Annotated in this window: 55 protein-coding genes (1 of these 55 only partly in view); 36 read left to right on the forward strand and 19 right to left on the reverse strand. The window is 71.3% G+C overall.

Annotation, left to right across the window (positions count from 1 at the left end; all coding sequences use genetic code 11):
* Positions 1-122 precede the first annotated feature (122 nt).
* The gene (locus P3L51_RS07245) at positions 123-947 is read right to left on the reverse strand and encodes a DUF3097 domain-containing protein (protein WP_354604240.1); all 825 of its coding nucleotides are present in this window, start codon (positions 945-947) and stop codon (positions 123-125) included.
* Positions 948-972: 25 nt separating this feature from the next.
* The gene (locus tag P3L51_RS07250) at positions 973-1,695 is read right to left on the reverse strand and encodes an MBL fold metallo-hydrolase (protein ID WP_354604241.1); all 723 of its coding nucleotides are present in this window, start codon (positions 1,693-1,695) and stop codon (positions 973-975) included.
* 163 nt (positions 1,696-1,858) lie between these two features.
* On the opposite strand from P3L51_RS07250, the gene hrcA reads away from it, so the two are divergent.
* The 11 genes from hrcA (at position 1,859) to P3L51_RS07305 (ending at position 12,097) form a co-directional block, all read left to right on the forward strand.
* Positions 1,859-2,875: a heat-inducible transcriptional repressor HrcA gene (hrcA, locus tag P3L51_RS07255; RefSeq protein ID WP_354604296.1), complete on the forward strand. Its 1,017-nt coding sequence runs from the start codon at positions 1,859-1,861 to the stop codon at positions 2,873-2,875.
* On the forward strand, positions 2,876-4,009 hold the full coding sequence (gene dnaJ / locus P3L51_RS07260) for a molecular chaperone DnaJ (RefSeq protein WP_189108274.1): 1,134 nt from the start codon (positions 2,876-2,878) through the stop codon (positions 4,007-4,009). It begins immediately after the preceding gene.
* Between the two features lie 102 nt (positions 4,010-4,111).
* Positions 4,112-5,185 (forward strand): nitronate monooxygenase, encoded by a 1,074-nt coding sequence (locus P3L51_RS07265; protein ID WP_354604242.1) that lies wholly within the window; start codon positions 4,112-4,114, stop codon positions 5,183-5,185.
* Positions 5,182-5,922: a 16S rRNA (uracil(1498)-N(3))-methyltransferase gene (locus P3L51_RS07270; protein ID WP_354604243.1), complete on the forward strand. Its 741-nt coding sequence runs from the start codon at positions 5,182-5,184 to the stop codon at positions 5,920-5,922. The genes P3L51_RS07265 and P3L51_RS07270 overlap by 4 nt, the downstream gene beginning before the upstream one ends.
* A 101-nt stretch (positions 5,923-6,023) precedes the next feature.
* Positions 6,024-6,383 carry a histidine triad nucleotide-binding protein gene (locus P3L51_RS07275; protein WP_354604244.1) on the forward strand — a complete coding sequence of 120 codons (360 nt, stop codon included), beginning with the start codon at positions 6,024-6,026 and terminating at the stop codon, positions 6,381-6,383.
* 12 nt (positions 6,384-6,395) lie between these two features.
* Entirely contained in the window at positions 6,396-7,304 is a 909-nt protein-coding gene (locus tag P3L51_RS07280; protein ID WP_354604245.1) for a ribonuclease Z, read from the forward strand.
* A gap of 175 nt (positions 7,305-7,479) precedes the next feature.
* Positions 7,480-8,592 carry a carbohydrate kinase family protein gene (locus P3L51_RS07285; RefSeq protein WP_354604246.1) on the forward strand — a complete coding sequence of 371 codons (1,113 nt, stop codon included), beginning with the start codon at positions 7,480-7,482 and terminating at the stop codon, positions 8,590-8,592.
* Positions 8,593-8,811: 219 nt separating this feature from the next.
* Entirely contained in the window at positions 8,812-9,843 is a 1,032-nt protein-coding gene (locus P3L51_RS07290; protein WP_354604247.1) for a PhoH family protein, read from the forward strand.
* A gap of 99 nt (positions 9,844-9,942) precedes the next feature.
* On the forward strand, positions 9,943-10,440 hold the full coding sequence (ybeY, locus tag P3L51_RS07295) for an rRNA maturation RNase YbeY (protein ID WP_354604248.1): 498 nt from the start codon (positions 9,943-9,945) through the stop codon (positions 10,438-10,440).
* On the forward strand, positions 10,437-11,723 hold the full coding sequence (locus tag P3L51_RS07300) for a hemolysin family protein (protein WP_354604249.1): 1,287 nt from the start codon (positions 10,437-10,439) through the stop codon (positions 11,721-11,723). Before ybeY ends, P3L51_RS07300 begins: the two co-directional genes overlap by 4 nt.
* Positions 11,724-11,743: 20 nt before the next feature.
* Positions 11,744-12,097: an MmcQ/YjbR family DNA-binding protein gene (locus tag P3L51_RS07305; RefSeq protein ID WP_354604297.1), complete on the forward strand. Its 354-nt coding sequence runs from the start codon at positions 11,744-11,746 to the stop codon at positions 12,095-12,097.
* A 68-nt stretch (positions 12,098-12,165) separates the two neighbouring features.
* On the opposite strand, the gene P3L51_RS07310 is transcribed toward P3L51_RS07305, so the two are convergent.
* Positions 12,166-12,855, reverse strand: coding sequence for a hypothetical protein (locus tag P3L51_RS07310; protein WP_354604250.1), 690 nt, complete (start codon positions 12,853-12,855; stop codon positions 12,166-12,168).
* Between the two features lie 145 nt (positions 12,856-13,000).
* Between P3L51_RS07310 and P3L51_RS07315 the strand changes: the two genes are divergently transcribed.
* From P3L51_RS07315 to P3L51_RS07370, 12 genes are all read left to right on the forward strand, one after another.
* Positions 13,001-13,759 (forward strand): GntR family transcriptional regulator, encoded by a 759-nt coding sequence (locus P3L51_RS07315; RefSeq protein ID WP_354604251.1) that lies wholly within the window; start codon positions 13,001-13,003, stop codon positions 13,757-13,759.
* A gap of 20 nt (positions 13,760-13,779) precedes the next feature.
* On the forward strand, positions 13,780-14,187 hold the full coding sequence (locus P3L51_RS07320) for a hypothetical protein (RefSeq protein WP_354604252.1): 408 nt from the start codon (positions 13,780-13,782) through the stop codon (positions 14,185-14,187).
* Positions 14,184-14,579: a VOC family protein gene (locus tag P3L51_RS07325; protein ID WP_354604253.1), complete on the forward strand. Its 396-nt coding sequence runs from the start codon at positions 14,184-14,186 to the stop codon at positions 14,577-14,579. Before P3L51_RS07320 ends, P3L51_RS07325 begins: the two co-directional genes overlap by 4 nt.
* Positions 14,576-14,932 carry a cytidine deaminase-like protein gene (locus P3L51_RS07330; protein WP_354604254.1) on the forward strand — a complete coding sequence of 119 codons (357 nt, stop codon included), beginning with the start codon at positions 14,576-14,578 and terminating at the stop codon, positions 14,930-14,932. Before P3L51_RS07325 ends, P3L51_RS07330 begins: the two co-directional genes overlap by 4 nt.
* 71 nt (positions 14,933-15,003) lie before the next feature.
* Positions 15,004-15,978: a GTPase Era gene (gene era, locus P3L51_RS07335; protein WP_354604255.1), complete on the forward strand. Its 975-nt coding sequence runs from the start codon at positions 15,004-15,006 to the stop codon at positions 15,976-15,978.
* A gap of 267 nt (positions 15,979-16,245) precedes the next feature.
* Entirely contained in the window at positions 16,246-18,054 is a 1,809-nt protein-coding gene (gene leuA / locus P3L51_RS07340; RefSeq protein WP_354604256.1) for a 2-isopropylmalate synthase, read from the forward strand.
* Between the two features lie 165 nt (positions 18,055-18,219).
* Entirely contained in the window at positions 18,220-18,915 is a 696-nt protein-coding gene (locus P3L51_RS07345) for a tellurite resistance TerB family protein (protein WP_354604257.1), read from the forward strand.
* Between the two features lie 186 nt (positions 18,916-19,101).
* Positions 19,102-21,219: an MMPL family transporter gene (locus tag P3L51_RS07350; protein ID WP_354604258.1), complete on the forward strand. Its 2,118-nt coding sequence runs from the start codon at positions 19,102-19,104 to the stop codon at positions 21,217-21,219.
* A 93-nt stretch (positions 21,220-21,312) separates the two neighbouring features.
* The gene (locus tag P3L51_RS07355; RefSeq protein WP_354604259.1) at positions 21,313-22,653 is read left to right on the forward strand and encodes a sensor histidine kinase; all 1,341 of its coding nucleotides are present in this window, start codon (positions 21,313-21,315) and stop codon (positions 22,651-22,653) included.
* Positions 22,650-23,345 (forward strand): response regulator transcription factor, encoded by a 696-nt coding sequence (locus P3L51_RS07360; protein WP_354604260.1) that lies wholly within the window; start codon positions 22,650-22,652, stop codon positions 23,343-23,345. Before P3L51_RS07355 ends, P3L51_RS07360 begins: the two co-directional genes overlap by 4 nt.
* A 55-nt stretch (positions 23,346-23,400) precedes the next feature.
* The gene (gene recO, locus P3L51_RS07365; protein WP_354604261.1) at positions 23,401-24,150 is read left to right on the forward strand and encodes a DNA repair protein RecO; all 750 of its coding nucleotides are present in this window, start codon (positions 23,401-23,403) and stop codon (positions 24,148-24,150) included.
* A gap of 13 nt (positions 24,151-24,163) precedes the next feature.
* Positions 24,164-25,018, forward strand: coding sequence for an isoprenyl transferase (locus tag P3L51_RS07370; protein WP_354604262.1), 855 nt, complete (start codon positions 24,164-24,166; stop codon positions 25,016-25,018).
* A gap of 118 nt (positions 25,019-25,136) precedes the next feature.
* Here the strand turns inward: P3L51_RS07370 and P3L51_RS07375 are convergent, their stop codons facing one another.
* The 4 genes from P3L51_RS07375 to P3L51_RS07390 all read right to left on the reverse strand — a co-directional run bounded on the left by P3L51_RS07375 (position 25,137) and on the right by P3L51_RS07390 (position 28,411).
* Entirely contained in the window at positions 25,137-25,583 is a 447-nt protein-coding gene (locus P3L51_RS07375) for a Fur family transcriptional regulator (protein ID WP_354604263.1), read from the reverse strand.
* A gap of 61 nt (positions 25,584-25,644) precedes the next feature.
* A complete protein-coding gene (locus P3L51_RS07380) occupies positions 25,645-26,556 on the reverse strand; it encodes a metal ABC transporter permease (RefSeq protein ID WP_354604264.1) in 912 nt (303 codons plus the stop codon).
* Between the two features lie 2 nt (positions 26,557-26,558).
* Positions 26,559-27,353, reverse strand: a complete 795-nt coding sequence (locus P3L51_RS07385; RefSeq protein ID WP_354604298.1) for a metal ABC transporter ATP-binding protein — start codon at positions 27,351-27,353, stop codon at positions 26,559-26,561.
* A gap of 62 nt (positions 27,354-27,415) precedes the next feature.
* The gene (locus P3L51_RS07390; protein WP_354604265.1) at positions 27,416-28,411 is read right to left on the reverse strand and encodes a metal ABC transporter substrate-binding protein; all 996 of its coding nucleotides are present in this window, start codon (positions 28,409-28,411) and stop codon (positions 27,416-27,418) included.
* Between the two features lie 141 nt (positions 28,412-28,552).
* Here P3L51_RS07390 and P3L51_RS07395 point away from each other — a divergent pair, with 141 nt between their 5' ends.
* From P3L51_RS07395 to P3L51_RS07405, 3 genes are all read left to right on the forward strand, one after another.
* Positions 28,553-29,935 (forward strand): glycine--tRNA ligase, encoded by a 1,383-nt coding sequence (locus P3L51_RS07395; protein WP_354604266.1) that lies wholly within the window; start codon positions 28,553-28,555, stop codon positions 29,933-29,935.
* 158 nt (positions 29,936-30,093) lie between these two features.
* Entirely contained in the window at positions 30,094-30,309 is a 216-nt protein-coding gene (locus tag P3L51_RS07400) for a hypothetical protein (RefSeq protein ID WP_354604267.1), read from the forward strand.
* Between the two features lie 175 nt (positions 30,310-30,484).
* A complete protein-coding gene (locus P3L51_RS07405) occupies positions 30,485-30,739 on the forward strand; it encodes a DUF6243 family protein (RefSeq protein ID WP_354604268.1) in 255 nt (84 codons plus the stop codon).
* A 159-nt stretch (positions 30,740-30,898) separates the two neighbouring features.
* Here P3L51_RS07405 and P3L51_RS07410 read toward each other — a convergent pair whose 3' ends face one another.
* The 4 genes from P3L51_RS07410 to P3L51_RS07425 form a co-directional block, all read right to left on the reverse strand.
* A complete protein-coding gene (locus P3L51_RS07410; protein ID WP_354604269.1) occupies positions 30,899-31,369 on the reverse strand; it encodes a MarR family winged helix-turn-helix transcriptional regulator in 471 nt (156 codons plus the stop codon).
* Positions 31,370-31,643: 274 nt separating this feature from the next.
* A complete protein-coding gene (locus tag P3L51_RS07415) occupies positions 31,644-32,951 on the reverse strand; it encodes an MFS transporter (protein ID WP_354604270.1) in 1,308 nt (435 codons plus the stop codon).
* Positions 32,948-33,565, reverse strand: a complete 618-nt coding sequence (locus tag P3L51_RS07420) for an ArsR/SmtB family transcription factor (RefSeq protein WP_354604271.1) — start codon at positions 33,563-33,565, stop codon at positions 32,948-32,950. Before P3L51_RS07420 ends, P3L51_RS07415 begins: the two co-directional genes overlap by 4 nt.
* Positions 33,566-33,633: 68 nt before the next feature.
* Complete coding sequence (locus P3L51_RS07425) at positions 33,634-35,073, reverse strand: MFS transporter (protein WP_354604299.1); 1,440 nt, start codon at positions 35,071-35,073, stop codon at positions 33,634-33,636.
* Positions 35,074-35,218: 145 nt separating this feature from the next.
* On the opposite strand from P3L51_RS07425, the gene dusB reads away from it, so the two are divergent.
* Both dusB and P3L51_RS07435 read left to right on the forward strand, forming a co-directional pair.
* Positions 35,219-36,397: a tRNA dihydrouridine synthase DusB gene (dusB, locus tag P3L51_RS07430; RefSeq protein WP_354604272.1), complete on the forward strand. Its 1,179-nt coding sequence runs from the start codon at positions 35,219-35,221 to the stop codon at positions 36,395-36,397.
* A 128-nt stretch (positions 36,398-36,525) separates the two neighbouring features.
* Entirely contained in the window at positions 36,526-36,891 is a 366-nt protein-coding gene (locus P3L51_RS07435) for an SDR family NAD(P)-dependent oxidoreductase (protein WP_354604300.1), read from the forward strand.
* A gap of 30 nt (positions 36,892-36,921) precedes the next feature.
* Here P3L51_RS07435 and P3L51_RS07440 read toward each other — a convergent pair whose 3' ends face one another.
* On the reverse strand, positions 36,922-37,662 hold the full coding sequence (locus tag P3L51_RS07440; RefSeq protein WP_354604301.1) for a GntR family transcriptional regulator: 741 nt from the start codon (positions 37,660-37,662) through the stop codon (positions 36,922-36,924).
* Between the two features lie 411 nt (positions 37,663-38,073).
* On the opposite strand from P3L51_RS07440, the gene P3L51_RS07445 reads away from it, so the two are divergent.
* From P3L51_RS07445 to P3L51_RS07475, 7 genes are all read left to right on the forward strand, one after another.
* Positions 38,074-39,264 (forward strand): ABC transporter substrate-binding protein, encoded by a 1,191-nt coding sequence (locus P3L51_RS07445; RefSeq protein ID WP_435594398.1) that lies wholly within the window; start codon positions 38,074-38,076, stop codon positions 39,262-39,264.
* Entirely contained in the window at positions 39,264-40,169 is a 906-nt protein-coding gene (locus P3L51_RS07450; protein ID WP_354604274.1) for an ABC transporter permease, read from the forward strand. The genes P3L51_RS07445 and P3L51_RS07450 overlap by 1 nt, the downstream gene beginning before the upstream one ends.
* The gene (locus tag P3L51_RS07455; RefSeq protein ID WP_354604275.1) at positions 40,157-41,095 is read left to right on the forward strand and encodes an ABC transporter permease; all 939 of its coding nucleotides are present in this window, start codon (positions 40,157-40,159) and stop codon (positions 41,093-41,095) included. The genes P3L51_RS07450 and P3L51_RS07455 overlap by 13 nt, the downstream gene beginning before the upstream one ends.
* A 7-nt stretch (positions 41,096-41,102) precedes the next feature.
* On the forward strand, positions 41,103-42,218 hold the full coding sequence (locus tag P3L51_RS07460) for an ABC transporter ATP-binding protein (protein ID WP_354604276.1): 1,116 nt from the start codon (positions 41,103-41,105) through the stop codon (positions 42,216-42,218).
* Positions 42,215-42,913 carry an HAD family hydrolase gene (locus P3L51_RS07465; protein ID WP_354604277.1) on the forward strand — a complete coding sequence of 233 codons (699 nt, stop codon included), beginning with the start codon at positions 42,215-42,217 and terminating at the stop codon, positions 42,911-42,913. The genes P3L51_RS07460 and P3L51_RS07465 overlap by 4 nt, the downstream gene beginning before the upstream one ends.
* A gap of 297 nt (positions 42,914-43,210) precedes the next feature.
* The gene (gene ppdK / locus P3L51_RS07470; RefSeq protein WP_354604278.1) at positions 43,211-45,955 is read left to right on the forward strand and encodes a pyruvate, phosphate dikinase; all 2,745 of its coding nucleotides are present in this window, start codon (positions 43,211-43,213) and stop codon (positions 45,953-45,955) included.
* A gap of 434 nt (positions 45,956-46,389) precedes the next feature.
* Complete coding sequence (locus tag P3L51_RS07475; RefSeq protein WP_354604279.1) at positions 46,390-47,415, forward strand: ArsR/SmtB family transcription factor; 1,026 nt, start codon at positions 46,390-46,392, stop codon at positions 47,413-47,415.
* On the opposite strand, the gene P3L51_RS07480 is transcribed toward P3L51_RS07475, so the two are convergent.
* The 4 genes from P3L51_RS07480 to P3L51_RS07495 form a co-directional block, all read right to left on the reverse strand.
* Positions 47,385-48,545 (reverse strand): alkaline phosphatase PhoX, encoded by a 1,161-nt coding sequence (locus tag P3L51_RS07480; protein ID WP_354604280.1) that lies wholly within the window; start codon positions 48,543-48,545, stop codon positions 47,385-47,387. The genes P3L51_RS07475 and P3L51_RS07480 overlap by 31 nt on opposite strands.
* A gap of 186 nt (positions 48,546-48,731) precedes the next feature.
* Positions 48,732-49,076 (reverse strand): nitrite reductase small subunit NirD, encoded by a 345-nt coding sequence (gene nirD / locus P3L51_RS07485; RefSeq protein WP_354604281.1) that lies wholly within the window; start codon positions 49,074-49,076, stop codon positions 48,732-48,734.
* A complete protein-coding gene (nirB, locus tag P3L51_RS07490; RefSeq protein WP_354604282.1) occupies positions 49,073-51,616 on the reverse strand; it encodes a nitrite reductase large subunit NirB in 2,544 nt (847 codons plus the stop codon). Before nirB ends, nirD begins: the two co-directional genes overlap by 4 nt.
* 1 nt (position 51,617) lies before the next feature.
* Positions 51,618-53,000, reverse strand: coding sequence for an NAD(P)/FAD-dependent oxidoreductase (locus P3L51_RS07495; protein WP_354604283.1), 1,383 nt, complete (start codon positions 52,998-53,000; stop codon positions 51,618-51,620).
* Between the two features lie 166 nt (positions 53,001-53,166).
* Here P3L51_RS07495 and P3L51_RS07500 point away from each other — a divergent pair, with 166 nt between their 5' ends.
* The gene (locus P3L51_RS07500) at positions 53,167-53,946 is read left to right on the forward strand and encodes a TSUP family transporter (RefSeq protein ID WP_354604284.1); all 780 of its coding nucleotides are present in this window, start codon (positions 53,167-53,169) and stop codon (positions 53,944-53,946) included.
* A 19-nt stretch (positions 53,947-53,965) separates the two neighbouring features.
* Here P3L51_RS07500 and P3L51_RS07505 read toward each other — a convergent pair whose 3' ends face one another.
* The 3 genes from P3L51_RS07505 to P3L51_RS07515 form a co-directional block, all read right to left on the reverse strand.
* Positions 53,966-54,589, reverse strand: coding sequence for a class F sortase (locus tag P3L51_RS07505; protein ID WP_354604285.1), 624 nt, complete (start codon positions 54,587-54,589; stop codon positions 53,966-53,968).
* A 116-nt stretch (positions 54,590-54,705) separates the two neighbouring features.
* Positions 54,706-55,227 carry a GVDTG sorting domain-containing protein gene (locus P3L51_RS07510; protein WP_354604286.1) on the reverse strand — a complete coding sequence of 174 codons (522 nt, stop codon included), beginning with the start codon at positions 55,225-55,227 and terminating at the stop codon, positions 54,706-54,708.
* A 230-nt stretch (positions 55,228-55,457) separates the two neighbouring features.
* Positions 55,458-56,193, reverse strand: the 3' portion of a protein-coding gene (locus P3L51_RS07515; RefSeq protein WP_354604287.1) for an aminotransferase class IV. 38 nt of this gene lie beyond the right edge of the window; 736 of the gene's 774 nt are visible here — the last part of the coding sequence; the start codon falls outside the window, past its right edge; the stop codon is at positions 55,458-55,460.

Raw genomic sequence — 56,193 nt, forward strand, 5'->3', positions numbered from 1 at the left:
CACCCCGACCACGACCGCACCCGGACACCACCGCACCCGGACACCACCGCAACCACCCAGCCCGTCCGGCGCTTGAGGACAAAACCGACCACCGAACCGCAGGCGCGCCGCGCGGACCCCGGTCAGTCCGGCACCGGCTCCGTGACGAAGTCGATCAGCTCCTCCACCCGCCCCAGCAGCGCCGGCTCCAGGTCCCGGTAGGACCGCACCGAGGACAGGATCCGCTGCCACGCCGCACCGGTGTTTTCCGGCCAGCCCAGGGCGCGGCACACCCCCGTCTTCCAGTCCTGGCCGCGCGGGACCGTCGGCCACGCCGGGATGCCCACCGACGACGGCTTCACCGCTTCCCAGACGTCGATGTACGGGTGGCCCACGATCAGGACGTCGTGCCCGGTCACCTGCTCCGCGAGGCGGGACTCCTTGGAGCCGCGCACCAGGTGGTCGACCAGGACGCCGAGGCGCGCGTCCGGTGCCGGGGCGAAGTCCGCGACGATCGCCGGGAGGTCGTCGATGCCCTCCAGGTACTCCACGACCACGCCCTCGACGCGCAGGTCGTCGCCCCAGACCCGTTCGACCAGTTCCGCGTCGTGCCGCCCCTCGACGTAGATGCGTCCCGCACGGGCCACGCGCGCCCGCGCGCCCGGGACGGCGACCGAGCCGGAGGCCGTGCGGGTGGGCCGGACCGGGCCGCCGGCGGTGGGCCGGACCAGGGTCACCACCCGGCCTTCGAGCATGAATCCACGTTCCACCAGCGGGAACACCCGGTGCTTGCCGAAGCGGTCCTCCAGGGTGACCGTCGGGCCCTCGGCCGTCTTCTCACAGCGGATCACCGCGCCGCAGAAGCCCGTCGACACCTCCTCGACCACCAGATCCGGTTCGGCGGGCACCTCGGGCACCGGCTTCGAACGCTTCCAGGGCGGGGTCAGATCGGGGCTGTAACTGCGCATCCGCAGACGATAACGGGACCCCGCGTCACGCCGTGCCGAAACGCGCTGCCAGCGCCCCCCGCTGCGCCCGTACGAACGCCGCGTCGACGGCCGCGCCGTGGCCGGGAACGTACACCGCGTCCTCCCCGCCCAGCGCCAGCAGCCGGTCCAGCGCGGCCGACCAGCGCGAAGGGATCGCGTCGTCGCCCGCCTGCGGTTCGCCCGACTCCTCGACCAGGTCGCCGCAGAAGACGACCTCCCGCTCGCCGGGGACGAGCAGCGCCAGATCGTGCCCGGAGTGCCCGGGGCCGACATTGGCGAGAAGTACCTGTCGCCCGCCGAGATCGAGCGTCCACTCGCCGGACACCGGGTGCTGCGGTACGACCAGCAGGTCGACCGCCTCGGCGGCGTCGGAGGCGGACACCCCGTGCCGTACCGCCGAGTCGCGCAGGCCCTCGCGGTCGCGGAGCAGTAGCTCCGCCAGGCCGACCGCGCCGTAGACCCGTACGCCCGAGAAGGCCGCCGTGCCCAGGACATGGTCGAAGTGGGCGTGACTGAGCGCGATGTGCGTGACCCGCCTGCCGCCGCACAGCGCCTGCGCCTGCGCGCGGATCTCCGCGCCCTCGCGGAGCGTCGAGCCCGTGTCGTACAGAAGGACCGCGTCCTCGCCCACGACCAGCCCGACCGTCGCATCCCAGCCAGGCAGTCGCCGCCTGCCGACTCCCGGGGCGATCGGTTCCCAGCCGTGCTCTTCCCAACGGACGTCCATACGGCGACGCTATCGGTGGAGCGGGCGGTCCCGCGCGGTAGCGTGACCGGTCGGCCTTGCTAGGGGCGTACCTGACGGCCGTACACTGGGCCGGGGAATGCTGGCACTCCTACGCATCGAGTGCCAAGCCGGATCCGAGGACCCAGAGCTGGAGGTGTGCGCGATGCTGAGCGAACGCAGGCTTGAGGTGTTGCGCGCCATCGTCCAGGACTATGTCGGCACCGAGGAGCCCGTCGGCTCCAAGGCGTTGACCGAGCGGCACAAGCTCGGTGTCTCCCCGGCCACTGTCCGTAACGACATGGCGGTCCTGGAGGACGAGGGCTTCATCGCCCAGCCCCACACCAGTGCGGGGCGCATTCCGACGGACAAGGGCTACCGGCTCTTCGTCGACCGGCTGGCGGGCGTCAAGCCCCTGTCGGCGCCGGAGCGCAGGGCCATCCAGAACTTCCTCGACAGCGCCGTCGACCTGGACGACGTGGTGGGCCGTACGGTGCGGCTGCTCGCGCAGCTGACCCGGCAGGTCGCGGTCGTGCAGTACCCCTCGCTGACCCGTTCCACGGTGCGGCATGTGGAACTGCTCTCGCTGGCCCCCGCGCGGCTGATGCTCGTCCTGATCACCGACACCGGCCGGGTCGAGCAGCGCATGATCGACTGTCCGGTGCCGTTCGGCGACACGTCGCTGGCGGATCTGCGGGCCCGGCTCAACGCCAGGGTCGTGGGGCGCAGGTTCTCCGATGTGCCGCTGCTGGTGCAGGAGTTGCCCGAATCCTTCGACATGGAGGACCGGGGGACGGTGACCACGGTCCTGGCGACGCTGCTGGAGACGCTGGTCGAGGAGACCGAGGAGCGGCTGATGATCGGCGGCACCGCCAATCTGACGCGCTTCGGGCACGACTTCCCCCTGACGATCCGGCCGGTGCTGGAGGCGCTTGAGGAGCAGGTCGTGCTCCTCAGGCTGCTCGGCGAGGCCGAGGACTCGGGCATCACCGTACGAATCGGGCACGAGAACGCCCACGAGGGACTCAACTCCACGTCCGTCGTCGCGGTCGGCTACGGTTCGGGCGACGAGGCAGTCGCCAAACTCGGCGTGGTCGGACCGACCCGCATGGACTACCCCGGAACGATGGGAGCGGTACGCGCAGTGGCACGTTACGTCGGACAGATCCTGGCGGAGTCGTAAGTGGCCACGGACTACTACGCCGTACTCGGCGTACGCCGCGACGCATCACAGGACGAGATCAAGAAGGCATTCCGCAGGCTCGCCCGCGAGCTGCACCCGGATGTCAATCCCGATCCCAAGACGCAGGAGCGCTTCAAGGAGATCAACGCCGCGTACGAGGTGTTGTCGGACCCGCAGAAGAAGCAGGTCTACGACCTCGGCGGTGACCCGCTCTCACAGGCGGGCGGTGGCGCGGGCGGTTTCGGGGCCGGTGGCTTCGGCAACTTCTCCGACATCATGGACGCGTTCTTCGGGACGTCGCAGCAGCGTGGGCCGAGGTCGCGCACGCGGCGCGGCCAGGACGCGATGATCCGGCTGGAGATCGACCTCAACGAGGCGGCCTTCGGCACCACCAAGGACATCCAGGTCGACACGGCGGTCGTCTGTACGACCTGCTCGGGCGAGGGCGCCGCACCCGGCACCTCCGCGCAGACCTGCGACATGTGCCGCGGTCGTGGCGAGGTCTCGCAGGTCACACGGTCCTTCCTGGGCCAGGTCATGACATCGCGGCCGTGCCCGCAGTGCCAGGGCTTCGGTACGGTCGTGCCGACCCCCTGCCCCGAGTGCGCCGGCGACGGCCGCATCCGGTCGCGCCGCACGCTCACGGTCAAGATCCCGGCGGGCGTCGACAACGGCACCCGCATCCAGCTCTCCGGTGAGGGCGAGGTCGGGCCCGGTGGCGGCCCGGCGGGCGACCTGTACGTCGAGATCCACGAGTTGCCGCACGCGGTGTTCCAGCGCCGCGGCGACGATCTGCACTGCACGGTGACCATCCCGATGACGGCGGCGTCGCTGGGCACGCAGTGTCCGCTGGAGACGCTGGACGGGGTCGAGGACATCGACGTCCGGCCGGGCACCCAGTCGGGCCAGTCGATCCCGCTGCACGGCCGCGGCATCACGCATCTGCGGGGCGGTGGCCGGGGCGACCTGATCGTCCACGTGGAGGTCATGACCCCGTCGAAACTCGACCCGGAGCAGGAGCGGTTGCTGCGAGAGCTGGCGAAGCTCAGGGGCGAGGAACGGCCCACCGGCCAGTTTCAACCGGGTCAACAGGGGCTTTTCTCAAGGCTGAAGGACGCGTTCAACGGCCGTTGACGCGCACCGTCCTCGGGCGCCGGAGGGGCTGTTTCCAGCCCGTCCGGCGCCCGACGACGAACCGGCACCGACACTCCACGGGCGACATGGCACCATGCGTGCATGTCCTCCGTGTTGACCGACATCTGCCGGTATCCGATCGTGCAGGCTCCCATGGCCGGCGGCGCGTCCTGCCCGCAGCTGGTCGCGGCCGTCGGTGACGCCGGAGGGCTCGGCTTCCTCGCCGCCGGGTACAAGACCGCCGACGGGATGTACCAGGAGGTCAAACAGCTCCGGGGGCTCAGCGCCGGCGCGTTCGGGATCAATCTGTTCATGCCGCAGCCGCACCACGACGACCACGCCGCCGTGGAGGTGTACGGCGAACAGCTCGCCGGCGAGGCGGGCTGGTACGGGACCCCGCTCGGCGACCCCGACGCGGGCGGTGACGACGGGTACGAGGCCAAGCTCGCGATACTGCTCGACGATCCCGTCCCGGTCGTGTCGTTCACCTTCGGCTGCCCCACGCCCACCACCCTCGACGCCTTCACCCGGGTCGGCACGCTCACCGTCGTCACGGTGACCACGCCCGAGGAGGCCCAGACCGCCGAGTGGTCCGGCGCCGACGTCGTCTGCGTCCAGGGCGTCGAGGCCGGCGGCCACCAGGGCACGCACCGCGACGACCCCGCCACCGACGGCGCGGGCATCGGGCTGCTGTCGCTCGTCACGCAGGTACGGGACTCCGTACGGCTGCCGATCATCGCGGCCGGCGGGCTCATGCGCGGCGCCCAGATCGCCGCCGTCCTTGCCGCGGGCGCCGACGCCGCTCAGTTCGGCACCGCCTTCCTCGTCTGCCCGGAGTCCGGCGCCCACGCCCTCCACAAGCACGCTATGACCGACCCGCTGTTCACGCGCACCGAACTCACCCGCGCCTTCTCCGGCCGACCCGCGCGCGGTCTCGTCAACCGCTTCATGCGCGAACACGGCCCCTACGCCCCGCCCGCGTACCCGGAGGTGCACCACCTCACCGCCGGACTGCGCAAGGCCGCCGCCAAGGCCGGCGACCCCCAGGGCATGGCTCTGTGGGCCGGTCAGGGCCACCGGATGGCCCGAGATCTGCCCGCCGGACAGCTCGTCGACGTCCTCGTCGGCGAACTCGAAGCGGCCCGCGCCTCGTCGACCCTGGGAAACACCTCATGACCGCACCTGTCTTCGTCGTCGACACCGCCGAGACCCTCCGGCCGGGCACCGTCACGCTCGACGGCCCCGAGGGCCGCCACGCCGTCTCCGTAAGGAGGCTGCGCGTGGGGGAGGAGGTCGTCCTCACCGACGGCGCGGGCACCGGCGCCCACGGGACGGTCGCCGCCGTCCACGGCAAGGACCGGCTGGACGTGGCGGTCACCGGCGTTCGTACGGAGGCCGAGCCCACGCCCCGTATCACCGTCGTACAGGCGCTGCCCAAGGGCGACCGGGGCGAGGTGTCCGTCGAGACGATGACCGAGACCGGCGTCGACGCGATCGTGCCCTGGCAGGCCGCGCGCTGCGTCACCCGGTGGAAGGACGAACGGGGCGCCAAGGCCCTGGCGAAATGGCGCGCCACCGCCCGCGAGGCGGGCAAGCAGTCCCGCAGGCTCCGCTTCCCCGAGGTCGCGGCGGCGATGTCCTCCAAAGAGGTCGCGGCGCTGCTGGCGGCGGCCGACTTCGCCGCCGTCCTGCACGAGGAAGGCAGCGAACCGCTGGCCACCGCCGAACTCCCCGCCGCCGGAAGCATCGTGCTCGTCGTCGGCCCCGAGGGCGGCGTCTCCCCGGACGAGCTGGCGCTGTTCGCGGACGCCGGGGCCACGCCGTACCGGCTCGGCCGCACCGTCCTGCGCACCTCCACCGCCGGCACGGCCGCCGCCGCGCTGCTGCTGGGCCGCACGGGCCGCTGGTCCTGATCGCGGGTGACCGGCGGGCGGATAACATGCCTTCTACGGAAGCGTGTTTCCGTACGGAAGTGACCAGGGGCGACCGGCCGACCGATGAGGAGACCCGGACCATGGCGGGAGAACGACAGGCCGACTGCCTGTTCTGCAAGATCGTCGCCGGGGAGGTGCCCGCCACCGTCGTACGCGAGACGGACACCACCGTGGCCTTCAGGGACATAAACCCGCAGGCTCCCACGCATGTCCTGGTGATCCCCAAGGTCCACTACCCGGACGCGGCCTCGCTCGCCGCCGCCGAGCCGCGGATCGCCGCCGACATCCTGCGCGAGTCCGCCGAGGTCGCCGCCGAGGACAAGACCGCGGGCAGCGGCTACCGGATCGTCTTCAACACCGGCAGCGGCGCCGGCCAGACCGTCTTCCACGCACACGCGCACGTCCTGGGCGGACGCGGCTTCAACTGGCCCCCCGGGTAGGCGGCCGACACCTTGTCCGTACGAGAGCTCGTCGTCCTGGGCACCGCCAGCCAGGTCCCCACCCGACACCGCAACCACAACGGCTATCTGCTGCGCTGGGACGGCGAGGGCATCCTCTTCGACCCGGGAGACGGCACCCAGCGCCAGATGGCGCGCGCCTCCGTCGCCGCGTACGACATCAACCGGATCTGCGTCACGCACTTCCACGGCGACCACTCGCTCGGCCTCGCCGGGGTGATCCAGCGCATCAACCTGGACCGCGTACCGCACGAGGTCACCGCGCACTACCCGGCGAGCGGACAGCACTTCTTCAGGAGGCTGCGGTACGCCACGGCGTACCGCGAGACCGTCGGCATCACCGAGGCGCCCGTCGACACCGACGGCGTGCTCGCCCGGACCGACTCGTACACCCTGCGCGCCCACAAGCTCTCGCATCCCGTCGAGTCCTACGGCTACCGGATCACCGAGCCCGACGGTCGGCGGATGCTCCCGGAACGCCTCGCCGCGCACGGCATCAGGGGGCCCGACGTGGGGCGCCTCCAGCGGGACGGCGAACTGCGCGGGGTGACGCTCGCCGACGTCAGCGAGGAGCGCAGGGGCCAGCGCTTCGCGTTCGTCATGGACACCCGGCTCTGCGACGGGGTGCACGCGCTGGCCGACGGCTGCGACATGCTCGTCATCGAGTCCACCTTCCTCGACGAGGACGGACAACTGGCCGCCGACCACGGGCATCTGACCGCCGGTCAGGCGGGCGCGGTGGCGAGGGAGGCCGGCGTACGGCACCTCGTACTGACGCACTTCTCGCAGCGCTACGGGGACCCGGCGGAGTTCGAGCGGCAGGCCAGGGCGGCCGGTTACGAGGGCGAGCTGACCGTCGCGGCCGACCTCGTACGCGTACCGCTGCCCAAGCGCTCCGGCTGACGCGCGCGGCCCCACGGCGCCCGGCTCGCCGCTCGCGGCGCCACGGCCCGCCCCCCCACGACCTGGCCCGTCACCGGCTGCCCGCACGGCCCGCCCGCACGGCCTGCCGTCACGCCGACTGTCAGTGCGGTCGGGCACACTGTCCGGATCCGTACGCCGATCCGGGAGCGCGACCGTGACCCCACGTGAAGGAACGCCGCAGGAGCACACCGCCCATGTCGACCCGCTGGGCGCCCTGCGCGCCCCGGACGACCCGGACTGCGACGTCTACCTGACCGGCACGGTCTTCCTCGACATCATCTTCACCGGCCTCGCCAGCGCCCCCGTGCGCGGCACCGAGTCCTGGGCCAGGGGCATGGGTTCGAGCCCCGGCGGCATCGCCAACATGGCCAGCGCGCTGGCCCGTCTCGGCCTGCGTACGTCGCTCGCGGCCGCCTTCGGCGACGACCACTACGGCGAGTACTGCTGGGACGCCCTGGAGCAGGGCGAGGGCATCGACCTCTCCCGCTCCCGTACGGTCCCCGGCTGGCACTCCCCGGTCACCGTCTCCATGGCGTACGAGGGCGAGCGCACGATGGTCTCGCACGGCCACGAGGCCCCACCGCCCGACGGCGCCCTGCCCGAGTGCCCGCCACGCGCGCGTGCCGCCGTCGCCGCGCTCACACCGGGCCGCAGCGACGAGTGGATCGCCCGGGCCGCCCGGCACGGGGCGCGGGTCTTCGCCGACGTGGGATGGGACGACAGCGGCCGCTGGGACCTGGCCGGACTTCCCGACCTGGCGCACTGCGAGGCGTTCCTGCCCAACGCCGAGGAGGCGATGCGCTACACCCGCACCGACTGCCCCAGGGCCGCCGCGCGGGCGCTCGCCGAGCTGGTGCCGCTGGTGGTCGTGACCCTGGGCGCGGAGGGGGCGTACGCGGTGGACAGCGCCAGCGGCGCCACCGCCGAGGTGCCGGCCATCGACGTGGAGGCGCTCGATCCGACGGGCGCGGGCGACGTGTTCGTCGCCGGATTCGTCACCGGCACCCTCGCCGGCTGGCCGCTCGCCGACCGGCTCGCCTTCTCCGGACTCACGGCCGCCCTGTCGGTCCAGGAGTTCGGCGGATCGCTGTCGGCGCCCGGCTGGGCGGAGGTCGCCGCCTGGTGGAGCTACGTCCAGGAGTCGACGGACCAGGATCCGGCGGCGCTGCGCCGATACGCCTTCCTGGCGGGGCTGTTGCCCGCGCCGAGCCGGTCGTGGCCGCTGCGCAGGGCCGTGCCGACGATCGGCTTCGGGCGCGCCGGCTGACCTCGGGCGCCCTCGTCGGCACCCGCGCCGACGACGTCCGTGCGCTCCGGCGGGGCGACGTACACGCCGAAGCCGGACACCACGGCCGTCGACGTCCGGCAAACGCGCGCGGAAAAGCCCTACGGGCTTGTCAGTGCGGAGTCGTACGCTGGTATCCAGAGGTTGTCGAGCGGCGAGAACCCTGCAACGGGAGGTATGTGCAGGCCACAGTGCCGGCCCATGACTCAGACACCTACAGTCCCGACCCCCGCGCCCGGTCAGGCGCGAGCCCACTTCACCATTCCCGCCAAGCACCCGATGGTGACGATCCTGGGTTCCGGTGACTCGCTGTTGCGCGTGATCGAGAAGGCGTTCCCGGCCGCCGACATCCATGTCCGGGGCAATCAGATCAGCGCCGTGGGCGACGCGGCCGAGGTCGCTCTCATCCAGAGCCTGTTCGACGAGATGATGCTGGTGCTCCGCACCGGTCAGCCGATGACGGAGGACGCAGTGGAACGCTCGATCGCCATGCTCAGGGCGAGCGAGAACGGTGGCGCGGACGGACCCGAGACCCCCGCCGAAGTTCTCACTCAGAACATCGTCTCCAGCCGGGGCCGCACGATCCGCCCCAAGACGCTCAACCAGAAGCGTTACGTGGACGCGATCGACAAGCACACGATCGTCTTCGGCATCGGCCCGGCCGGTACCGGCAAGACGTATCTCGCCATGGCCAAGGCCGTGCAGGCCCTCCAGTCCAAGCAGGTCACCAGGATCATCCTGACCAGGCCCGCGGTGGAGGCGGGGGAGCGGCTCGGCTTCCTGCCCGGCACGCTGTACGAGAAGATCGACCCGTATCTGCGCCCGCTCTACGACGCGCTGCACGACATGCTCGACCCCGACTCGATCCCGCGCCTGATGGCGGCGGGCACGATCGAGGTGGCGCCGCTGGCGTACATGCGCGGCCGGACGTTGAACGACGCGTTCATCATCCTCGACGAGGCGCAGAACACCAGCTCGCAGCAGATGAAGATGTTCCTGACGCGGCTCGGCTTCGACTCGAAGATCGTCATCACGGGCGACGTGACCCAGGTCGACCTCCCCGGCGGCACCAAGAGCGGACTTCGCCAGGTCCAGGACATCCTGCACGACGTGGAGGACGTGCACTTCTCCCGGCTCACCTCCGAGGATGTCGTACGGCACAAGCTCGTCGGCCGTATCGTCGACGCCTACGAGCAGTACGACAGCCGCAACGGCAACGAACCGCACAGCTGAACGACGGCACAGCCGAACAACCTCGCAGCTGGACGACCGCACGGCTGAGCCGGCCCCTCGCGGCCCCAGCGGCACTAATCGGGAGAGTCACACCGCACCATGTCGATCGACGTCAACAACGAGTCAGGCACCGAGGTCGACGAGCAGGCGATCCTCGGGGCCGCCCGCTACGCGCTCACCCGGATGCGTATCCACCCCCTCTCCGAACTGTCGGTGATCGTGGTGGACTCCGCCGCCATGGAGCAGCTGCACATGCAGTGGATGGACCTCCCGGGTCCGACCGATGTCATGTCCTTCCCGATGGACGAGCTGCGTCCGCCGGTGAAGGACGACGAGGAGCCCCCGCAGGGGCTCCTCGGTGACGTCGTGCTCTGCCCGGAGGTCGCGAAGGCCCAGGGCGAGGAAGCGCCGACGCAGCACTCCATGGACGAGGAGCTTCAGCTCCTCACCGTCCACGGTGTGCTGCACCTCCTCGGGTACGACCACGAGGAGCCGGACGAGAAGGCCGAGATGTTCGGCCTCCAGGCGGCCATCGTGGACGGCTGGCGGGCCGAGCAGGGCCTGACCGGTCCCTCTCCCGCGCCGACCGTCTCGTGATCACGCAACTGATCATCGGGGCGGTCGCGCTGGTCGTGGTCGCCTGGCTGGCGGCCTGCGCCGAGGCGGGGCTCGCGCGCGTCTCGACCTTCCGCGCGGCCGAGGCCGAGCGCTCCGGGCGGCGCGGCGCCGACAAGCTGGCCCAGATCGCCGCCGACCCGACGCGGTATCTCAACGTGGCGCTGCTGGTGCGGGTCGCGTGCGAGATGGCGGCGGGGGTGCTGGTCACCTATGTCTGCCTGGAGGAGTTCTCCGACACCTGGGCCGCGCTGCTCGTCGCGATCGGTGTGATGGTCCTGGTGTCGTACGTCGCCGTGGGCGTCTCACCGCGCACCATCGGCCGCCAGCACCCGCTGAACACGGCGACCGTCGCGGCGTACGTGCTGCTGCCGCTGGCCCGGATCATGGGGCCCGTCCCGCAGCTGCTGATCCTCCTGGGCAACGCCCTCACACCCGGCAAGGGCTTCCGCAAGGGACCGTTCGCGAGCGAGGCCGAGCTGCGGGCGATGGTGGACCTCGCCGAGCAGGAGTCGCTGATCGAGGACGACGAGCGCCGGATGGTGCACTCGGTCTTCGAGCTGGGGGACACGCTGGTGCGGGAGGTCATGGTCCCGCGTACGGACCTGGTCTGCATCGAGCGCTACAAGACGATCCGCCAGGCCCTGACGCTGGCGCTGCGCTCCGGCTTCTCCCGGATCCCGGTCACGGGGGAGAACGAGGACGACATCGTCGGCATCGTCTACCTCAAGGACCTCGTGAGGAAGACGCACATCAACCGTGACTCCGAGGCCGATCTGGTCTCGACGGCGATGCGCCCGGCGGCGTTCGTGCCGGACACGAAGAACGCGGGCGATCTGCTGCGGGAGATGCAGCAGGAGCGCAATCACGTCGCCGTCGTCATCGACGAGTACGGCGGCACGGCCGGCATCGTGACGATCGAGGACATCCTGGAGGAGATCGTCGGCGAGATCACGGACGAGTACGACCGTGAGCTGCCGCCGGTCGAGGAGACCGGCACCGACTCCTACCGGGTCACGGCCCGGCTCGACATCGGCGATCTCGGGGAGCTGTACGGGCTCGACGAGTTCGACGACGAGGACGTGGAGACCGTGGGCGGCCTGCTCGCGAAGGCGCTCGGCCGGGTGCCGATCGCCGGTGCCAGCGCCCTGGTGGAGCTGCCTGACGGGCGCACGCTGCGACTGACGGCGGAGTCCCCGGCGGGCCGCCGCAACAAGATCGTGACGGTGCTCGCGGAGCCGGCCGAGCCGGCGGCGAAGCGGTGAGTCCCTCTCCGGACGGCTCGCTGTCGCGGGACGAACTGCGGGCGTTCTGCCTGGAGTTCAACGCCGCGACGGAGGAGTTCCCCTTCAATCCGGAGACCTCGGTCTTCAAGGTGGTGGGCAAGGTGTTCGCGCTCGCCGCCCTGGACGCCGAGCCATTGAAGGTCTCGCTCAAGTGCGACCCGGACGAGGCGATCCGCCTGCGCGCGGCCCACCCGGAGATCGTCCCCGGCTGGCACCTCAACAAGCGCCACTGGAACACGGTCACGGTCCCCGGCCTCCCGGCGCGGACGGTGCGCGAGTTGATCGAGGACAGCTACGACGCGGTGGTCGCCGGCCTGCCGAAGACGGAGCGCCTCCGGCTGGACCGGCCGTAGGGGGCCTGGCACGGGCGGGCCGGTCCTGCGTTGGTGACCGGGCCGAGTGAAACAGGCGATGCCCACGATCAGCGGCTTGAGGACAGCGGGTCGCTCTGTGTGCCGACGGCACTCCCTCGGAGCGCGTCGAGGCCGGCGACGGTGATTCCGCGCAGCCGCACGAGCGCCTGTCCGGCGCGGATCCAGCGGATGCGGGGATCGTCGAAGGCCACGCTGATCGCGTCCCATGCGACCGGGGACGGATACCCCGGACGGTAGAGGGCCCCTCGTACTCCGACCAGGTCGAACGCGCGCGCCCGCAGGACGGTGCACCGCCGCCGGAGGTGGGGGCAGGCGTGGGCCGACTTCACCGCGCAGGGCGAGCAGAGCGGCGGTTGGGCGGTGATGAGTTCATCGGATGCCGACCCGGAGCCGTCGAGTTCGTCCGGGTTCTCACCCGACATCCACAGCACGCCATCGGCGGTCCGGTCGGCGGGCCCGGCGCAGACCTGGCACAGCAGTGCCTCCATGGCGCGTCGTTGACGCACCGCGTGCACCTTGCCGAACTCGGACCGGCCCTTGCCTGGGACGGAGGGGATCCGCGTCCACAGGACGCCGTTCGTGTCCCGGTCGTACGGCCGCTCGTCGGCGTAGCCGATGCCGCCGTTCTTCGCGACGACACGCAGGGCGGGAGCCTGCTCCGCACTCCAGCGGGTGATGTAGGGCACGAGGCCGGATTGTTGCTGCCCGGCGTTCGACGGCGATTTCTGACGCTTCATCGCATCACGCAACCTCTCTAGACATCTTGAGTAGACCCTGGCGTCACGGTCGATGTCAATGAGATGTCTAGAGAGGACTACCGGCTCGAATGCGCTGTTACGGGTGTGGCCTAGGCTGTCTAGAGAAGACGGAAGGTGTCGACGCATGGCGACCAGGAACAGCGAGGGACAGCCGAAGTATCAGCGCATCGCCGACGCGCTGCGTGAGGCGATCCGGGCCGGTGAGTACGGTCCCGGAGCGCGGCTGCCGGGCGAGAACGAGCTCATGGCCGCGCACGGGGTGGCCCGTATGACGGCACGGCAGGCGCTCGGGGTGCTGCGGAGCGAGGGGCTCGCCGAGTCGCGCAAGGGAGCCGGCGTGTTCGTACGGGCTTATCAGCCCCTGCGGCGGCGCGGGATTCCGCGGCTGTCCGGTGAGTGGTGGGGCGCCGGGCGGTCGATCTGGGAGGCGGATACCGAGGGCCGTGACCTCGTTGTCGATCGGCTCGCCGTGACCGAGGAGCACCCTCCGGAACGGGTCGTGCGGGTGCTGGACCTCGCTCCGGGTGACGCCGTGTGCGTACGGAGTCGGCGCTTCGTGCTGGACGGGAAGCCGGTGCTGCTGGCGGTGAGCTACTTGCCCGCCGCGCTTGTCGCGGGGTCCCCCATCACGCGGGAGGACACCGGGCCGGGTGGCATCTATGCCCGTCTCCGTGAACTCGGCCATGAACCAGTGCACTTCAGGGAGGAAGTCCGCTCGCGCATGCCGTCCCAGGACGAGTCCCGGCGGCTGGAGCTGTCCGAGGGGACGCCCGTCGTGCTGATCTGCCGCACGGCGTTCACCGGCGACGGGCGTGCGGTTGAGATCAACGAGATGGTTCTCGACTCGGCTGCGTATGTTCTCGAGTACGACTTCGACGCCTGAACGCGCCTCGGGGGTGGCTGATGGCAGTTGAGCGCGGGGCGATCCCGCAGGGCGAGCTGGAACAGGTTCGGCGGCACTTCCGGGATCCGGCGGGTGACGTCCATGTGGGGCCGGGATGGCGGGGATCGGTGTGCGCGTGCCATCGGGCCGTCGTCGCGGAGTTCGCCGGGTACGAGCCGCTCGCCGGCAAGCAGAAGTACGCGTCCCCGGCCTTCCAGGCGTTTTCGCGACCGTGGAAGCGGGGCGGGAAACGGACGGCCGCCGAGTACGCGCGGCTCGGTGCGCCGATCGAGGTGTTCGAGCGCCGCGGCGCGGGCGGGGCCCCGCGTGAGAGCAGGCGGATCCAGCTGGTTCTGTGCGACCCGTGCGCGTCGTCGGTCGCCGAGGACGGGGACGTACTCGGCGCGGGAAGGGTGAGCGGCCGGTGATCGGCAGACTGCAATGCGTCGTGCTGGACTGCCCGGACGCGCTGGAACTCGCGCGGTTCTATCAGGCGCTCCTCGGCGGCACCGTCAATCGGCCCGACCCCCGGTGGGCCGTGGACGACGGCTTCGCCACCCTGCACACCGGTGAGGGTCTGGTGTTCGCGTTTCAGCGGGTGCCGGACCACCGGGCGCCGCGGTGGCCCGACGGGGAGTATCCGCAGCAGTTCCATCTGGACCTCGACGTCCCGGACATCGAGCGGGCCCGGGAGCAAGTCCTCGGCCTCGGCGCCGTGTTGCTCCGGGTCGACCCCGCCGGGTGGAGCGTCTTCGCGGATCCGGCGGGGCATCCCTTCTGTCTGCTGGGCCGGCCGGGCTCTCTATGCTCGGGCGCATGACGACGCAGAACACCGGCCTCGACCCCGAGGACCGCAAGATCATCACATTGGCCCGCAGCGCCCGTGCCCGTAACGGGGTGCCCGAGGGGGCCGCCGTGCGGGACGAGACCGGGCGGACCTATGCCGCCGGGACCGTCGACCTCGACTCCCTCAAGCTCAGCGCGCTGCGGACCGCCGTCGCCATGGCCGTCGCGAGCGGCGCCACCTCGCTGGAGGCCGCCGCCGTCGTCACCGGGGCCGAGACGGCGAGTGACGAGGACCGCGCCGCCGTACGCGATCTCGGCGGGCCCGATACGCCGGTGCTGGTGGCCGCTCCCGACGGGACCGTGCGGCGGACGGTCACGGCCGGCTGAGGCATCCGGAGGGGCCGCGTCCGGTGGCCCCGGAGGCCGACTGGTCGGCGGGGGCGGGACGATCGGGGAGAATGGGCGGCATGAGCGCTCGTACCCCTTCGTCTCCCGAGACTTCCGCCGAACCGTCCGAAGCCCCCCACCGGGCCGGTTTCGCCTGCTTCGTCGGTCGCCCCAACGCGGGCAAGTCCACCCTCACGAACGCTCTGGTCGGCCAGAAGGTGGCGATCACGTCGAGCCGGCCGCAGACCACGCGCCACACGGTGCGCGGCATCGTGCACCGGCCCGAGGCGCAGCTGATCCTGGTCGACACCCCCGGTCTCCACAAGCCGCGCACGCTGCTCGGCGAGCGGCTGAACGACGTCGTACGGACCACCTGGGCCGAGGTCGACGTCATCGGTTTCTGTGTGCCCGCCGACCAGAAGCTCGGCCCCGGCGACCGCTTCATCGCCAAGGAGCTCGCCGGGATCCGCAAGACGCCGAAGGTCGCGCTCGTCACCAAGACCGACCTCGTCGACTCCCGCGTCCTGGCCGAGCAGCTGATCGCGATCGACCAGCTCAGCCAGGAGCTGGGCTTCGAGTGGGCGGAGATCGTCCCGGTCTCGGCCGTCAGCGGTGACCAGGTCGAGCTCGTCGCCGACCTGCTGGTCCCGCTGCTGCCGGAGAGCCCGCCGCTGTACCCCGAGGGCGATCTCACCGACGAGCCCGAGATGGTCATGGTGGCCGAGCTGATCCGTGAGGCCGCGCTCGAAGGCGTACGGGACGAGCTGCCGCACTCGATCGCGGTCGTGGTCGAGGAGATGCTGCCGCGCGAGGACCGGCCGGCGGACAAGCCGCTGCTGGACATCCACGCGAACGTCTACATCGAGCGGCCGAGCCAGAAGGGGATCATCATCGGCCCCAAGGGCAAGCGGCTCAAGGAGGTCGGGACGAAGTCCCGCAAGCACATCGAGGCGCTGCTGGGCACGCCGGTCTTCCTCGATCTGCACGTCAAGGTCGCGAAGGACTGGCAGCGCGATCCGAAGCAGTTGCGCAAGCTCGGTTTCTAGGAGGGGCGGGAGGGGCGGGACCGCCTGCGAAATGGGGGTTTCGTAGGCTTTTCGCCCGTACCTCCGGTGATCCCGCATACTGATACGGGACCCCGCGGACCGGACGGCTCCGCTAGGCTGCGGCACATCATGCGTTTCGGGCTGCTTCTCCTTAGCTGCCGCGGCGAGGGTCTGTAGTCGTAGGCCGACCCCCTCCCCGCGGAGTCTGGTGATGCGGTTTTCCCGCCCCGTCGGCCGTCCCAGCGGACACACGAGGAGCCCAACGCAATGTCTGAGCGCACTTCCGAGCGCATGTCCGACCCCGCGGTAGCCGCGTCGGCCGTCGGCCGTCCCACCCCGGTCACCAACGCGACGCACACCCAGAAGCCGTCCGGGATGCCGATCCACAAGTACGGCCGCTACGAGGCCGTGGACATCCCCGACAGGACATGGCCGGACAACCGCGTCACCCAGGCGCCCCGCTGGCTCTCCACCGATCTGCGCGACGGCAACCAGGCCCTGATCGACCCCATGTCGCCCGCCCGCAAGCGCGAGATGTTCGACCTGCTGGTGCGCATGGGCTACAAGGAGATCGAGGTCGGTTTCCCGTCGTCGGGCGAGACCGACTTCGCCTTCGTGCGGTCGATCATCGAAGAGGGCGCCATCCCCGAGGACGTGACCATCTCCGTCCTGACGCAGGCGCGCGAGGAGCTGATCGAGCGCACCGTCCAGTCGCTCGTCGGCGCCCACCGCGCCACCGTCCACCTGTACAACGCCACCGCCCCCACCTTCCGCCGCGTCGTCTTCCGCGGCACCCGCGAGCAGGTCAGGCAGATCGCCGTGGACGGCACGCGGCTGGTCTCCGAGTACGCCGAGAAGATCCTGGGCCCGGAGACCGTCTTCGGCTACCAGTACAGCCCGGAGATCTTCACCGACACCGAACTGGACTTCGCCCTGGAGGTCTGCGAGGGCGTCATGGACGTCTGGCAGCCCGAGGAGGGCCGCGAGATCATCCTCAACCTGCCGGCCACCGTCGAGCGCTCCACCCCCTCCACGCACGCCGACCGCTTCGAGTGGATGTCGCGGAACCTGTCGCGCCGTGAGCACGTGTGTCTCTCCGTGCACCCGCACAACGACCGCGGCACCGCCGTCGCCGCCGCCGAGCTGGCGATCATGGCCGGGGCCGACCGGATCGAGGGCTGTCTGTTCGGCCAGGGCGAGCGCACCGGCAACGTCGACCTGGTGACCCTGGGCATGAACCTGTTCTCCCAGGGCGTCGACCCGCAGATCGACTTCTCGCAGATCGACGAGATCCGCCGCACCAGCGAGTACTGCAACCAGATGGAGATCCACCCGCGCCACCCCTACGCGGGCGACCTCGTCTACACCTCCTTCTCCGGCTCCCACCAGGACGCCATCAAGAAGGGCTTCGACGCGATGGAGGCCGACGCCGCCGCCCGGGGCACGACCGTCGACGAGATCGAGTGGGCCGTGCCCTACCTGCCGATCGACCCCAAGGACGTGGGCCGTTCGTACGAGGCGGTCATCCGGGTCAACTCGCAGTCCGGCAAGGGCGGCATCGCCTACGTACTGAAGAACGAGCACAAGCTGGACCTGCCGCGCCGGATGCAGATCGAGTTCTCACGGATCATCCAGGCGAAGACGGACTCCGAGGGCGGCGAGGTCACCCCGAAGGAGATCTGGTCGGCCTTCGAGGACGAGTACCTGCCCAACTCCGGCGACGCCGGCACCCGTTGGGGCCGGATCCAGCTGCGGTCCGGCCAGAGCACGACCGACAAGGACGGCACGGACACCCTCACCGTCGAAGCCGTCGTGGACGGCCAGGACACCGTGCTCACCGGCTCCGGCAACGGGCCGATTTCGGCCTTCTTCGCCGCGCTGGCCGCCGTCGGGGTCGATGCCCGGCTGCTGGACTACTCGGAGCACACCATGAGCGAGGGCGCGAGCGCGCAGGCCGCCTCGTACATCGAGTGCGCGATCGACGGAAAGGTGCTGTGGGGGATCGGCATTGACGCCAACACCACGCGCGCCTCACTGAAGGCCGTCGTCTCCGCGGTCAACCGCGCAACGCGCTGACCTGAGCGTTTACCGCCCGGACCCGAGCCCCGTCCACCGAAAGCGGTGGGCGGGGTTCAGCCATGTCGTGGCGACCTGACGCCGAGGTAATGACGCCGCATCGTCGCTGTGGTTAACATCACGTCAATGCGGCAAAGTTGCCGAAGCGTTATGGAGGTGCGCGACGTGCTGCCAGACCAGGCATCGAACGGCAGGAAACTGCGCATCTGCGGCATTCACACCGCGTGGAACACCATCGGGGACGGAGAGTTCTTCTGCCCCGACTGCGGAGGTGACCGCAACTACCGCCGACGCACCGGCCGTCGCCGCTTCGCCGTGCTCGGAGTGCCGCTGGTGCCGCGCGGCGAGGCCGGTCCAGTCATCGAATGCGCCGCCTGCCACGGACACTTCGGCACCGACATCCTCGACCACCCCACCACCGTCCGCTTCTCCGCGATGCTCCGCGACGCCGTGCACACGGTGGCGCTCGCCGTCCTCGCCGCGGGCGGTACGTCCTCCCGTACGGTCCGGGAGACCGCCGTCTCCTCGGTCAGGGCGGCCGGGATCGAGGACTGCACCGAGGAGCAGCTCACGGAGCTCGTGGAGGCGCTGGCCGCCGACACGGGGCGGTTCCTGATCGACCCGGGCCCGTGCGGGGCCGCGCTCGCCATCGAGCTGCACGAGGCGCTGGAGCCGCTGGCCCCGCATCTCGCCGCGGCCGGCCGGGAGTCGATCCTGCTCCAGGGAGCGCGGATCGCGCTGGCCGACGGGCCCTACAGCGCGGCGGAGCGCGACGTGCTCTCCACCGTCGGCGGCGCGTTGCAGCTGTGCGCCGACGACACCGCCCGGCTGCTCGAATCGGCCCGTACGCCCTCCTCCTGAGCCCCGGTCGCGGCGGCCGGCCCGCTCGCCGGTGTACGTCGCCCGCGTACTCCCCCGGGAGTAGCCGCGTGGCCCTGTCACCCGGTGCGGTAAGCCCCATCTCGCTCTCACGCGCGACGAATCGGCCCCTTCCCGGCCCGAGGCTGAGACCAGACTCTGACCGGCTGTGCAGAAGGGGGGCCCACGATGGGGTCCGAGAACAGACGCGGACGATCGCTGCCCTGGGCGGTGGTCGGGCTGTGGGTGATCGTGATCGCCGTGGCCGCCATGTTCGCCGGGAAGCTCGGCGACGTACAGCGCGACGAGGCCGTCGACTACCTCCCGGCGAGCGCCGACTCCACCCATGTGGAGAAGGTCCGGCAGGAGCTGCCCGGCGGTGAGACGACCGACCTGATCGTCGTCTACCACCGCGACGGCGGGCTCACCGCCGCCGACCGGACGACCGCCGATGAGCAGCTGGCGCGGATCGCGGCCGAGCAGAAGCTCACCGCCCCGCCCAAGGGCATCCCGTCGCGGGACGGCACGGCCCTGATGTACCCGATCGCGAGCGCCGCCCCCGACGGGCCGGGCGCCGACAAGGAGGCCGCGCAGCTCGCCTTCGTCGAGGACGTACGGGCCGTCGCCACGACCGACGGGGCCGCAAGCGGCGGGCTCGACATCGAGGTGGGCGGGGCCGGCGCGCTCCAGTCCGACATGGAAGCCGTCTTCGAGTCCATCGACGGCACCCTGATGATCGCGACCGTGCTGGTCGTCGCCGTCCTGCTGATCCTCACCTACCGCAGCCCGTTCCTGTGGGTCGTACCGCTGTTCGTCGTCGGCGCGGCCGCCGTCGGCTCCATGGCGGTCGTCTACGGGCTGGTGCAGGCCTTCGGCGTGGTCGTGACCAGCCAGAGCGCGGCGATCATGACGGTGCTCGTCTTCGGCGCGGGCACCGACTACGCACTGCTGCTCGTCGCCCGCTACCGCGAGGAGCTGCGCCGCGTACCCCACCCGTACGACGCCATGCGCATCGCGCTGCGCGGCTGCGGCCCCGCCGTCCTCGCCTCCTCCGGCACCGTCGCGGCCGGTCTGCTGTGCCTGCTGGCGGCCGACCTCAACAGCAGCAGGGGCATGGGACCGATCGCCGCCGTCGGCGTCGTGTGCGCGCTCATCGCGATGCTCACGCTGCTCCCCGCCGTCCTGGTGCTCCTCGGCCGCCGCGTCTTCTGGCCGCTGATCCCCACCTACGGCGGTGAGGCCAAGCGGCGCCGCTCCTTCTTCGCCGCCATGGGCACCTCGGCCGCCCGCAGACCGGTGGCCGTGCTCGGCACCGGCCTGGTGCTGCTCGGCGCCCTCGCCCTCGGCGTGCTGAACCTCCCCGGCGCCGTGAAGCAGGAGGACAGCTTCATCGACCGGCCCGAGTCCGTCACCGCCATGGCACGCCTGGCCGACGCCTACCCGGAGCAGAGCGCCCAGCCCATCAGCGTGATGGCGCCGACCGGCCGGGCCGACGCGGCGCTCGGCGCCGCCCGTACGGTCCCCGGCGTCGCCGAAGCCGAACGGGGCCGCAGCGGCGGCGGCTGGACCGAGATCGCCGTCTTCGCGAAGGACGCGCCCGAGACGGCGGGCGAGACCGCCACCATCGAACGGCTGCGGTCCACCCTCGGCGACGAGACATACGTCGGCGGGCCCAGCGCACAGCAGATCGACCTCGCCGACACCAACAGGAGCGACCGGCTGTACGTCATCCCGCTCGTCGTCCTCGCCGTCCTGCTGATCCTCGTGGCCCTGCTGCGCAGCCTCGTCGCACCGCTGATGCTGGTGTTCGCCGTCGTGGTCGTGTGGGGCGCGGCGATGGGCATCGGCGGGCTGGTCTTCGAGCCGCTGCTGGGCTTCGCCGGGGTGGATCCGGGGCTCGCGCTGCTCTCGTTCGTCTTCCTCGTCGCGCTCGGCGTCGACTACGGCATCTTCCTGATGCACCGGATGCGGGAGGAGGCGCTGAAGGGGGCCGAGCCCGAGGCCGCCGCGCTGACCGCGCTGCGCACCACGGGCGGGGTGATCGCCTCGGCCGGTGTCGTACTCGCCGCGACGTTCGGTGTCCTGGCGAGCCTGCCGCTGGTGATGCTCGCCGAGATGGGCATCCTCGTCGCCGTGGGCGTCCTGCTGGACACCTTCCTGGTCCGTACGTATCTGGTGACGAGCGCGAGCGTGCTGCTCGGCCGCGCGGTCTGGTGGCCGGGAGCGCTGTCCAGGCGGCCGGACGCGCCGCCGCCGGAGGCGGGGCGCGGCGAGCGCGAGCGGGAGCCGGTCGGCACCGGGGCCTGAGCGGCGGTGGGTCCGAGATGCGGTACGGCTCCGAGGGTGAGGGGGCCGTACCGCACCGGGCCGTGTCGGAGCGCGACTTGAGAGGATGGACCCGTGTCAGAGACCTCCAGCAGAGGACCGCGCGCCGAACGCGTCTTCGCGGTGCTCAACCGCGACCCGCTCGACGCGCCGCACCAACTGCGCACGGACCTGGTCGTCACCGGGGTCGTCGGCGCGGTGGGCATGCTGCTCGGCCTCGCCGTGCCCGGCGCCGGGAAATCCCTCGACGCCCTCGGCTGGGCGCTGTTCGCCGCCGTCGCCGGGTGCCTGGTGTGGCGGCGGCGCCACCCGGTGGCCGTCCTGCTGGTGATGGCGGCCCTCGTCGCGACGTACCACTCCCTGGACTACTCGCACGCCGCGACCACCCCGGCCACGATGGTCGCCCTCTACACCGTCGCCGTCACCGGGCCGCCGCTGCGCGCCGCGCTGCTCGGCGTCGGCATCGTCGGCCTCACGCTCACGGTGATGTTCTTCGTCAACGTCGACCGTGGCGTGGAGATGCTCCGCACCTCCGGCTGGATCATCGCGGTCCTCGTCATCGGCATGGACGTACGCGTCTACCGCAAGTACATCGCGGCGGTCGTGGAACGCGCCGAACGCGCCGAACGGACCCGCGAGGAGGAGGCCGCCCGGCGCGTCGCCGAGGAACGCCTGCGGATCGCCCGGGACCTGCACGACCTGCTGGCCCACAGCATCACGCTCATCGGCGTGCAGACCTCGGTCGCGTCGCACGTCCTGACCGTCGACCCGGACCGGCTGGACCGGGCCGCGATCACGCAGGCGCTCGACGGCATCTCGGACACCTGCCGCGAGGCCCGCTCCGAACTGCGCACCACGCTGGAGGTGTTGCGCGCGGGGACGGCCGAGGGCGAGGAGGGGACCTGGGGCGGGGCCCTGCCCGACCTGGCCGCGCTGTCCGGTCTGGTGGGGGCCGCGCGGACGGCGGGCGCGGAGACGCTGCTCACGGTGCGGACGGAGGGCGTACGCGTACCGCCGGTGGCCGAGGCCGCCGCGTACCGGATCGTGCAGGAATCGCTCACCAACGCCGTACGGCACGCGGGCCCCGCCCCACGGGTGCGGGTGCTGGTGGAGACGTGCGACAGCGCCCTGCACGTCACTGTGACCGACAACGGGGGCGCGCTCGGCGGCAGGAAGCCCCCCGCCGAACCCGGCTACGGCATCGTCGGCATGCGCGAGCGGGCCCGCAGCGTCGGGGGCACGCTCGACGCGGGCCCCTACGACGACGGCTTCCGGGTGGTCGCGGTGCTGCCGCTGCGGGAGCACGGTGAACGGGCGGAGGCGGAGGGGGAGCCGGCCGACGGGGAGCGGACGGGCGACAGTCCGGCGGCCGGCGGTCCGGCCGAACCGGCCGACCGGCGGGAGGCCGTCGCATGATCCGCGTCCTGCTCGCCGACGACCAGCGCCTCGTCCGGGCCGCCTTCGCGATGCTGGTGGAGTCCGCCGCCGACATGGAGGTCGTGGGCCAGGCCGGCACCGGCCTGGAAGCCGTCGAACTGGCCCGCTCCGCCCGCGCCGACCTCGTCGTCATGGACATCCGGATGCCCGGCATGGACGGCATCGAGGCCACCCGGCTGGTAGCCGCCGACGACGACCTCGCGGGCGTCAAGGTGCTGGTCCTCACCACGTACGACACCGACGACCACGTCGTGGAGGCGCTGCGCGCCGGGGCGTCCGGCTTCCTCGTGAAGGACACCAGACCGGCCGAACTCCTCACCGCCATCAGGACGGTGGCGGCCGGCGACTCCCTGCTGTCCCCGGGCCCGACGGCGCGGCTGATCGCCCGCGTACTGAGCACCCGCAGCCGGATCCCGGAGGCGGCCACGGCCGGCGGCCCCGAATGCCTCTCGGTGCGCGAACGGCAGGTGCTCGCCCTCGTCGCGCGCGGCCTCACCAACACGGAGATCGCGGAGACGCTGCGGCTCAGCCCGCTGACCGCCAAGACGCATGTGAGCCGGATCATGGGCAAGCTGCGGGCGCGGGACCGCGCGCAACTCGTGATCATCGCCTACGAGTCGGGGCTGGTGACCCCCGGTGATCCGCCGCTCACGCCCGCGGCCGCCGGCTGACCCGGAATCCGGGGCGGCAGCCCTGCGCACCCTCCGGGTGCGGGAGAATGGCGCCATGAGCCTGTTCCGCGACGACGGCATCGTGCTGCGCACCCAGAAGCTGGGTGAGGCGGACCGCATCATCACGTTCCTCACCCGTGGCCACGGCCGCGTCCGGGCCGTCGCACGCGGAGTGCGCCGTACGAAGTCCAAGTTCGGCGCCAGGTTCGAACCGTTCTCCCATGTCGACGTGCAGTTCTTCGCACGCGGCAGTGAACTCGTCGGACGCGGGCTGCCGCTCTGTACGCAGAGCGAGACCATCGCCCCGTACGGCGGCGCCATCGTCACCGACTATCCCCGCTACACGGCCGGTACGGCCATGCTGGAGACCGCCGAGCGGTTCACCGACCACGAGGGCGAACCTGCGGTCCAGCAGTATCTGCTCCTCGTCGGCGGGCTGCGCACGCTCTCGCGCGGGGAGCACGCCCCGCATCTGATCCTCGACGCGTTCCTGCTGCGCTCCCTCGCGGTCAACGGCTACGCGCCGAGCTTCGACGACTGCGCGAAGTGCGGTCTCGACGGTCCGAACCGGTTCTTCTCGGTCGCGGCGGGCGGGGTCATATGCGGTGACTGCCGGGTGCCGGGCAGCGTCGTACCGTCGTCGGAGGCGGTCGGACTGCTCAGCGCGCTGCTGACCGGGGACTGGGGGACCGCGGACGCGTGCGAGGCTCGTCATGTCCGGGAGGGCAGCGGGCTGGTGTCCGCGTATCTGCACTGGCATCTGGAGCGCGGTCTGCGCTCACTCAGATATGTAGAGAAGAACTAGGAGACACGAGCGCATGGCACGACGCGGAATCCTGGGCCGGCCCGGCCGCGAGTACAAGGTCCCCGAGCCGCACCCCTCCGGGGCGGTTCCGCCGAAGATCCCCGGCGAGCTGGTGCCCAAGCACGTCGCGTGCGTCATGGACGGCAACGGCCGCTGGGCCAAGGAGCGCGGCCTGCCGCGTACCGAGGGCCACAAGGTCGGCGAGGGCGTCGTGCTGGACGTGCTCAAGGGCTGTCTGGAGATGGGCGTCAAGAACCTCTCCCTGTACGCCTTCTCCACCGAGAACTGGAAGCGCACACCCGACGAGGTGCGCTTCCTGATGAACTTCAACCGCGATGTCATCCGGCGCCGCCGTGACGAGATGAACGAACTCGGCATCCGGATCCGCTGGGTCGGCCGGATGCCCAAGATGTGGAAGTCGGTCGTCCAGGAGCTCCAGGTCGCGCAGGAGCAGACCGTCGACAACGACGCGATGACGCTCTACTTCTGCGTCAACTACGGTGGCCGCGCGGAGATCGCGGACGCGGCGCAGGCGCTCGCCCAGGACGTGGCGTCGGGCAAGCTCCATCCGTCCAAGGTCAACGAGAAGACCTTCGCCAAGTATCTGTACTACCCGGACATGCCGGACGTCGATCTCTTCCTGCGGCCGAGCGGTGAGCAGCGCACGTCCAACTACCTGATCTGGCAAAGCAGTTACGCCGAGATGGTCTTCCAGGACGTGCTCTGGCCGGACTTCGACCGGCGGGACCTGTGGCGGGCCTGTCTGGAATTCGCCCACCGGGACCGCCGTTTCGGCGGAGCGCTGCCCAACCAGTCCGACAAGTCGGGCGAGTTGAGCGAGAAGAACCACCCGGGCGAGGGCCTGTAACACCGGGGCGGCAGCTCGAAGGACGCGGTGTAGGGGGCGGGGCGGCCGGGGTGGCGGCCCCGCTCACGCCCCGCTCACGGCCCGCTCACGCCCCGCGCACGGCCCCGCGCCGGTCAGGTCACCGGCCGGAAAGACCGCCGGCCGCGGCGCACTCCGCGCAGGTGCCGAAGACCTCCACCGTGTGGGCCACGGCCACGAAGCCGTGCTCGGCCGCGATCGTCTCGGCCCACTGCTCGACGGCCGGGCCCTCGACCTCGACGGCCTTGCCGCACACCCGGCACACCAGATGGTGGTGGTGATCACCGGTCGAGCAGCGTCGGTAGACGGACTCCCCGTCGTTGGTGCGCAGCACGTCGACGTCGCCCGCGTCCGCGAGCGACTGGAGCGTGCGGTAGACCGTCGTCAGACCGACCGAGTCGCCGCGGTGCTTCAACATGTCGTGGAGCTCCTGCGCGCTGCGGAACTCGTCCACCTCGTCCAGCGCGGCGGCCACCGCGGCACGCTGCCGGGTCGATCGGCCGCGTACGGGGGCAGTGCTCGCCCCACCGCCAGGGGCAGTCGTCACGGGTGCCTCCAATACTTCTGCCCGGAATCGCTCATCTGTCGGGCCATTCTGCCAGCTCGCGTCAGACCGTGGCCTCGTCCGACGGCCCGCGCATGGCGGGAACGGCGGGAACGTCCGCCGGGTCCTGGACGCATTCGCCCTCCGCCGGCCGTGGTGCCCGTGCCCGCCGTCTCGCGAGCGGGGTCGCGAGCACCGTCAGGACCAGGAAGACACCGATGGCCAGCAACACAATTGTCGCTCCGGGCGGTACGTCCTGGTAGTACGAGGTGACCGTGCCGGCCAGCGTGACCGCCGTACCGATCACCACCGCCAGCACGAAGGTGACGGCGAAGGACCGGGTGATCTGCTGCGCGGCGGCGACCGGCACCACCATGAGCGCGCTGACCAGCAGGAGTCCCACGACCCGCATCGCGACGGTGACGGTCACGGCGGCCGTGACGGCGACGAGCAGGTTCAGGGCGCGTACCGGCAGCCCGGTGACCCGCGCGAACTCCTCGTCCTGGCTGACGGCGAACAGCTGCCGCCGCAGCCCCACGGTGACCAGCACCACCAGGGCCGCCAGGATCCAGATCGCGTCCAGGTCGGCCTCGGAGACGGTGGAGAGCGAGCCGAAGAGATACGAGCTGAGGTTGGCGTTGGAGCCGGTCGGCGAGAGGTTGATCAGCAGCACACCGCCCGCCATACCGCCGTAGAAGAGCATGGCCAGCGCGATGTCGCCGCGTGTGCGGCCGTACGCCCGGATCAGCTCCATCGCGATGGAGCCGATGATCGCCACGAGTGTCGCCATCCACACCGGGCTGGTGGAGAGCAGGAAGCCCAGCCCCACACCGGTCATGGCGACATGGCCGATGCCGTCGCCCATCAGTGCCTGGCGCCGCTGGACGAGGTAGATGCCGACGGCGGGCGCGATGACGCCGACCAGTACGGCCGCGATCAGGGCCCGCTGCATGAGGGCGGTCTCAAGGATTTCCATGATCAGCTCAGCAGTCCCGTACGGAGCGGCTCGCCGGCCGCGTGAGGGTGGACGTGGTCGTGGCCGGGCAGCGCGTGCTGGCCCAGGGCCTTCGGCGGCGGGCCGTCGTGCATCACGCAGCCGTCGCGCAGCACCACCGCGCGGTCGATCAGCGGCTCCAGCGGGCCCAGTTCGTGCAGGACGAGCAGGACGGTCGTGCCGGCCGTCACCTGGTCACGCAGCGTGGCCGCCAGGATCTCCTGGCTGGCCAGGTCGACGCCCGCCATCGGCTCGTCCATGATCAGCAGTTCGGGTTCGGCGGCGAGGGCGCGCGCGATGAGCACCCGCTGGTGCTGGCCGCCGGAGAGCGCGCCGACCGCGTCCTTCGCCCGGTCCGCGAGACCGACCAGCTCGATGGCGTGCTGAACGGCCGCCCGGTCGGCCTTGGAGGGCCGGCGCAGGAGCCCGGAGCGGGAGAGCCGCCCCGAGGCCACGACCTCGCGGACGGTCGCGGGGACGCCGCTGGCGGCCGTGGTGCGCTGCGGTACGTAGCCGACGCGCGCCCAGTCGCCGAAGCGCCGCAGCGGGGTGCCGAAGAGGGTCACCTCGCCGCTGGTGAGGGGGACTTGGCCGATCACGGAGCGTACGGCCGTGGACTTGCCCGAGCCGTTCGCGCCGAGCAGAGCGACGACCTCACCGCGCCGCAGGGAGAGGTCGATGCCGCGCAGCACGGGGCGGGAGCCGAGCGTGGCGGTGGCGCCGCGCAGCGACAGGACGGTGGGTGCGGGCGCGGGTGCGGCGGCGTCCTGCCCGGCCACCTCTGCCCGCTCGGTGTGCGTCGTCGCCACGTCCCGTACCTCCGTTGCCGCTGTCGGGTGGTTCACTTCGCGCCGAGGGCTTTCTCCAGCGCGGCGAGGTTGGACTCCATGACCTCGACGTAGTCAGCGCCCTTGGACTTCTCCGTGATTCCCTCGACGGGGTCGAGGACGTCCGTCCTGAGTCCGCTGTCGGCGGCGACGGTCTTCGCCGTCTTGTCGCTGACGAGCGTTTCGAAGAAGACCGTGCCGACCTTGTCCTTGGCCGCGATGGAGCGCAGCTCCTTGATCCGTGCCGGGCTGGGCTCGGACTCGGGGGAGATGCCCGAGATCGATTCCTGGGTGAGACCGTAGCGCTCGGCGAGATAGCCGAAGGCCGAGTGCGTGGTGATGAAGGTCTTGGTGGAGGTGTCGGCGAGGCCCTGCTCGAACGCGGTGTCGAGGGTGGTGAGCCGCTCGACCAGAGCGGTGGTGTTCTTCCGGTACGCGGCGGCGTTGTCCGGGTCGGCCTTCTCCAGCGAGGCGCCGACGCCCTTGGCGACCTCGGCGTACTTCACGGGGTCGAGCCAGATGTGCGGGTCGGTGCCGGCCTCGCCCTCGTGGGCGTGGTCCTCCTCGGCGTGCTCCTCGCCCGCGTGCTCGTCGCCGTGGCCGACCTCCGAGCCGTGCTTCTCCAGCGTGGTGAGGGAGGCGGCGTCGACGGTGTTCTTCACGCCGGCGCCGGCGATGGCCTCGTCGACGGCGGGCTGGATGCCCTTGAGGTAGAGAATGTAGTCGGCCTCGCCGAGCTGGGCGGCCTGCCGGGTCCCCAGCTCCAGCTCGTGCGGCTCGACGCCCGGCTTGGTGAGGGTGGAGACGTCGACGTGTGTCCCGCCTATCTCCTCGGCCAGATACTGCATCGGGTAGAACGACGTGACCACCGCGAGCTTGCCGTCGCCCTTGCCGCCCGCACCGCCCCCGCCGTCGGCCGCGTCGGAGGGGGAGCACGCGGACAGCGCGACCAGGCCGAGGGTGACGGACCCGGCGAGCGCGGCGGTGGGTATGAGGCGTCGTACGTTCATGACAGTCATTTTCAACAAAAGTGGAAACGATTGTCAACAAGGGGTGGTGAAGGCCACTGCGGGACACCGATTTGATACAGGGGGTGCGCCCGCCGCTAATCTGAAGCATTCGCCGTTCGTCGTCGTAATGAAGAGAGCACCGTGGCCGCCGACAAGATCGACAGCATCGTCAACCTGAGCAAGCGCCGTGGCTTCGTCTATCCGTGCAGCGAGATCTACGGCGGACAGCGTGCCGCCTGGGACTACGGGCCGCTCGGGGTCGAGCTGAAGGAGAACATCAAGCGCCAGTGGTGGCGTTACATGGTCACTTCGCGCGAGGACGTTGTCGGTCTCGACTCGTCGGTGATCCTGGCCACCGAGGTCTGGGAGGCCTCGGGTCACGTCGCCACGTTCAGCGACCCGCTGACCGAGTGCACCTCCTGTCACAAGCGTTACCGCGCCGACCACTTGGAGGAGGCGTACGAGGAGAAGCACGGCAAGCCCCCGGTCAACGGACTCAAGGACCTCAACTGCCCCAACTGCGGCAACAAGGGGACCTTCACCGAGCCCAAGTCCTTCTCCGGGCTGCTCGCCACCCACCTCGGCCCGACACAGGACACCGGCTCGGTCGCGTACCTGCGTCCCGAGACCGCCCAGGGCATCTTCACCAACTTCGCCCAGGTGCAGCAGACATCGCGCAAGAAGCCGCCGTTCGGCATCGCGCAGATGGGCAAGTCCTTCCGTAACGAGATCACGCCCGGCAACTTCATCTTCCGCACCCGCGAGTTCGAGCAGATGGAGATGGAGTTCTTCGTCAAGCCCGGCGAGGACGAGACGTGGCAGGACTACTGGATGGAGCAGCGCTGGAACTGGTACCGGGACCTGGGCATGCGCGAGGAGAACATGCGCTGGTTCGAGCACCCGAAGGAGAAGCTCTCCCACTACTCCAAGCGCACCGCCGACATCGAGTACCGCTTCAGCTTCGGCGGCTCGGAGTGGGGCGAGCTGGAAGGTGTCGCGAACCGCACCGACTTCGACCTCACCGCGCACTCCAAGGCGTCGGGCCACGACCTGTCGTACTTCGACCAGGAGGCCGGTGAGCGCTGGACGCCGTACGTCATCGAGCCCGCCGCCGGTGTCGGCCGCGCGATGCTGGCCTTCCTCCTCGACGCGTACAACGAGGACGAGGCGCCGAACGCGAAGGGCGTGCTGGAGAAGCGCACCGTGATGCGGCTCGACCCGCGCCTGGCGCCGGTGAAGGTCGCGGTGCTGCCGCTGTCGCGCAACCCGCAGCTGTCGCCGAAGGCGAAGGGGCTCTCGGCCGACCTGCGGAAGAACTGGAACATCGAGTTCGACGACGCGGGCGCGATCGGCCGGCGTTACCGCAGGCAGGACGAGATCGGTACGCCGTTCTGCGTCACCGTCGACTTCGACACGCTCGACGACGACGCGGTGACCGTGCGCGAGCGCGACACCATGAAGCAGGAGCGTGTCTCGCTGAGCCAGATCCAGGGGTACCTGGGTGAGCGGCTGCTCGGCTGCTGAGGCCGGCCGCGGAGGCGCGCCGATCACCGGCGCGCCGAGCGCGGCCTCCGATCACAGCCGCTGATTACGGTCGTGGCTCGAAGCCCCCGGTTCCGTGACGGAGCCGGGGGCTTCGTCGCACACTGCTCAGTGGCCGCATCCGTCAACAGGAGGCACCCATGCCGCCCACGACCAGCAGCAAGGTAAGCCGATGGGACCAGCACGGCCGAGAGCATGTGGTCCATGTCCAAAAGGCGGGCATGCAGCGGGCGTTGACCTGCGACACCTGCGGCTGGAGCAAGAACGCGCAGTTCCTGCCGTGGCTCAAGGCGGAGGAACATCTCACCGAGGCGCACCAGGCGACCGTGGATCCGACGGTGACGGGCAACGGCTGAGAGCCGTCGCACGGGGGTGTTGGGGCCCGGAAATGGGGTGACGGGCGCCACCGGCCCGGTGGTAGCGTCTCGGGCATGTTCTTCCAGATCTACGAGTGAGAACGCGGCGGTCACGGTCCGCCTCTCACCAGACGAATCCGCAGATCACTTCGCCTTCACCAATTCGGGAGAACCCGTGGCAAAAAGCCGGAACAACCTTCTCGGCGTGGGCGGACAGCGTAAGAAGCTGTCCCGTGCCGACCAGCAGGGCAACGGCCCAGGCCGGAACGCCGACCGCAAGGTCGCCGAGGACAAGAAGCAGGAACTCGTGCGGAAGATGCGCGAGCGGGCGACCGGCACGGAGTCCGAGGACGGCACCGAGGACACCACGGACGCGCCGGCCACGACCGGCGCCGCCGACGTGACCGACGGGCCCGCGGCCCAGTCCTGACGCACCGCGTGTGACAGAGCGCGACGACGGCCCGGATCACTCCTGTGATCCGGGCCGTCCCCGTCAGGGCCGGGGCCCGGTTCCGCGCCGACACGGCGGAGCGCCCGGAGCGGCCGTACGAGCTGACGCGCGCCGGGGGCGGGGGCCGGGGTCGAGGTCTCAGTCTTGGGCGCGGGCCTGTCGCCGGTGGTGTTCGAGGACCTTGGCCATGAGCGCGGTCAACCGGGCGCGCTCGTCGGGGGAGAGCGGCGCCAGCAGCGCGTCCTGCGCCCCGTCGAGTGCTTCGCCTGTGCGCCCCAGCGCCGCCTCCCCGTCCGGGGTGAGGGTGATGACGTTGCGGCGCCCGTCGGCCGGGTCGGCGGCGCGAACGGCCAGCCCCCGGGCGGCGAGTTCATTGACGGCCGCCACGACGTAACTGCGGTCGATGGCGCACCTGCGGCCCAACTCGGCCTGGCTGGACGGGCCGAACTCGGCGAGGGCCGACAGCAGCGCGAAGTGGTAGCGCCCCGCGCCGGTCGCGTCGAACGCCTCCCCCGTCAGCCGCGCGGCGTGCGTGGCGGTCTGGGTGATGAGCCAGCTCGGGGCGGCACGCAGCCGGGCCGGTGCGCGATGCGCGTCGGTGGAGTCCATGCCCGGGAGCCTAGGTCGTGTCTTCGAAGTAGCGCCGTCCGCCCGCAGGGCGGGGCCCGCGGCGGCTGGTGCGGTGCGTCGCAAGGCGGAGGATCGGCCTCGTACTGGGCGTACTCGGCCGACTCCGACTCCGACTCCGACAACGCGGCGAGGTGCCGGGCCAGGCGTCGCGGGCCAGGCGGGACTTCGAAGACGCGGCCTAGGGGTGTCCTGCCGATCTTGCCGGGCTCGCGGTCCCTGGCACCGCGCCTTGCCGCGTTCGGCAAGACACGGCCTAGTGCGGTGCCCGGACGGCGTCGGCGCGGGCGGAGAGGGGTTGCCGGAGCTGGGACGTCGGCAGGTTCCTCGTACGGCCGATCGGTGAGAAGAGCAGGATCAGCGCGGCGAGCGGCACGCCCGCGGTGGTGATCCACATCGCCGTACGGATACCGAGCACCGTCCCGAGCGTGCCGCCCAGCAGCGCGCCGAGCGGGATGGCGCCGTAGTTGAGGAAGGCCGTGCTCGCGGTGAGGCGGCCGAGGAGTTCCGGCGGGCAGTAGCGCTGCTGGAAGCCCGCCTTGATGACATTGCCCGCCACCACGCCCGCCGCGACGCAGAATCCGCCCGCCACGTAGAACAGCACCCCGGCTCCGCCGACGGTCAGCGGGATCAGCAGCGCGAACACGGCGAGGCCCAGCTCGAAGACCAGCGTGGCGCGCGCGGTGCCCACCCGGGCCGCGACCCGGCGCGCGAGGAAGGCCCCGGCCACGCCGCCCGTACCGGCCGCGGCGACGAGTCCGCCGACCGGGCCCGGGTCCAGGCCGACGGTCCGTACCAGGAAGACCACCAGGATCGACTGATACCCCATCAGGGCCAGATTGGACGCGGCGCCGAAGACTGTCAGCGTACGGAGCCAGGGGTCTCCCGCGACCAGCCGCAGACCCTCGCCGACCTCGGAGGCCAGCGCGCCGCGCGGGCGCGCGGCCCTCGGGACGCGCGGCTCGCGGTGGCGGATGCGCGACAGGCACAGGAGGGAGACGAGGAAGGTCGCCGCGTTGGCGAACATCCCGTTGACCGCGCCCGCCAACTGTGCGATCAGACCGCCCGATCCGAGCCCGGCGATCTGCGCGGCGGACGCGCTGCCGTGCAGTTTGGCGTTGCCCTCGGGCCGGTCGTCGGGGTCCAGGATGGTCGGCAGATAGGCGGTGTACGCGGTCTGGAAGAAGACGGCCGACGTGCCCGTCAGCAGTGCGACCCCCATCAGCAGACCGACGCTCAGCAGACCGGCCCACGCGGCGAGCGGGACTGCGGTGAACAGCACCAGCGAGACCGCGGCGGCGGCCAGCATGATCGGCCTGTGCCGCGTCCGGTCCACCCAGGCGCCGACCGGCAGGCCGATGACCAGCCAGGGAGCCCAGGTCGCGGCGGTCAGCAGACCGACCTCGAACGTGTCCGCGTCCAGAGTGGAGATGGCGATCAGCGGCATCGCGACCCCGGTCACCGACGTACCGAACTTGCCGGCGGTCTCGCCCAGCCACAGCAGCCGGAAATCATGGTGGCGGCGCAGCAGACCGCCGCGTATCGCGCCGGTTCCGGGCTTCACCGGGTGTCCCGCGGCTTGCGGGGGAAGGACTGGAGCTGTACGACGACGGGCAGGGCCTCGGGGTCCACGGCCTCGTCCGGGCCGGTGTCGGCGGGTGTGTGGCGGGCGATGACCGCCATCAACTCGGCGTTCAAGGCGCTCAGTTGATCCGGCGTCAGGCGCAGGTCGTGCCAGTCCGAGATGGTGCCGGAGGCCCGCCAGGCGTCGTCCCAGTCCTCGTTCAGATAGTCCGTGACCCGGCTGAAGTACTGGCCCACCAGCTCGTGGAGATAGACGGAGAGGGCGCCCCGGGTGCGGGGATCGTCGCGGAAGTCCGCGGTGTTCAGCTCGTTCGGGACGCCGGTCCTGCGCCACCAGCGCTCGCGCTTGGTGCCGCGTCCGGTCTCCTCCTCGATGAAGCCGTGCTCGGCGAGATGACGCAGATGCCAGCTGACGGTGCCGGTGTTCTCGCCGAGGCGTTCGGCGAGGCCGGTGGCGGTGGCCGGTCCGTCGAGGCTGAGCAGTTCGAGGATGTTCATCCGCAGGGGGTGGGCGAGCCCGCGCAGGCTGCGGGCGTCGATACGGCGGGTGGGCCGGGCGGGTGGCGGTGCGGAGTGCTCGGGTTCGTCGGGCATGGCGGCATCGTATGGTGCAGAGGATCCTCTGCATAGAAGTATTTGCAGAGGAGTCTCTGTGATATGGCTCAGGCCATGGAGTCCGGCGAGCCCGGCACCGCCGCCGGATCCAGCCGTTCCGCGTTGCGGCGCGCCGTATCCAGCGCCCACTTTCCGCTGGTCAGCGCGCCGACCACCAGCACGGACACCCCGAGCCCGGTGATGATCCACCACGCGGGCCGGCTCGCGTCCGCGAAGGCCGCGTCGTCGACGGCGCCGCGGTGGGTGACCGCCGCCGCCGCGCCCGCCGCCAGCACCGCCCCGATCACGGCGACGCCCAGCGTCGTCCCGATCTGCCGACTGGTCGAGGCCACCGCGGCGGCCACCCCCGACTGCGACAGCGGCATCCCGGACACCGCCGTGTTGGTGATCGGGGCGTTCACCATGCCGAAGCCGATACCGAACAGGACGTATCCGGTGAAGAGCGGCCCCAGGTGTGACTCCGCCTCGAAGACCGCGAACATCAGGCCGCTCGCCGCGAGGGCCGTGCCCGCGATCAGCAGCGGCACGCGCGCCCCGTACGAGCCGACGAGCCGCCCCGACAGCGGCGCGCAGACGAAGGCGAGCGCCGCCATCGGCAGCATGTAGAGACCGGCGTCCAGGGCGGAGAGATCCCGGACGTTCTGCAGATAGAGCGTGTTCATGAAGAGGAAGCCACCGAGGGCGCCGAACGCGCAGACGGCGATGACCGTGGCCCCGCTGAACGGCGCGCTGCGGAAGAAGCGCAGATCGATCAGCGGCTCCTGGCGCCTCGGTTCGTACAGGATCAGCCCCGTCAGCGCGCACACCGCGACCCCAGCGAAGGCCAGGATCAGCGGCGACGTCCAGCCGGCGGCCGGCGCCTCGATGATCGCGTACGTCACCGCGCCGAGGGTGGCCATGACCAGCAGCTGGCCGACGGGGTCGACGCGTCGCGGCTTGGCGGCGCGGGACTCGGGGACGTACCGCCAGGTGAGGACGGACGCGGTGATCCCGACCGGCACATTGATCAGAAAGATCGCGCGCCAGCCGACTGTCTCCACCAGCAGCCCGCCGATGAGCGGCCCCGCCGCCATCGAGATACCGACGACCCCGCCCCAGATCCCGATCGCACGGGCGCGCTCACGCGGTTCGGTGAAGGTGTTGGTGATGATCGACATCGCGACCGGGTTGAGCATCGAGCCGCCGACGGCCTGCACCATCCGGAACGCCACCAGCGACTCCAGATTCGGCGCGACCGAGCACAGCGCCGAGCCGAGCGTGAAGACCACCAGCCCGGTCTTGAAGACCCGCCGTCTGCCGATGCGGTCGGCCGTGGAGCCCGCGAGCATCAGCAGCGAGGCGATGACCAGCGTGTACGCGTCGATGGTCCACTGCATACCGGCGACCGTGGTGTGCAGGTCCTTCTGCATGGACGGCAGCGCGACGTTGAGCACCGTGGTGTCGAGGCTGACGATCAGCAGACTCATGCAGCAGGTCCCCAGGATCATCAGCCGTCGGCGGGGGCCGCACTCCCGCGAGGACTCCCGCGACGGTTCCGGTTCCGGCTTCCTCGACGGTTCCGGCGAGGACGTGGGGTGGGGAGCCGGCATGGGGCGATGGTAAGTCCGGCGCCCCGGCGGCCCCTCTCCCGCCATGCGCGACAATGGACGGATGACCGCTCCGCTCGCCCCGTCCCCCGCACCGCCCAGCACGCTTGCCGTCGGCCCGTACCCCGTACGCCCGCCCGTGGTGCTCGCGCCGATGGCCGGGATCACCAACGCCCCGTTCCGGACGCTGTGCCGGGAGTTCTCGGGCGGCAAGGGGCTGTTCGTCAGCGAGATGATCACCACGCGGGCGCTGGTCGAGCGCAACGAGAAGACGATGCAGCTCATCCGCTTCGACGCGACCGAGACACCGCGCTCGATCCAGCTCTACGGGGTCGACCCGGGCACCGTCGGCAAGGCCGTCCGCATGATCGCGGACGAGGGCCTGGCCGACCACATCGACCTGAACTTCGGCTGCCCCGTCCCCAAGGTCACCCGCAAGGGCGGCGGCTCGGCCCTCCCGTACAAGCGGCCCCTGCTGCGCGCGATCCTGCACGAGGCGGTGTCGAACGCCGGGGACCTGCCGGTCACCATGAAGATGCGCAAGGGCATCGACGACGACCACCTCACCTACCTGGACGCGGGCCGCATCGCCGTCGAGGAGGGCGTCACGGCGATCGCCCTGCACGGCAGGACGGCCGCCCAGCACTACGGCGGCACGGCCGACTGGGACGCCATCGCCCGCCTCAAGGAGCACGTCCCGGAGATCCCCGTCCTCGGCAACGGCGACATCTGGTCGGCGGACGACGCGCTGCGGATGGTCCGCGAGACCGGCTGCGACGGTGTGGTCGTGGGGCGCGGCTGCCTCGGCCGGCCGTGGATCTTCGGCGATCTGGTGGCGGCCTTCGAGGGTACGGGGGAGCTTGCCCGGCCCGCGCTGCGCGAGGTCGCCGGGGTCATGCGGCGCCACGCGGAGCTGCTGGGGGAGTGGATCGGGGACGAGGCGCGCGGGGTGATCGACTTCCGTAAGCACGTGGCCTGGTACCTGAAGGGCTTCTCGGTCGGCTCCGAGCTGCGCAGGAAGCTCGCGATCACCTCGTCGCTCGCCGAACTGGACGCGCTGCTGGGTGAGTTGGACCTGGACCAGCCGTGGCCGGAGGGCGCCGACGGGCCGCGTGGGCGGACATCGGGGAACAACCGGGTGGTCCTGCCGGACGGCTGGCTGAAGGACCCGTACGACTGCGCGGGCATCGGCGCGGACGCGGAACTGGACACGTCGGGCGGCTGAGCCGAGAGGCAAGGGGGATCGGCGGTCCCTGGACCGGTGGTGCCTTCATCCGCGCTCCGGCCCGGGACGACAGTGGGTCACATGAACACGAACGGGAGCACGACCGGCATCGGCGGACCGGCGCCCTGATCACCGGCGGAAACCGCGGACTCGGCCGGGCCACCGCGCTCGCGCTCGCCGAGGCCGGCACCGACGTGATCCTCACCTACCGGACCGGCAAGGACGACGCCGCCTCGGCGCCGGGCCGTACCGCCGTCGCCGTCGAGCTGGACACGGCGCGGTTCGACACCTTCCCCGCCTTCGCCACCTCCGTACGGGACGCCCTGCGCACGACCTGGGACCGCGACAGCTCCGACTTCCTGGTGAACAACGCCGGCGCCGCGGCACTGCTCGTCTTCACCGCGACTCCCGGCACCGGGAACCAACAGGAGCTCCAACTCCAACTCCAACTCCAACTCCTGCGCGTGCTGGGCGACCGGCAGCCGTACGTCTGAGGCTGGAGCCCTGGCGCAGGGGCGGCCGGATCAACGGCCGGCGACGCCCGGCGCCGCGTGCCGCTCCAGCGGCGCCGCCGCCGCCGAGTTGGAGACGCTGAAGGCGACGGTGCCCGCGCGGTAGCGGTCGTCGGTCCACTCGATGGGGCGGCCCGCCGCCGTGTACGTGATGTAGCGCTGGCGCAGCAGCGGGCTGCCCCGGCGGACCCGCAGCAGCCTGGCGTCCTCGCTGCCCGCCGCGAGCGCGTCGATCAGATGCTCGCCGTAGTGGGCGACTATGCCCGCGTTCGCCGCGATGCTGTCCATGATCGACACGCAGTCGTCGGGCAGCGCCCGGACGGCGGGGGCCACCCAGTCCGTGTAGGCGGTGCGCTCGACCAGGACCGGTTCGCCGTCGAGGTGGCGCAGCCTCAGGACGTCGAGGACCTCGCTGCCGGGGAGGATGCCGAGGCGGGCCGTCTCCTCGGCGGTGGCCGGGCGGGTCGTACGCGTCAGGATGCGGCTGGCGACCTCGCTGCCCATCGCCCGCGCCCACTGCGCGAAGCTGTTGAGCTGCTGGAAGCTGTGCCGCCGCTCCTGGCGCAGGACGACACGGCGGGCTCCCTGGCGGGAGCCGATCAGGCCCTCGGAGGCGAGCAGCCCCACGGCCTGGCGGACCGTGCCGCGCGAGGCGGACCAGTGGGCCGCGAGATCGCTCTCGGACGGCAGGCGCGCGCCGACCGGGTACTCGCCGCCGAGGATCGACTGCCGCAGCGCCTCCGCGATCTCCAGATAGCGCGAACCCGCCGGACTCCCCGAACCCGCCGGACTCCCCGAACCCGCCGGACCTCCCGAGCCCGAGCCCGAACCTGCTCCCGCACCCGACCCTGAACTCGCCGAACTTTCCACGCCGTTGCTCTCCCCGGATCGGTCGGTCGTCACTCTCGCCCCGGTCCGGTCGGTCAGCCGGCCCGGCTGCGCACACCTACGCCTGTACGCGGACGCCTCCCAGGCACCGTACCCGCTCCCACGCCCCCACCCCCCACCCTCCTGAATTCCGGTGCCGATCAGGTGCTTTGTGGGCGTTTTTGTCTTCCGCGGCCTGTGCCGCGGCGGCCATCGGCCGTTCACCCCCCGGTCATCCGCACCAGGCGAACTGATCCCAGCTTGTATGAACAAGTTGAGCCATCGACTCGAACCCTCATCGCCTCCGGGAGACCCCGCGTGACCCGAATCCGCGTACGCGCCAACGGCCGGCTCATCGCCGCCCTGGCGCTCAGTACCGCCGCACTCACCACGCTCACCGCCTGCGGTGCGAAGTCCGACACGTCCGCCGACGCCGACGCGGCCGGCGGCGTGAAGGCGGGCACCGCCGCGTCCGTCGCGGACTTCGGCGGCATGGACGCCCTCGTCGCCGCGGCCGAGAAGGAGGGCACGCTCAACGCGATCGCCCTGCCGCCGGACTGGGCGAACTACGGCGAGATCATCAAGTCCTTCGAGGCGAAGTACAAGGTCGAGGTGAAGGTCGAGACGCCGGACGCCGCCAGCGCCGACGAGATCAACGCCATCAAGTCCCGCAAGGGCCAGGACCGTGCCCCCGACGTCGTCGACCTCGGCATCCCCTTCGACCGCAGCGGCGCCGCCGAGGGCCTCTTCGCCCCGTACAAGGTGACGTCCTTCGACAAGATCCCCACGGCCCAGAAGGACCCGAACGGCCTCTGGTACAACGACTACGGCGGCTACATCTCCATCGGCTGCGACGCCGAGCGCATCAAGACCTGCCCCACCACCTTCGCCGATCTCCTCAAGCCCGAGTACAAGGGCAAGGTCGCGCTCAACGGCAACCCGAACAAGTCCGGCTCGGCCTTCGGCGGCGTGTACGCGGCGTCCCTCGCCAACAAGGGCGGCTTCACCGACATCCAGCCCGGCATCGACTTCTTCGGCAAGCTGAAGAAGAGCGGCAACTTCATCCCCGTCGAGTCCACCCCGGCGACGGTCCAGAAGGGCGAGACGCCCATCTCGATCGACTGGGACTATCTGAACGCGGGCTACGCCGACCAGTTCAAGGGCAAGGGCGTCGACTGGCAGGTCGCCGTACCGACCGACGGCGTGTACGCGCAGTACTACTCGCAGGCGATCAACAAGGACGCGCCGCACCCGGCCGCCGCCCGTCTGTGGATGGAGTACCTGTACAGCGCGGAGGGCCAGAACCTCTTCCTGAAGGGGTACGCCAGGCCCGTACTGCTGCCCTCGATGACCGAGGACGGCTCCGTCGACAAGACCTTCGTCACCAAGCTGCCCAAGGTCGACGGCGACCCGACGTTCCCCGAGGCCGCCGATCTCGACAGCGTCAAGGCGGTACTCGCCGAGAACTGGGACAAGGCCGTCTCCTGATGGCCGTCGCCGCCCCCTCGCCCGCTCCGGGCACCGCCGACGGCATCCGCCGTCGGCGGCGGGCGCCCCGACCGCGCGCCTGGCTCGGGGCCCTGCCGCTGCTCGTCTTCGCCGGCGTCTGCTTCGGACTGCCCGTCGCCGCCGTCGTGTACGGAGCCTTCACCACCGAGGACCCGGTCACCGGAGCCACTTCGGCCACCGGCGCGAATGTCTCCACCTCGCTCCAGGGGCCGTATCTCACCTCCCTCACCGGCAGCGTCGAACTGTCCGCGCTGACCGCCCTGATCGGCACCGTCCTCGGCATGCTCATCGCCCAGGCCGTCGTCACCTCACGGCGGCGCGCGCTGCGCGAGTCCGTCCTCACCGCGTCCGGCGTCCTCGCCAACTTCGGGGGCGTTCCCCTCGCGTTCGCCTTCGTCGCGACTCTCGGCATCTCCGGTGTCGTCACCCAGCTCGCGCACCTCGACGCGGCGGGCTGGAATCTGTACTCCTTCACCGGACTCACCGTGATCTACCTCTACTTCCTGGTGCCGCTGATGGTGCTGGTCAGCGTCCCCGCGCTGGACGGCCTTCGCCCGCAGTGGCGCGAGGCCGCGCAGAACGCCGGGGCCACGGACGCGCAGTTCTGGCGCCATGTCGGGCTGCCGGTCCTCGCGCCCACCCTGCTCGGCGGATTCGTGCTGCTCTTCGGCAGCGCCTTCGCCGCGTACGCGACGGCCGCCGCGCTCGTCGGCGGATCCGTGCCGCTGGTCACCCTGAAGATCGCCGCCGCGCTGTCCGGGAACGTGCAGGTCGGCCAGGAGAACGTGGCACTCGCGCTGAGCCTCGACATGATCGTGATCGCCGGTGTGGTGATGGCGCTCTACCTGCCCCTCCAGCGACGGAGCACCCGATGGCTGCACTGACCCCGACGGCGTCCGCGCCGCCGCCGACGCCTGCGCCTCCCAAGGAGGTGACGTCGGCCGCCTCCTCCGTACGGAGGAGGAACCGCCCGCGCGTCTGGCGCGGCGCCGTCCTGGCCCTGGCCGGGATCTACTTCGTCGTCCCCCTGCTCGCCTCGTTCGTCTTCACCGTGCACACGCCGGGACAGGGCGTCTCCTTCGAGGCGTACACCGGGATCCTGTCGGCGGACGGCTTCGCGGACAGCCTGCTGCTCTCGCTCGGACTCGCCGCCTGCACCATCGCGCTGTCCCTGCTGCTGGCCGTGCCCGCGCTCGTCGCGGTACGGCTCGGGGCGCCGAGGCTGCGGCCTGTCGTGGAGATCGTCTGCATGCTGCCGCTGGTGGTGCCGCCGATCGCGCTGGTCAGCGGGATCACCACCGTCCTGCGCTGGGGACCGGAGCACCTGTCCACGACTCCGCTCTACCAGACGTTCCTCGTCGTGCAGGACGAGTCGTTCCCGCTGGTGCTGGTGATCGCCTACACCGTGCTCGCGCTGCCGTTCGTGTACCGGTCGCTGGACGCGGGGCTGCGCGCCGTCGACGTACCCACGCTCGTGGAGGCCGCGCGCAACTGCGGGGCGAGCATGCCGTACGTGATCCTCCGCGTCGTCCTGCCCAACCTGCGCTCGTCGCTCGCGGGGGCCTCGTTCCTGACACTGGCGCTGGTCCTCGGCGAGTACACGATCGCCGCGCTGCTCGGCTATCAGCCGTTCGCGGTGTGGATCGTCACCATCTCCGGCTCCCAGGCCCAGACATCGGTCGCGGTGTCACTGCTCAGCCTGCTGATCGCGTGGGCGCTGCTGATGGTCCTGTCCCGCGCGGGAGCGCGCGCGGGTGCCCAGGCCCAGGCCCCGACCCCCGCCCCGACCGCCCTCTCCGGCAAGGAGTGACCCACCCATGTCCGCCATATCCACGCTGCCCGACGGCGCGAGCGCGCCGGGGCCGGCCGGCCCCGGCGCGCTCGTCGAATTCCGCGGTCTGCGACGGGAGTTCGGCCCCACCGTCGCACTCGACGGTCTCGACCTGACCGCCCGCCCCGGCGAACTCCTCGCCCTGCTCGGCCCGTCGGGCTGCGGCAAGACCACCGCGCTGCGCGTCCTCGCGGGCTTCGAGCACCCCGACGCCGGCGACGTGCTCGTGGACGGCGAGGACATCACCCGTGTCCCGGCCAACCGCCGTGACGCGGGCATGGTGTTCCAGTCGTACAGCCTCTTCCCACACCTCAACGCCCGCGACAACGTGGCCTTCGGGCTGCGCGTACGGAAGGTGTCCGCCGCCGAGCGGCGCGCCCGCGCCGCCGAACTCCTCGACCTCGTCGGCCTTCCCGAGCACGGCGACCGCTTCCCTCACCAGATGTCCGGCGGCCAGCAACAGCGGGTCGCGCTGGCCCGCGCGCTCGCGCTGCGCCCACGTGTCCTGCTGCTTGACGAGCCGCTGTCGGCGCTCGACGCGAAGGTCAGGCTGTCCCTGCGCGAGGAGATCCGGCGGCTCCAGCTCTCGCTCGGCATCACCACGATCTTCGTCACGCACGACCAGGAGGAGGCGCTGTCGATGGCCGACCGGGTCGCCGTCCTCAACGCGGGCCGGCTTGAGCAGTGCGCGCCGCCCGCCGAGCTGTACGAGCGGCCCGCGACCGCCTTCGTCGCCGAGTTCGTCGGCACGATGAACCGGCTGCCGGGGCGGCTCACCGACGGCGGCCGGGTGGCGGTCGCCGGAGTGACGCTGCCGGTGGACGGGGAGGTCCCGGCGGGCCGCGACCTCCCCGTGGACGTGCTGATCCGGCCCGAGAACGTCACGGCGACCGCCGACGAGCGGGGGACCGCCACGGTCGTCTCCGCGTCGTTCTTCGGGTCCGTGACGCGTGTGCTGCTCGATCTGTCCGGCGGTGGCACCGTGAAGGCCGACGTGCCGTCACGGGACGCGGGGGCACTGGCACCGGGTGTCCGGGCCACCGTCCGGCCCGCGGACCGCCCGGTGCTGGTCGTCCCTCCCGCGGCCGGGACGGGCGCGTGAGCGCCCCGGGCCGCGGGCCCGCCGCCGTGCTCTTCGACATGGACGGCACCCTCGTGGACACCGAGACGCTGTGGTGGGAGTCGGCCGCCGAGGTCGCCGCGGGCCTCGGCCACCACCTCTCGGACGCCGACGCGCGCGAGGTCGTGGGCCGCGCCGTCGCCGACACGGCCGCCCATCTCGTACGGGTGACGGGCGCGCCCTGCCCGGACGCGGTCGCCGCCGACCTCACCGCCTCCTTCCTGCGGCGTGTCGACGCGGGCGCGCCGCCGCGCCCCGGAGCCCGTCGGCTGCTGGCCGCGCTCGAAGCCGCAGGGGTGCCGTTCGCGCTGGTCAGCGCCTCACCGCGGCCGGTGGTCGACTCGGTCGTCGCCGGTTCCCTGGCCGATGTCGCCTTCGCCTTCACGCTGTCGGCCGACGACACCGTACGGACCAAGCCGCACCCGGATCCCTACCGGGCGGCGGCCGAGCGCTTCGGCGTCGCGACCGGCGCGTGCGTGGCCGTCGAGGACTCCCCGGACGGCACGGCCTCCGCCGAGGCCGCCGGGTGCCCCGTCCTCGTCGTCCCCTCGCTCCTGCCGGTGGCGGCGGGGGAGGGCCGGTACTTCGCGGGCAGCCTGGAGGACGTGGATCTGGCGGTGCTGGAGGGCGTGATTCTCGCCACGTCTGATAGATCCTTCGCTCAGACGAGCGGTTGACGCGCGACTGCACTTCCGGAAGGGGTGGCACCCAGTGCCACCCCTTCCGCGTTCGAGAAGTGAACTCAGAAGTCGCGACACCCGCTCAGATGAGCGAGTTGTGTCATGCAAAGGTCATGCCCGGTTCGAGGCGTGAAGGGGAGCGGGGCGGGTGACCCCCCGTCATACGCATTCGATCCAGTGGCGGACGGGTGGTTGCGGCCGCATGACGGACAAGTGGACATGTCCGGGCACCTTCGATCTGGGTATGTTCCTCGCCGTCAGGGCAGCCAGCGCCTCCCGGAGGAGTCGAGATCCGTGTCGGAAAGCAAAGACACCCACGTAGCGGCGGACAACGCCCCACAGAACCAGAAGTTCGTCTACGACTTCACCGAGGGCAACAAGGATCTCAAGGGCCTCCTCGGCGGCAAGGGCGCCAACCTCGCCGAGATGACCAACCTCGGGCTGCCCGTCCCTCCGGGCTTCACGATCACCAGCGAGGCGTGCAAGGTCTACCTCGCCACCGGCACGGAGCCGGCCGCCCTGCGTGACGAGGTCAGCGCACACCTCGACGCCCTCCAACTGGCCATGGGCAAGAAGCTCGGGCAGGCCGACGACCCGCTGCTCGTCTCCGTACGGTCCGGCGCCAAGTTCTCCATGCCCGGGATGATGGACACCGTCCTCAACATCGGCCTCTCGGACAAGTCCGTCGCCGGCCTCGCCAAGCAGTCCGGCGACGAGCGCTTCGCCTGGGACTCGTACCGCAGACTCATCCAGATGTTCGGCAAAACGGTCCTCGGCATCGACGGCGACCTCTTCGAGGAGGCGCTGGAGGAGGCCAAGCGGGCGAAGAAGGCCGCCACCGACATCGACCTCGACGCCGGCGACCTGAAGAAGCTGGTCAAGCAGTTCAAGAAGATCGTCGCGCGCGACGCGGGCCGCGACTTCCCGCAGGACCCGCGCGAGCAGATGGACCTCGCCATCTGCTCCGTCTTCGAGTCGTGGAACACCGACCGCGCCAAGCTCTACCGCCGCCAGGAGCGCATCCCCGGCGACCTCGGCACCGCCGTCAACATCTGCTCCATGGTCTTCGGCAACCTCGGCCCGGACTCCGGCACCGGCGTCGCCTTCACCCGCGACCCGGCCAGCGGCCACCAGGGCGTGTACGGCGACTACCTCCAGAACGCGCAGGGCGAGGATGTCGTCGCCGGCATCCGCAACACCGTGCCGCTCGCCGATCTGGAGACCATCGACAAGACGTCGTACGACCGGCTGTTGCAGATCATGGAGATCCTGGAGACGCACTACCGGGACCTCTGCGACATCGAATTCACCATCGAGCGCGGCGAGTTGTGGATGCTCCAGACCCGCGTCGGCAAGCGCACCGCCGGCGCCGCCTTCCGGATCGCGACGCAGCTCGTCGACCAGGGCCTGATCGACGAGGCGGAGGCGCTCCAGCGCGTCAACGGCTCCCAGCTCGCGCAGCTGATGTTCCCGCGCTTCGACGACGGCGCGAAAGCCGAGCTGCTGGGGCGCGGTATCGCCGCCTCGCCCGGCGCCGCCGTCGGCAAGGCCGTCTTCGACTCGTACACCGCCGTCAAGTGGTCGCGCTCCGGCGAGCGGGTCATCCTCATCCGCCGCGAGACCAACCCCGACGACCTGGACGGCATGATCGCCGCCGAGGGCATCCTCACCTCGCGCGGCGGCAAGACCTCGCACGCGGCCGTCGTCGCCCGCGGCATGGGCAAGACCTGTGTCTGCGGCGCGGAGGAGCTGGAGGTCGACACCAAGCGGCGCCGGATGACCGTCGGCAGGACCGTCATCGAGGAGGGCGACATCGTCTCCGTCGACGGCTCGACCGGCAAGGTCTACCTCGGCGAGGTCCCGGTCGTCCCCTCGCCGGTGGTCGAGTACTTCGAGGGCCGTATGCACGCGGGCGCCGACGACGCCGACGAACTGGTCGAGGCCGTGCACCGGATGATGGCGTACGCCGACCGCCGCCGCCGGCTGCGGGTGCGTGCCAACGCCGACAACGCCGAGGACGCGCTGCGGGCCCGCCGCTTCGGCGCGCAGGGCATCGGACTGTGCCGCACCGAGCACATGTTCCTCGGTGAACGCCGCGCCATGGTCGAGAGGCTGATCCTCGCGGACACCGACGACGAGCGCGAGCAGGCGTTGAAGACCCTGCTGCCGCTCCAGAAGAAGGACTTCGTCGAGCTGTTCGAGGCGATGGACGGACTGCCGGTCACCGTACGGCTGCTGGACCCGCCGCTGCACGAATTCCTGCCCGACATCACGGAGTTGTCGGTACGCGTCGCGCTCGCCGAGTCCCGCGAGGACCACAACGAGAACGACCTGCGGCTGCTCCAGGCCGTGCACAAGCTGCACGAGCAGAACCCGATGCTCGGTCTGCGCGGCGTACGGCTCGGCCTGGTCATCCCCGGCCTGTTCGCGATGCAGGTACGGGCCATCGCCGAGGCCGCGGCCGAGCGCAGGCACGCCAAGGGCGACCCGCGGGCCGAGATCATGATCCCGCTCGTCGGCACCGTCCAGGAGCTGGAGATCGTCCGCGACGAGGCCGCGCAGGTCATCGCCGAGGTGCGCAAGGCCACTGGGATCGACCTCAAACTGTCGCTCGGCACGATGATCGAACTGCCGCGCGCCGCACTGACGGCCGGTCAGATCGCCGAAGCCGCCGAGTTCTTCTCCTTCGGTACGAACGACCTCACCCAGACCGTGTGGGGCTTCTCCCGCGACGACGTCGAGGCGAGCTTCTTCACCGCGTACCTGGAGAAGGGCATCTTCGGGGTGTCGCCCTTCGAGACGATCGACATGGACGGCGTCGGCGCGCTCGTGCGCAGCGCGTGCGAGGCCGGCCGCAGGACGCGGCCCGATCTGAAGCTGGGTGTCTGCGGCGAGCACGGCGGCGACCCCGAGTCGGTGCACTTCTTCCACGAGGTGGGCCTGGACTACGTGTCCTGCTCGCCGTTCCGCATCCCCGTGGCGCGTCTGGAGGCCGGGCGGGCGGCGGCGCAGTCGGACGGCAGCGGCGACTCACGCTGACACCGGCACCCGGCTTCCGGTGTCACGCCGCAGGCGAATCCGGTTACTCCCGTTCTTCCCGGAACGGATAAGGGCGGGACGTAAGCGCGGGACGTGAGCGCGCGGCGTAAGTCCGGGACATAAGCCTGGGGCACAAACGAATCGGGGCGCGGCCGGTGGATCCCCATCCATCGGCCGCGCCCCGTTTTCCGGCCGGGCACGGAGCCGCAACCCTCACCGACCGCCGCCGGACGAGCAAAGCCCCCCACGGCCTTCGCTGCGCCTTTCCGGTGGCTCGGGTTTCGCGCCTGACCTGGTACAGCCTTTCGTTTCGCACCCGACCGGCGCGATGCGTTTCAACTGTGGCTGAAACTCCGTGGTGACGGCCTGTGATGGCATGCATACTCATCGCTGGGGTCGATTGCGGATGCACAGAAGTAACAAGTGGGGGATCGGTGCTGCGAATTCATTTCACGGGGAGAGACCTTGGCGGGGTCCGGATGGCCGCCGGTCCCGACCCGCTGTGGGAAACGATTCTCAGCTTTCACCGATTGCGCGACCGGCGGGGCGCACTCGTCTTCGGGGAATGGCGCACGGAAACGCGTGTGAGGTTGAAAGGTGAAACACGTCTGCTCGGCGCGCTGATACCCAGACGCGGCTATTTCCCGGATTTCCTCAACCCCCCGGAGAGCCGCATCGGGCTCGCGGAGGGACTGGAGGCGCTGCGCGCGACACCGGGGGAGCGGATCCGTACGGAACTGGCCCTGCTCGCCGCCGCCCCGCGCGCCCTCCCGCCCCGGGCCGCCGCGCTCCGCGAGGACGACCCGGCGGAGCTGGGCCGGCTCGCCGGGGCGCTGCGCGCGTACCACCGGGCAGCCGTGGAGCCGTACTGGCCGCACATCAGGGCACGCGCCGAGGCGGACCGGGTCGTCAGGGGCCGGGCGCTGCTCGACGGCGGTACCGACGAACTGCTCGCCACGCTCCCCCCGATGATCCGCTGGCGCGCGCCGGTCCTGGAGACCGACTATCCGGTCGACCGCGAACTGTGGCTGGACGGGCGGGGGTTGCTCCTCCAGCCGTCGTTCTTCTGCCGCGCGACACCGGTCGTCTACCGCGACCCGCTGCTGCCGCCGGTGCTCGTCTACCCCATCACGCACGCGGACGCCCCGGCCGCCGTGGGGCACGGCGGCCGGGGCGCCGGAGCGTCCCTCGGCCGGCTGGTCGGCCGTACGCGCTCGGCTGTCCTGAGCGCCATAGAACACGGCACGACCACCAGCGAACTGGCCCGCAGGGCAGGGGTGTCGCTCGCCTCGGCCAGCCAGCACGCGTGCGTCCTGCGCGAGGCGGGCCTGGTCGTGACCCTGCGCCACGGCAACGCCGTCCTGCACTCACTCACACCGCTGGGCGCCGCCCTGCTGCACGGCGGCGCCCAGGGGCTGTCCCGTGTGTCCTATGTGCGGAACGGCCCGGTCACCTCGTAGGTGATGCCGCCCGACGAACTGCCGCTCGTACCGCGCTGGCTGGAGAAGTACAGCCGCGATCCGTCGGGCGAGAAGGCCGGACCGGTGATCTCGGAGCCCGACTGTCCCCCGACGCGCAGGAACGGCGCGACGACGTCATCGGGAGTGATCACACAGATCTCCAGATTCCCGCCGTCCTCCGCGACGAACAGATCGCCGGACGAGGAACCGGTGACGTTGTCGACCCCGGTCAGCGGGGCGCCGCCGCCGCTGACGAGCGAGTCGTCGTACGTCAACTCGTAGGTGGACGCGGCCGGATCGACCCGCCAGACGCGGTTGTCGCCCTTGGTGGTGAACCACACCGAGCCGTCCGCGTAGTAGCAGCCCTCGCCACCGTTGAACCGCTTGGCGCCCGAGACCTGGTCCCGGGTCTGGGTCGGCGAACCGTCCGGGTCCGGCACCGTCACCCAGGTGAAAGCACCCGAGGTGGCGGTGCCGGCCCGCAGCACCTGGAGGGTGCCCGAGGAGAGGTCGCCCCAAGTGGTGGGCGTGAACCGGTAGAAGCACCCGTTCGTCTCGTCCTCGGTCAGATAGATCACCCGGCGCACCGGGTCGGCCGCCGCGGCCTCGTGCTTGAACAGGCCCATCGCGTCACGCCGTACCGCCGCCTTCACGCCCCACGGATCGGTCTCGTACACATACCCGCGGGTCACCTCCTCGCAGGAGAGCCAGGTGTTCCACGGGGTACTGCCGCCCGCGCAGTTCTGCCGGGTGCCGGTCAGGATCCGGTACGCGCCGGTGATCGCGCCCGCCGCCGAGAAGCGGACCGCGCCCGCGCCGCCGGACGGATTGATCTCCGAGTTGGAGACATAGATCCAGCCACTGCCGTCGGCGTAACAGGCGCCGCCGTCAGGGGCGTTGTGCCAGGTGTACGACGTGCCGGGCACGGTCTGCCCGGACCGCGCGACGACCCTGCTGGTGAATCCGGCGGGCAGCCGGATGTTGTTGCCGTCGGCTGATGCGAGCGCTCCGTACGGTCCCGCGCCGGGCTGCGCGGGGTCGGCGTAGGCCGCGCCGCGCCAGAGAGTGCCGCCGAGTGCGGCGGCGGAGCTTCCGATGACCGCTCCACGCAGAAAATTGCGACGTTCCACTGGGCCGCTCCATGGGGGTGGGGTGGGCGTGAGGTCGCGTGCGGGCAACAGCGTAGGGCGACCTGATGGCCACTGTCTGAACATCCGGGCGGCATGGCCGGTCATCGGTGATAACAGCTACGCGTCCGGATCGAACTCCTCGGTCCTGGCCACGGATCGGACTCCAAGCCCAGGTGGAACGAACGGTCAGGATTTGATCCGGGAGGGGTAGACCGTCACCGCGACCGACTCGTCGTCCAGGCAGCGGCCCGTCTCCAGATCGAAGCGCTGCTTCAGCAGCGGCGACGCCACGAAGGCCCGGCCGTCCGAGGTGCCGGTCAGCCCGCGCGAGAGCACCTGGGCGCCGGAGTACGGATCACGGTTGTCGATCGCGTACGTACGGCCCGCCCGGTCCACGAACAGCGCGGCCTGCCGGCCGTCCGGCAGCAGCGCGGCCACCCCCCGGCCCGCGATGAGCGCGGAACGCTCGCAGATCGGCAACCAGTGCCCACCCAGGCGGAGTTGGAGTACGGGGTAGGTGGTCGGGCTCATCGGGCCGACACTCCTTCCAGCGTCAGGAACGTCAGATCCGGCTTCACCTGGTCACGCTCCGGCACGAACCGCACCGTCGGATCCGGCGCGTCCGGCGCGTTGACGAAGGAGACGAAGCGGCGCAGCCGCTCCGGGTCGTCCAGCGTCTGGGCCCACTCGTCGCGGTAGCCCGTCACATGGTCGGCCATCAGCCTCTCCAACTCCCCGCACAGGCCCAGCGAATCGTGCACGACCACGTCCCGCACATGGTCGAGACCGCCCTCGATCCGGCCGAGCCATGTCGAGGTGCGCTCAAGACGGTCGGCGGTGCGGATGTAGAACATCAGGAAGCGGTCGATCAGCCGCACCAGTGCCTCGTCGTCCAGATCCCGCGCCAGCAGGTCCGCGTGGCGCGGCTCGGCGCCGCCGTTGCCGCCGACGTACAGATTCCAGCCCTCCGCCGTCGCGATGATCCCGAAGTCCTTGCCGCGTGCCTCCGCGCACTCCCGCGCGCAGCCCGACACCGCCGACTTGAGCTTGTGCGGCGCGCGCAGGCCCCGGTAGCGCAGCTCCAGATCGATGGCCATCTTCACCGAGTCCTGCACGCCGTACCGGCACCAGGTCTGTCCGACGCACGACTTCACCGTGCGCAGCGCCTTTCCGTACGCGTGCCCCGACTCGAAGCCCGCCGCCACCAACCGCGCCCAGATCTGAGGCAGTTGGTCGACGCGCGCGCCGAAGAGGTCGATGCGCTGCCCACCCGTGATCTTTGTGTAGAGCCCGAAGTCCCGTGCCACCTCACCGATCACGATCAGCTTCTCCGGCGTGATCTCGCCGCCCGGGATGCGCGGCACGATCGAGTACGAGCCGTTGCGCTGCAAGTTGGCGAGGAAGTGGTCGTTCGTGTCCTGGAGCGCGGCCTGTTCGCCGTCCAGGACATGGCCGCTCAGCCCCAGCGTCGGCGCGAGCGAGGCGATGATCGAACCGACGGTCGGCTTGCAGATCTCGCAGCCGTCACCCCCGCGCGCGCCCTCGCGGCCGTGCGAGTCGAGCAGCGAGGCGTACGACGTCACGCGCAGGGTGCGCACGATCTCGTACAACTCGCCCCGCGTGTGCGGGAAACAGCCGCACAGTCCGCCGTCGCCCGCCGTGGGCAGGAGCTGCCCCACCACCTTCAGACAACTGCCGCAGCCCGTACCGGCCTTGGTGCACTTCTTCACCTCCGGCAGCGTCGCGCACGCGGTGATCGCGCCCTTCGTCACGTGGTGACAGCTACAGATCACCGCGGTGTCCGGCAGTGAGGCCGGACCGAGCGCGGCCGGCGCCCCGGCCCCCGGCGGCAGGACGAGCTGTTCCGGCGGTACGGGCGGTACGGAACCCGTGAGCGGGCGCAGCATCCCGTACGCGTCGGCGTCACCGACCAGCACGCCCCCGAGCAGCGTGCCGTCCGCGCCGAGGACGACCTTCTTGTAGACGCCCGAGCGGGAGTCCGCGTACACGACGTCGAGGCAGCCTGGGGCGGCGCCGTGCGCGTCCCCGAACGAGGCGACGTCCACACCCAGCAGCTTGAGCTTCGTGGACAGATCGGCTCCGGTGAACTCGGCCGCGCCCTCGGTGACTTCGGCGATCGCGTCCGCCGCCGTCCGCGCCATCTCGTAGCCAGGCGCCACCAGTCCGTACACCCGCCCGTCGGCCGCGAGCGCGCACTCGCCGATCGCGAAGACCCGGGGATCCGACGTACGGCACCGCTCGTCGACCGCGACGCCGCCGCGCTCGCCGACCCGCAGCCCCGCGTCGCGCGCGAGCCGGTCCCGGGGCCGTACCCCCGCCGAGAAGACGACCATATCCGTCGCCAGGACCGAACCGTCCGACAGCGCCATGCCGTTGACCGCGCCCGCCGCGTCCGTCGTCACCTCCTGTGTGCCGACGCCCGCGTGCACGGCCAGCCCCATGCCCTCGATGCTGCGCAGCAGCGCCGCGCCTCCACCCTCGTCCACCTGGACGGGCATCAGCCGGGGCGCGAACTCCACGATGTGCGTGTCGAGTCCGAGGCTCCGCAACGCGCCGGCCGCCTCAAGACCGAGCAGTCCGCCGCCCACCACGGTGCCGGTGCGGGCGGTCTTCGCGTACTCCTCGATCGCCAGCAGGTCCTCGATCGTGCGGTAGACGAAACAGCCGGTCGCGTCCTTGCCCGGCACCGGCGGCAGATACGGGTACGAGCCGGTGGCCAGCACGAGCGTGTCGTACGTGAAGGTCAGCCCGGCGCGCGAGGTGACCGTGCGCGCCGCCCGGTCGACGGTCTCCGCCGGGTCGTCCAGGTGCAGCTCGATACCGTGCCGGGCCATGAAGTCCGGCTCGACCAGGGAGAGTTCGTCGGGGGTGCGGCCGGAGAAGTACGAGGTCAGCCGGACCCGGTCATAGGCCGGTCGCGGCTCCTCGCAGAGCACCACGACCCTCGCCCGACCGGTCGTGCCGCGCTCGGCGAGGGCTTCGAGGAACCGCTGGCCGACCATGCCGTGGCCGACGACCACGATGGTGGGGCGGGGCGTTGTGTCGGGCATCTCAGGAGCCTCCGTCGGGAGTGAGCAGGTGGAGCAGCGGGGTGGTGGGCGGCAGCGGTTCGTCGTCCTCCCAGGTGCGGGCGAGCGCGCCGATGGTGCTGAGGTCGCCGAGGAGCACGCCGCCGACGAGCCGGTCGCCCCGGACGACGACCTTGCGGTAGGCGCCGCGGGTGGCATCGGTCAACTGGACGATGTCGTCGCCCGGGAGGGGTGTCGTCTCGCCGAACGCGGCGAGGTCGAGCGGGGCCGAGGGCGGGGCGTCGGGCGCGTTTTCGGGGGTGGCTTCGGGCGTGGCTTCAGGGGTGGAGCCGCCGAGGGCGGTGAGAGTGAGGCGGGTGAGGGAGCGGGTGCCGGTGTAGCGGGCGGCCCGTCCCGCGGTCGCGGCGGCCGCGGTGTCCTGCGTGAGCAACTGGGCCAGTACGTCGGCCTGTTCGAGCGCGGCACCGGCGAGACCGTAGACCCGGTCACCGTGTTCCGCGCAGTCGCCGATCGCGTGGACGCGGGGGTCCGACGTCCGCAGCTCGTCGTCCACGACGATGCCGCGCCGGACGTCGAGCCCGGCGGCGCGGGCGAGGCCGGTGCGCGGGCGTACGCCGCAGGCCAGAACGGTGAGGTCGGCGTCGAGACGGAAGCCGTCGGCGAGTTCGACGGCCGCCACCCCGGCGTCGTCGTCCGTACGGACGAGGCCGCGCACCCGGCACTCGGTATGGACCTCCACTCCCCACGACTCCAGCCGCCGCCTGAGCAACAGCGAGCCCGATCGGTCCAGTTGGCGCTCCATCAGATACTCGCCCTGCTGGGCGAGCACGACCTGGGCGCCCCGCTCCGCGAGCGCGCGGGCGGCCGAGACCCCGAGGAGCCCGCCGCCGATGACGACCGCGCGGGTCCCCGGCCGGACCGCCGCCGAGAGCGACAGGCAGTCGTCCATGGTCCGGAAGGGGTGCACGCCCGCCGGCAGACCGTGGTCCCCCGGCCGCCGGAGTCCGCGCAGCGGCGGCAGGACGGGGTTCGAGCCGGTCGCGAGGACCAGCCGGTCGTACGGCACGACGCTGCCGTCGTCGCAGCGCACCAGCCGGTCGGCACGGTCGATCCGCACCACCCGGACACCGCGCCGCTCGGTGCCGGGGACCGGTGGGAGGGCGATGACCTCGGGGCCGTACCGCCCGGCGAGCACTTCGGCGAGCAGGACGCGGTTGTACGGGGCGTGCGGCTCCTCGCCGAGCAGGGTGACCGCCGTCGGCCGGGGAGCCTCGGACGCGGCGGCTCCGGGCGCGGCTCCGGCCACGGCGGCTCCGGCCACGGCGGCGAGGCGCTGGGCCAGCCGTACCCCGGCCGTGCCCCCGCCGATCACCACGATCCTCGTCGCCCCACCGCCAGCAGCCATGTCCGCAGACTGCGCGGCCGGTGTTACCCGGCGGCACCACCACTGTTTCCCGCTCGGAACGCTGCCCTCAGCACGGGCCGGCGCGGGGTGTGAGGCGGTGTGCGGCGGAGCGGGGCTGGCCGAGGCGATGCGAAGGCCACCCACCGCGTCCCATAGGGTCGCGATCATGCCCGACATATCGCTGACCATGCTCATTGTCCTGTGCCTCGCGGCAGCCGCCGCGGGCTGGATCGACGCCGTGGTCGGCGGGGGCGGGCTGCTGCTCCTGCCCGCGATGCTGCTCGGTCTGCCGCAGGTCCCCGCCGCGCACATCCTCGGCACCAACAAGGCCGTGGCGATCGTCGGCACCACGGGCGCCGCCGTGACCTATGTGCGCAAGGCGCCGGTGGACGTGGCAAGCGCCGTACGGATCGGGCTGATGGCGCTCGCCGGGTCGATGACGGGGGCGTTCTTCGCCGCCGGGATCAGCAGCGACGTCCTGCGGCCCGTGATCATGGTGGTGCTGCTCGGCGTCGCCGCCTTCGTGCTGCTGCGCCCCGCTTTCGGCAGGGCCCAGGCGGGCGGTCCCGCCACCCGCGGCCGGCACATCACCGCGGTCGTCCTCGTCGGCGGCGGGATCGGCTTCTACGACGGGCTGTTCGGTCCCGGCACGGGCACGTTCCTCGTCCTGGCGCTGACGGCCGTGCTGCACCTCGATCTGGTCACGGCATCGGCCACCGCCAAGATCGTCAACGTCTGCACCAACGGCGGGGCGCTCGCGATGTTCGCCTACCAGGGCACCGTGCTGTGGCAACTGGCCGCGGTGATGGCGGTGTTCAACCTGGCGGGCGGCATGTTCGGCGCGCGGATGGCGCTCAAGAAGGGCAGCGAGTTCGTCCGGGGCGTGCTGCTCGTCGTGGTGTTCTCGCTGGTCGCGAAGCTCGCCTTCGACCAGTGGACGGCCTGACGACGCGTCGCCGGGACCGTCAGGGCTGCCGGACGCCGATGAGGTGCGCGTACGTCACGACGTTGCCCTGGTAGCCGGTCTTCTCGGAGAATCCGCCGCCGCAGGTGATCACCCGCAGTTCGGCGCGGTCCGTCTTCCCGTAGACCTTCCGGTCGGGGAAGTCCTCGTTGTCGTACACCTCGACCGCGTCGATCGTGAAGACGCCGGTCCGCCCGTCCTCGCGGGTGACCTCGATCCGCTGGCCCTTCTTCAGGGTGCCCAGGCTGTAGAAGACGGCCGGGCCGCGCGCGTTGTCCACATGGCCCGCGACGATCGCCGTGCCCTTGGCGCCCGGGGTCGCGCCGCGCTCGTACCAGCCCGCGACGTCGCCGTTCTCGGCCGGCGGCACGTCCAGGGCGCCGTCCTTCGTCAGGCCCAGCCGTGTGACGGGCGCGTCGACGCCGATCTCGGGTATCCGCAGCCGTACGGGCGAGGAGACCGGCATCGGGTCGGCGGCGGCGTCCGTGTGGAAGCCGGGCCCGGCGGCGAACGCCTGGGCGGCCGACGGGATCGGCGGGGTGATGTTCTGCGAGCCGTTCTGAACGAGCCACACGCCGAAGCACGCGGCGCCGGCTATCAGCACGGCCTTGCCCTTGACGGTCATGGACCGACCTTCGCGATCATGGGTCCTCCGGAAGATGTTCCCCCGCCCCCGGCAGCGATGAGCATGACGGAGGCGGGGACCACGGCGGGACAGGGGCGGTGGAGGCCGCGATCCCGTCAGCTGCCCTGCGCGCCGCTCGCCCGGCGGCGCAGGAGCCAGGTCCCGCCGACGGCGGCCGCGGCCAGAACGGCCGCACCCGCCGCGATCCGGGTGGTGTCGGGTCCGACGCTGCCGCCGACCCCCGTCCGTACGTGACCGGACGGCTGCTGCTCGCGGTGGTGCTCGACGGTCAGCTCACCGCGGGCCTCGCGGCCGTTCTCGCAGCGTACGAAGATGCCGTAGTTCCCCGCCCGGGTGTTCTCCGGCACCCGGAACTGGCCGACGACGATGTCCTTGTAGTCGCCGGGCCGCAGGTGGAACTCGCCCGCGCCCAGGGAACTGGCGTCGCCCCTGCCGTGGCCGTCCTTGCCACAGGCGGTGGTGTTGACCGTGACGGTCGCGCCGGGCGCGGAGGTCGAGGGGTACAGGTCCAGCTCACCCCGGTCACCGGCGAACGCGGCGGTGGAGGCCACGAGGGACACTCCGAGCGTGGTGGCCGCCAGCGCGGTACCGGTCAGCAGGCGGGCGGTGGTGCGCATGATGTCCTCCGTGGCGGCGCGGTTCTCGTCTCTTCCGAGATAAGGCGCAGCCCGGCGCGCACGCCTGCTGATGGAGGATCAGATTGCCCGGTTCCCTACGGCGTGTCCCGCTTGCCAACTGATGTTTCCGCAGGTCAAAGCCGGAAGATTGGGTGCGGGACACGCCGGGTGGCCCTTCGTGCCGAATGGGTGAGGGGCCCCCGGCGTGGTGCTCCGGGCGCCGCGGCGGCTCAGATCGCGTCCCACTCCACCGCTTCGAACGCCGCCGACACCGTCCCCATCAGCTCCGCGTCGACCGTGAACCGCACCTCGTCGATCCGGTCGACGGGCGCGATGCCCTGCGAGTTCGTGAGGAACGCCGACCTGTACGAGGACAGGTCGGCCAGCGTCACCGGCCGTCGTACGGAGGGCAGGCGCGGCACCAGCAGCGCCATGGTGATCCCCAGCAGCGAGGGCGCCTCCGGCCAGACCACGGAGGCGCCGTCCCAGAAGGCGATGTTCGTGATGGCGCCCTCCGTCACCAGCCCGCCGGGCGCGGTCAGCAGCGCCTCGTCGAAGCCGGCGCGTTCGGCGGCCCGCAGATAGTGCGTCTGTCCGAAGCCGCCCAGGTGTTTGATGTGCGGGACCTCGCGGGCGTACGGCACCGACATCAGGCCGTGCGGCCGGTCGGCCTTGGTCTGCGGCGGCCGGACGGTGACCATCACCCGCGCCTCCTCGTCGCCCTCCGGCCAGTGCACATACACGCGGGCCGAGGCATCGGACACGTCACCGAGCGCGTGCCGCAGCAGCTCCCGTACGCGCTCCCCGTCCAGCCCCGCGCCGAACAGCTCGCGGGTGGCCGAGTCGAGCCGGGCGAGATGGAGATCCCGTCCGCGTACCCGGCCGCCCCGGATCTGCATCGCGGTGAAGTGCCCGTAGGAGCTGAACGCGGGGACCCGCAACGCGCCCTCCGTGGCCGGCTCGCCG

This window comes from Streptomyces panacea, assembly GCF_040560175.1.
Taxonomy (GTDB): Bacteria; Actinomycetota; Actinomycetes; order Streptomycetales; family Streptomycetaceae; genus Streptomyces; species Streptomyces panacea.

Bases quoted from the DNA above. Each gene is read 5' to 3' on its own strand.
- P3L51_RS07245 (WP_354604240.1), bottom strand. From the start codon at position 947: ATGCGCAGTTACAGCCCCGATCTGACCCCGCCCTGGAAGCGTTCGAAG.
- P3L51_RS07250 (WP_354604241.1), bottom strand. From the start codon at position 1,695: ATGGACGTCCGTTGGGAAGAGCACGGCTGGGAACCGATCGCCCCGGGA.
- hrcA (WP_354604296.1), top strand. From the start codon at position 1,859: ATGCTGAGCGAACGCAGGCTTGAGGTGTTGCGCGCCATCGTCCAGGAC.
- P3L51_RS07265 (WP_354604242.1), top strand. From the start codon at position 4,112: ATGTCCTCCGTGTTGACCGACATCTGCCGGTATCCGATCGTGCAGGCT.
- P3L51_RS07270 (WP_354604243.1), top strand. From the start codon at position 5,182: ATGACCGCACCTGTCTTCGTCGTCGACACCGCCGAGACCCTCCGGCCG.
- P3L51_RS07275 (WP_354604244.1), top strand. From the start codon at position 6,024: ATGGCGGGAGAACGACAGGCCGACTGCCTGTTCTGCAAGATCGTCGCC.
- P3L51_RS07290 (WP_354604247.1), top strand. From the start codon at position 8,812: ATGACTCAGACACCTACAGTCCCGACCCCCGCGCCCGGTCAGGCGCGA.
- ybeY (WP_354604248.1), top strand. From the start codon at position 9,943: ATGTCGATCGACGTCAACAACGAGTCAGGCACCGAGGTCGACGAGCAG.
- P3L51_RS07310 (WP_354604250.1), bottom strand. From the start codon at position 12,855: ATGAAGCGTCAGAAATCGCCGTCGAACGCCGGGCAGCAACAATCCGGC.
- P3L51_RS07315 (WP_354604251.1), top strand. From the start codon at position 13,001: ATGGCGACCAGGAACAGCGAGGGACAGCCGAAGTATCAGCGCATCGCC.
- P3L51_RS07320 (WP_354604252.1), top strand. From the start codon at position 13,780: ATGGCAGTTGAGCGCGGGGCGATCCCGCAGGGCGAGCTGGAACAGGTT.
- P3L51_RS07330 (WP_354604254.1), top strand. From the start codon at position 14,576: ATGACGACGCAGAACACCGGCCTCGACCCCGAGGACCGCAAGATCATC.
- era (WP_354604255.1), top strand. From the start codon at position 15,004: ATGGGCGGCATGAGCGCTCGTACCCCTTCGTCTCCCGAGACTTCCGCC.
- leuA (WP_354604256.1), top strand. From the start codon at position 16,246: ATGTCTGAGCGCACTTCCGAGCGCATGTCCGACCCCGCGGTAGCCGCG.
- P3L51_RS07350 (WP_354604258.1), top strand. From the start codon at position 19,102: ATGGGGTCCGAGAACAGACGCGGACGATCGCTGCCCTGGGCGGTGGTC.
- P3L51_RS07360 (WP_354604260.1), top strand. From the start codon at position 22,650: ATGATCCGCGTCCTGCTCGCCGACGACCAGCGCCTCGTCCGGGCCGCC.
- recO (WP_354604261.1), top strand. From the start codon at position 23,401: ATGAGCCTGTTCCGCGACGACGGCATCGTGCTGCGCACCCAGAAGCTG.
- P3L51_RS07370 (WP_354604262.1), top strand. From the start codon at position 24,164: ATGGCACGACGCGGAATCCTGGGCCGGCCCGGCCGCGAGTACAAGGTC.
- P3L51_RS07380 (WP_354604264.1), bottom strand. From the start codon at position 26,556: ATGGAAATCCTTGAGACCGCCCTCATGCAGCGGGCCCTGATCGCGGCC.
- P3L51_RS07390 (WP_354604265.1), bottom strand. From the start codon at position 28,411: ATGAACGTACGACGCCTCATACCCACCGCCGCGCTCGCCGGGTCCGTC.
- P3L51_RS07400 (WP_354604267.1), top strand. From the start codon at position 30,094: ATGCCGCCCACGACCAGCAGCAAGGTAAGCCGATGGGACCAGCACGGC.
- P3L51_RS07410 (WP_354604269.1), bottom strand. From the start codon at position 31,369: ATGGACTCCACCGACGCGCATCGCGCACCGGCCCGGCTGCGTGCCGCC.
- P3L51_RS07420 (WP_354604271.1), bottom strand. From the start codon at position 33,565: ATGCCCGACGAACCCGAGCACTCCGCACCGCCACCCGCCCGGCCCACC.
- P3L51_RS07425 (WP_354604299.1), bottom strand. From the start codon at position 35,073: ATGATCCTGGGGACCTGCTGCATGAGTCTGCTGATCGTCAGCCTCGAC.
- dusB (WP_354604272.1), top strand. From the start codon at position 35,219: ATGCGCGACAATGGACGGATGACCGCTCCGCTCGCCCCGTCCCCCGCA.
- P3L51_RS07450 (WP_354604274.1), top strand. From the start codon at position 39,264: ATGGCCGTCGCCGCCCCCTCGCCCGCTCCGGGCACCGCCGACGGCATC.
- P3L51_RS07455 (WP_354604275.1), top strand. From the start codon at position 40,157: ATGGCTGCACTGACCCCGACGGCGTCCGCGCCGCCGCCGACGCCTGCG.
- P3L51_RS07460 (WP_354604276.1), top strand. From the start codon at position 41,103: ATGTCCGCCATATCCACGCTGCCCGACGGCGCGAGCGCGCCGGGGCCG.
- nirD (WP_354604281.1), bottom strand. From the start codon at position 49,076: ATGAGCCCGACCACCTACCCCGTACTCCAACTCCGCCTGGGTGGGCAC.
- nirB (WP_354604282.1), bottom strand. From the start codon at position 51,616: ATGCCCGACACAACGCCCCGCCCCACCATCGTGGTCGTCGGCCACGGC.
- P3L51_RS07495 (WP_354604283.1), bottom strand. From the start codon at position 53,000: ATGGCTGCTGGCGGTGGGGCGACGAGGATCGTGGTGATCGGCGGGGGC.
- P3L51_RS07500 (WP_354604284.1), top strand. From the start codon at position 53,167: ATGCCCGACATATCGCTGACCATGCTCATTGTCCTGTGCCTCGCGGCA.
- P3L51_RS07505 (WP_354604285.1), bottom strand. From the start codon at position 54,589: ATGACCGTCAAGGGCAAGGCCGTGCTGATAGCCGGCGCCGCGTGCTTC.
- P3L51_RS07510 (WP_354604286.1), bottom strand. From the start codon at position 55,227: ATGCGCACCACCGCCCGCCTGCTGACCGGTACCGCGCTGGCGGCCACC.